Origin of the sequence: Clostridium tanneri (assembly GCF_033659955.1) — a bacterium.
GTDB lineage: Bacteria > Bacillota > Clostridia > Clostridiales > Clostridiaceae > Clostridium_AM > Clostridium_AM tanneri.
The window spans coordinates 1-57,671 of the sequence record NZ_JARUJP010000021.1; the positions used below are offsets into that span (position 1 = coordinate 1).

The 57,671-nt window shown below is 30.7% G+C and carries 47 protein-coding genes and 1 pseudogene; 10 read left to right on the forward strand and 38 right to left on the reverse strand.

Features of this window, described 5'->3' with window-relative positions; genetic code table 11:
* The 19 genes from P8V03_RS15020 to P8V03_RS15110 form a co-directional block, all read right to left on the reverse strand.
* Positions 1-1,301, reverse strand: a 1,301-nt coding sequence (locus P8V03_RS15020) for a KAP family P-loop NTPase fold protein (protein WP_318798786.1), incomplete at its 3' end; no start/stop codon positions are given.
* A gap of 155 nt (positions 1,302-1,456) precedes the next feature.
* Positions 1,457-2,737: an O-methyltransferase gene (locus tag P8V03_RS15025; RefSeq protein WP_318798787.1), complete on the reverse strand. Its 1,281-nt coding sequence runs from the start codon at positions 2,735-2,737 to the stop codon at positions 1,457-1,459.
* A 6-nt stretch (positions 2,738-2,743) separates the two neighbouring features.
* Positions 2,744-4,036 (reverse strand): ATP-binding protein, encoded by a 1,293-nt coding sequence (locus tag P8V03_RS15030; RefSeq protein ID WP_318798788.1) that lies wholly within the window; start codon positions 4,034-4,036, stop codon positions 2,744-2,746.
* A gap of 549 nt (positions 4,037-4,585) precedes the next feature.
* Positions 4,586-9,718, reverse strand: a complete 5,133-nt coding sequence (gene dptH / locus P8V03_RS15035) for a DNA phosphorothioation-dependent restriction protein DptH (protein ID WP_318798789.1) — start codon at positions 9,716-9,718, stop codon at positions 4,586-4,588.
* A complete protein-coding gene (dptG, locus tag P8V03_RS15040) occupies positions 9,699-11,084 on the reverse strand; it encodes a DNA phosphorothioation-dependent restriction protein DptG (protein ID WP_318798790.1) in 1,386 nt (461 codons plus the stop codon). Before dptG ends, dptH begins: the two co-directional genes overlap by 20 nt.
* A gap of 3 nt (positions 11,085-11,087) precedes the next feature.
* The gene (dptF, locus tag P8V03_RS15045) at positions 11,088-13,445 is read right to left on the reverse strand and encodes a DNA phosphorothioation-dependent restriction protein DptF (protein ID WP_318798791.1); all 2,358 of its coding nucleotides are present in this window, start codon (positions 13,443-13,445) and stop codon (positions 11,088-11,090) included.
* Positions 13,446-13,674: 229 nt separating this feature from the next.
* Positions 13,675-16,032 carry a hypothetical protein gene (locus tag P8V03_RS15050; RefSeq protein WP_318798792.1) on the reverse strand — a complete coding sequence of 786 codons (2,358 nt, stop codon included), beginning with the start codon at positions 16,030-16,032 and terminating at the stop codon, positions 13,675-13,677.
* A 30-nt stretch (positions 16,033-16,062) separates the two neighbouring features.
* A complete protein-coding gene (locus P8V03_RS15055; protein WP_318798793.1) occupies positions 16,063-16,509 on the reverse strand; it encodes a DNA phosphorothioation-associated protein 4 in 447 nt (148 codons plus the stop codon).
* A 2-nt stretch (positions 16,510-16,511) separates the two neighbouring features.
* Positions 16,512-18,500, reverse strand: a complete 1,989-nt coding sequence (locus P8V03_RS15060; protein WP_318798794.1) for an AAA family ATPase — start codon at positions 18,498-18,500, stop codon at positions 16,512-16,514.
* A 4-nt stretch (positions 18,501-18,504) separates the two neighbouring features.
* A complete protein-coding gene (locus tag P8V03_RS15065) occupies positions 18,505-18,672 on the reverse strand; it encodes a hypothetical protein (RefSeq protein ID WP_318798795.1) in 168 nt (55 codons plus the stop codon).
* Between the two features lie 10 nt (positions 18,673-18,682).
* Entirely contained in the window at positions 18,683-20,776 is a 2,094-nt protein-coding gene (locus P8V03_RS15070) for a DEAD/DEAH box helicase family protein (protein ID WP_318798796.1), read from the reverse strand.
* Positions 20,777-20,796: 20 nt separating this feature from the next.
* Positions 20,797-22,095 carry a BREX system ATP-binding domain-containing protein gene (locus P8V03_RS15075; RefSeq protein WP_318798797.1) on the reverse strand — a complete coding sequence of 433 codons (1,299 nt, stop codon included), beginning with the start codon at positions 22,093-22,095 and terminating at the stop codon, positions 20,797-20,799.
* Between the two features lie 4 nt (positions 22,096-22,099).
* Positions 22,100-22,834: a hypothetical protein gene (locus P8V03_RS15080; RefSeq protein WP_318798798.1), complete on the reverse strand. Its 735-nt coding sequence runs from the start codon at positions 22,832-22,834 to the stop codon at positions 22,100-22,102.
* A 545-nt stretch (positions 22,835-23,379) separates the two neighbouring features.
* Complete coding sequence (locus P8V03_RS15085) at positions 23,380-23,793, reverse strand: hypothetical protein (RefSeq protein WP_318798799.1); 414 nt, start codon at positions 23,791-23,793, stop codon at positions 23,380-23,382.
* A gap of 75 nt (positions 23,794-23,868) precedes the next feature.
* Positions 23,869-25,632 carry a UvrD-helicase domain-containing protein gene (locus tag P8V03_RS15090; protein WP_318798800.1) on the reverse strand — a complete coding sequence of 588 codons (1,764 nt, stop codon included), beginning with the start codon at positions 25,630-25,632 and terminating at the stop codon, positions 23,869-23,871.
* A 36-nt stretch (positions 25,633-25,668) separates the two neighbouring features.
* Positions 25,669-26,016, reverse strand: coding sequence for a hypothetical protein (locus tag P8V03_RS15095; RefSeq protein ID WP_318798801.1), 348 nt, complete (start codon positions 26,014-26,016; stop codon positions 25,669-25,671).
* A gap of 799 nt (positions 26,017-26,815) precedes the next feature.
* Complete coding sequence (locus P8V03_RS15100; RefSeq protein WP_318798802.1) at positions 26,816-27,823, reverse strand: type II TA system antitoxin MqsA family protein; 1,008 nt, start codon at positions 27,821-27,823, stop codon at positions 26,816-26,818.
* Positions 27,824-27,854: 31 nt separating this feature from the next.
* Positions 27,855-28,265, reverse strand: coding sequence for a hypothetical protein (locus P8V03_RS15105; RefSeq protein ID WP_318798803.1), 411 nt, complete (start codon positions 28,263-28,265; stop codon positions 27,855-27,857).
* 584 nt (positions 28,266-28,849) lie between these two features.
* Complete coding sequence (locus tag P8V03_RS15110) at positions 28,850-29,047, reverse strand: cold-shock protein (RefSeq protein ID WP_318798804.1); 198 nt, start codon at positions 29,045-29,047, stop codon at positions 28,850-28,852.
* 297 nt (positions 29,048-29,344) lie between these two features.
* On the opposite strand from P8V03_RS15110, the gene P8V03_RS15115 reads away from it, so the two are divergent.
* The 5 genes and pseudogenes from P8V03_RS15115 (at position 29,345) to P8V03_RS15135 (ending at position 33,283) form a co-directional block, all read left to right on the forward strand.
* Positions 29,345-29,887, forward strand: a complete 543-nt coding sequence (locus P8V03_RS15115; RefSeq protein ID WP_318798805.1) for a tyrosine-type recombinase/integrase — start codon at positions 29,345-29,347, stop codon at positions 29,885-29,887.
* Between the two features lie 264 nt (positions 29,888-30,151).
* Positions 30,152-30,289 (forward strand): annotated as a pseudogene (locus tag P8V03_RS15120) (DEAD/DEAH box helicase); the annotation flags it as partial.
* Positions 30,276-30,914, forward strand: a complete 639-nt coding sequence (locus tag P8V03_RS15125; protein ID WP_318798833.1) for a pentapeptide repeat-containing protein — start codon at positions 30,276-30,278, stop codon at positions 30,912-30,914. The pseudogene P8V03_RS15120 and the gene P8V03_RS15125, both read left to right, overlap by 14 nt.
* Positions 30,915-31,241: 327 nt before the next feature.
* A complete protein-coding gene (gene rsmH, locus P8V03_RS15130) occupies positions 31,242-32,306 on the forward strand; it encodes a 16S rRNA (cytosine(1402)-N(4))-methyltransferase RsmH (protein ID WP_318798806.1) in 1,065 nt (354 codons plus the stop codon).
* 377 nt (positions 32,307-32,683) lie between these two features.
* Positions 32,684-33,283 (forward strand): LysM peptidoglycan-binding domain-containing protein, encoded by a 600-nt coding sequence (locus P8V03_RS15135; protein ID WP_318798807.1) that lies wholly within the window; start codon positions 32,684-32,686, stop codon positions 33,281-33,283.
* Between the two features lie 168 nt (positions 33,284-33,451).
* Here the strand turns inward: P8V03_RS15135 and P8V03_RS15140 are convergent, their stop codons facing one another.
* From P8V03_RS15140 to P8V03_RS15150, 3 genes are all read right to left on the reverse strand, one after another.
* On the reverse strand, positions 33,452-33,685 hold the full coding sequence (locus tag P8V03_RS15140) for a hypothetical protein (protein WP_318798808.1): 234 nt from the start codon (positions 33,683-33,685) through the stop codon (positions 33,452-33,454).
* Between the two features lie 343 nt (positions 33,686-34,028).
* Positions 34,029-34,406 (reverse strand): nucleotidyltransferase family protein, encoded by a 378-nt coding sequence (locus tag P8V03_RS15145; protein ID WP_318798809.1) that lies wholly within the window; start codon positions 34,404-34,406, stop codon positions 34,029-34,031.
* 301 nt (positions 34,407-34,707) lie between these two features.
* A complete protein-coding gene (locus P8V03_RS15150) occupies positions 34,708-37,890 on the reverse strand; it encodes a DEAD/DEAH box helicase (RefSeq protein WP_318798810.1) in 3,183 nt (1,060 codons plus the stop codon).
* A 249-nt stretch (positions 37,891-38,139) separates the two neighbouring features.
* Here P8V03_RS15150 and P8V03_RS15155 point away from each other — a divergent pair, with 249 nt between their 5' ends.
* The gene (locus P8V03_RS15155) at positions 38,140-38,334 is read left to right on the forward strand and encodes a YwbE family protein (protein WP_261672599.1); all 195 of its coding nucleotides are present in this window, start codon (positions 38,140-38,142) and stop codon (positions 38,332-38,334) included.
* Positions 38,335-38,783: 449 nt separating this feature from the next.
* Here P8V03_RS15155 and P8V03_RS15160 read toward each other — a convergent pair whose 3' ends face one another.
* The 5 genes from P8V03_RS15160 to P8V03_RS15180 form a co-directional block, all read right to left on the reverse strand.
* Positions 38,784-39,008 (reverse strand): DUF6718 family protein, encoded by a 225-nt coding sequence (locus P8V03_RS15160; RefSeq protein WP_318798811.1) that lies wholly within the window; start codon positions 39,006-39,008, stop codon positions 38,784-38,786.
* Positions 38,980-39,594, reverse strand: a complete 615-nt coding sequence (locus P8V03_RS15165; protein ID WP_318798812.1) for a nucleotidyltransferase family protein — start codon at positions 39,592-39,594, stop codon at positions 38,980-38,982. The genes P8V03_RS15160 and P8V03_RS15165 overlap by 29 nt, the downstream gene beginning before the upstream one ends.
* Positions 39,595-39,957: 363 nt before the next feature.
* The gene (locus P8V03_RS15170; RefSeq protein WP_318798834.1) at positions 39,958-41,217 is read right to left on the reverse strand and encodes a DEAD/DEAH box helicase; all 1,260 of its coding nucleotides are present in this window, start codon (positions 41,215-41,217) and stop codon (positions 39,958-39,960) included.
* A gap of 89 nt (positions 41,218-41,306) precedes the next feature.
* Positions 41,307-41,504 (reverse strand): cold shock domain-containing protein, encoded by a 198-nt coding sequence (locus P8V03_RS15175; protein ID WP_261672598.1) that lies wholly within the window; start codon positions 41,502-41,504, stop codon positions 41,307-41,309.
* Between the two features lie 274 nt (positions 41,505-41,778).
* The gene (locus P8V03_RS15180; RefSeq protein WP_318798813.1) at positions 41,779-43,515 is read right to left on the reverse strand and encodes a DUF4153 domain-containing protein; all 1,737 of its coding nucleotides are present in this window, start codon (positions 43,513-43,515) and stop codon (positions 41,779-41,781) included.
* A gap of 255 nt (positions 43,516-43,770) precedes the next feature.
* Between P8V03_RS15180 and P8V03_RS15185 the strand changes: the two genes are divergently transcribed.
* Positions 43,771-44,703 carry a LysR family transcriptional regulator gene (locus P8V03_RS15185; RefSeq protein ID WP_318798814.1) on the forward strand — a complete coding sequence of 311 codons (933 nt, stop codon included), beginning with the start codon at positions 43,771-43,773 and terminating at the stop codon, positions 44,701-44,703.
* A gap of 119 nt (positions 44,704-44,822) precedes the next feature.
* Here P8V03_RS15185 and P8V03_RS15190 read toward each other — a convergent pair whose 3' ends face one another.
* The 4 genes from P8V03_RS15190 to P8V03_RS15205 all read right to left on the reverse strand — a co-directional run bounded on the left by P8V03_RS15190 (position 44,823) and on the right by P8V03_RS15205 (position 48,877).
* Positions 44,823-45,917, reverse strand: coding sequence for an NAD(P)-dependent alcohol dehydrogenase (locus tag P8V03_RS15190; protein WP_318798815.1), 1,095 nt, complete (start codon positions 45,915-45,917; stop codon positions 44,823-44,825).
* A gap of 44 nt (positions 45,918-45,961) precedes the next feature.
* Positions 45,962-46,327: a SpoVA/SpoVAEb family sporulation membrane protein gene (locus P8V03_RS15195; protein ID WP_318798816.1), complete on the reverse strand. Its 366-nt coding sequence runs from the start codon at positions 46,325-46,327 to the stop codon at positions 45,962-45,964.
* A 72-nt stretch (positions 46,328-46,399) separates the two neighbouring features.
* Positions 46,400-46,819 carry a SpoVA/SpoVAEb family sporulation membrane protein gene (locus tag P8V03_RS15200; protein ID WP_318798817.1) on the reverse strand — a complete coding sequence of 140 codons (420 nt, stop codon included), beginning with the start codon at positions 46,817-46,819 and terminating at the stop codon, positions 46,400-46,402.
* 114 nt (positions 46,820-46,933) lie between these two features.
* Positions 46,934-48,877 carry an oxidoreductase gene (locus tag P8V03_RS15205; protein ID WP_318798818.1) on the reverse strand — a complete coding sequence of 648 codons (1,944 nt, stop codon included), beginning with the start codon at positions 48,875-48,877 and terminating at the stop codon, positions 46,934-46,936.
* A 415-nt stretch (positions 48,878-49,292) separates the two neighbouring features.
* Between P8V03_RS15205 and P8V03_RS15210 the strand changes: the two genes are divergently transcribed.
* Together P8V03_RS15210 and P8V03_RS15215 are read left to right on the forward strand one after the other, a co-directional pair.
* A complete protein-coding gene (locus P8V03_RS15210; RefSeq protein WP_318798819.1) occupies positions 49,293-49,685 on the forward strand; it encodes a pyridoxamine 5'-phosphate oxidase family protein in 393 nt (130 codons plus the stop codon).
* Positions 49,686-49,697: 12 nt separating this feature from the next.
* On the forward strand, positions 49,698-50,354 hold the full coding sequence (locus tag P8V03_RS15215; protein WP_318798820.1) for a DNA alkylation repair protein: 657 nt from the start codon (positions 49,698-49,700) through the stop codon (positions 50,352-50,354).
* 145 nt (positions 50,355-50,499) lie between these two features.
* Here the strand turns inward: P8V03_RS15215 and P8V03_RS15220 are convergent, their stop codons facing one another.
* From P8V03_RS15220 to P8V03_RS15235, 4 genes are all read right to left on the reverse strand, one after another.
* Complete coding sequence (locus tag P8V03_RS15220) at positions 50,500-51,138, reverse strand: NADPH-dependent FMN reductase family protein (protein ID WP_318798821.1); 639 nt, start codon at positions 51,136-51,138, stop codon at positions 50,500-50,502.
* Positions 51,135-51,638: a flavodoxin family protein gene (locus P8V03_RS15225; RefSeq protein ID WP_318798822.1), complete on the reverse strand. Its 504-nt coding sequence runs from the start codon at positions 51,636-51,638 to the stop codon at positions 51,135-51,137. The genes P8V03_RS15220 and P8V03_RS15225 overlap by 4 nt, the downstream gene beginning before the upstream one ends.
* A 226-nt stretch (positions 51,639-51,864) precedes the next feature.
* Positions 51,865-52,692: a class I SAM-dependent methyltransferase gene (locus P8V03_RS15230; RefSeq protein ID WP_318798835.1), complete on the reverse strand. Its 828-nt coding sequence runs from the start codon at positions 52,690-52,692 to the stop codon at positions 51,865-51,867.
* A gap of 332 nt (positions 52,693-53,024) precedes the next feature.
* Complete coding sequence (locus tag P8V03_RS15235) at positions 53,025-53,915, reverse strand: SPFH domain-containing protein (RefSeq protein ID WP_318798823.1); 891 nt, start codon at positions 53,913-53,915, stop codon at positions 53,025-53,027.
* 919 nt (positions 53,916-54,834) lie between these two features.
* Between P8V03_RS15235 and P8V03_RS15240 the strand changes: the two genes are divergently transcribed.
* Positions 54,835-55,689, forward strand: coding sequence for an AraC family transcriptional regulator (locus P8V03_RS15240; RefSeq protein ID WP_318798824.1), 855 nt, complete (start codon positions 54,835-54,837; stop codon positions 55,687-55,689).
* Positions 55,690-55,792: 103 nt separating this feature from the next.
* Here P8V03_RS15240 and P8V03_RS15245 read toward each other — a convergent pair whose 3' ends face one another.
* The 3 genes from P8V03_RS15245 to P8V03_RS15255 all read right to left on the reverse strand — a co-directional run bounded on the left by P8V03_RS15245 (position 55,793) and on the right by P8V03_RS15255 (position 57,533).
* A complete protein-coding gene (locus P8V03_RS15245; protein ID WP_428978983.1) occupies positions 55,793-55,912 on the reverse strand; it encodes a YjbQ family protein in 120 nt (39 codons plus the stop codon).
* Positions 55,913-56,025: 113 nt separating this feature from the next.
* A complete protein-coding gene (locus P8V03_RS15250; RefSeq protein WP_318798825.1) occupies positions 56,026-56,319 on the reverse strand; it encodes a hypothetical protein in 294 nt (97 codons plus the stop codon).
* Positions 56,320-56,327: 8 nt separating this feature from the next.
* On the reverse strand, positions 56,328-57,533 hold the full coding sequence (locus P8V03_RS15255; protein ID WP_318798826.1) for a PDDEXK-like family protein: 1,206 nt from the start codon (positions 57,531-57,533) through the stop codon (positions 56,328-56,330).
* Positions 57,534-57,671: the final 138 nt, after the last annotated feature.

Below are 57,671 nucleotides of genomic sequence, written 5' to 3' on the forward strand. Positions count from 1 at the left end.
TTTTCATCTAAATCATTAGTATCCTTATTTAAATTTATTCTACTCTCATCTATTTCTTTATTCTTAACTTTTTCTTTTTCCGAACTACCTGATATTATATATTCCTCTTTATCATATACTTCAGATGCTTTTCTTTCTTCATCATATTTTTCAAAAAAGTTCACAAATGTATCCCTACATGATGACTCATGTGAGATCGTTTCTTTATAAAAGACTGGATATACCTCTTTTATAATACACAAAAATGCTAACAATTTTGTATTAATTTTTAAATTATTTTTTTCTATATTTTTAAATTTCATAAAAACATAATTTAAGAATGTTAAATTTAGTATTCTCTTTATTCTTCGTGGATTAACATCTGTTGTAATTATTAATTCTGATATAAAATCATCTTTTAAGTCTTTTTTAAAATTTTGATATATATTTTCCTTAGGCTCTATTGTTTTATTTTGAATTTTATTAGATTCTAAAATAGAGTTAACATATTTCCTTATTGCTTTTCCATCAATAGTTGGTATATAAAATGGAATTTGTATTATTTTTTCTAGATATTCTCTCGAGAAATCGCTTAAATCAAAATTTACAAGTTCATTATAATTTTCTTTACTAAATCTAATAAAGTTCTCATATTTGTTAGATAGTGCACTTTGAAGATAATTTATATCACATCCTAAAAAAAATATACAGTTTTTAGAATTAAATACTAGTTTAATTGATTCTATAACTTCCATTACTTTATCGACATCACATCTATCCAAGTCATCAATAAAAATAACAATTTTCTTTTTTGAAATAAAATCATGATCCAAAATATAGCTGATTGACTCCTTTAAAGCAAAATTTTCAGAGATAAGTTTATTAATAACGCTTTGCTGTTGATCAAGACTAAATTTATCAAAATCGTATTCTGCCTTAACAGGTTTTATATCTAACGATAACTTAAGTGGTTTAAAAATAGATTTTATAAAATCTGGTCCAGAATTTTTTCCAAAGAACTTTACTTTTCCTTTAACTTCTTGATACAATTTTGCTAAAAAAATAGTAATAAAATTTTGAGTTTGTCCATATTCCCACGGATTAATTTCAACTGTATAAAACCTTTTTTCCTTTTCTATTCTATTTTTTATTAAATTCATAAATGTAGTTTTACCAGAACCCCATTTTCCATGGATTCCAAAAACTAATGGTGGGGTAATAAGGTCATTATTATTTACTAATATATAATTAAATGACTCAATATAGGGATAATACCCCAAATAATCTTCTTCACTCGCTATATCATTAAAAAAATTAACCATAAAAACTTCCCCTAACAATATTATACTATCTCTAGCGTATAATTAATTTTTTGATTTAGATGGTAAAAATCTTTCACTTAAATTCATATTGATGTTTATCATAATTCCTAAATAATTTTTATCGTTTCTTATTCTACACTATAATATAAACTTACTTATAAATTATCAGCATTAGTAAAATGAGGCAGATACCTATAAATTTGCTTATATAACTTGCATTCATTCTTCAACTCAGATTCTTTCCACTCATTCTCGCTAGCTATTTCACCATTATAGAAAAATGAATTATTAAAGTATTCCATTTCTTTATCTGTTAACTTTGGAATACAAATATTATATTCTTCTTCTCCATTTTTTATATAATCTAAATTTTCAAAGCAACATCTGTTATAATATTCTTCTTCTTTCTTTTCATACAATATTCCCCCAAATGTCACCATACTAGCCCCATCTTTATATGTAAAATAATATAATTGTTTGTAAATTATTTTATCAGGATCATCTCTCGTATTATTAATATATTTAATCGTTTTATTAATATGAACATCAAACATTTCCTTTATAACAATATGTGATTTTTTATCTGATAATTCGTTTTCCTTGTATTTCTGTCTCGTTGTAAATCCCTCATAATCCCTCATGAATCGATCTACTTTTAAATTTTTTTCTCTACAGTTATCTTCATTTTTTAATAATTCAATAATCAGCATAATTATAGCATTAAATTCATTCAATTCTTTTACATTATTGTAAATATGTTTTTCATTACTTGAATAAGTAATAAAACTTTTTTGAAATTCCTTACAATAATAACGTAACTCTCTCCTATTGTATCTTCCGCATATATTTTTCTCCATATTAACAATTAATTCATTTAATAATTTTTCACTTTTTGCAATTTCTGATAAAGATAACTTATCCAATTTTTCTCGAATTTTTTTTAATTTTCCTAGATGTTTATTTAATTCAATAACCAATTTACTAGTCTTTTTACCATTGATAGAAGTGTTTAATGAAATAATGAATATGCTTCCCGACATAATATTATCAAGCAATATGCTTAAATCATCAAACATGTATTTTTCTAAATTTCCATCATAGTCAAGCCAAACAATGCTCCTCTTGTCAAAATTAATTTCATTCAATGCATCTGTTGATTTCTTATAGTTCATCCGTATGAATTCATAAGGTTTATTAAACTCAAATCGCAATTGTTTTCCTTCATCCGGTTCATATTCAATCGATATCATTTCTTTAATTCCTAACTCTTTATGAAATAACTTAAAATCAACAAAGTATAATGATCCAAACCCAATATATCTATATTGATCTATATGATCAAAATAATATAGTCTTTGACATGATTCCTTTATCATCTTTCTCTCAACAAACTTTCTCATTCGTAATCTGTAATCTATGCTATCATAACTTCTCATAACTATTTATAAACACTCCATATCTACAAAATAATCAAATGTATATTCCCCTACTTCTTTATATGATCCTAAGTCATATTCTTTCTTGATTCTATCAGCTAGTTCTCTTGATCTTGAATAAATAATTTTTGCATCCTTTTCCTTTATAGATTTTATATTAACAGAAAATATAAACTTTTCTTTTTTTAACTTTTTATAGTTTTTTCTAATATCAAACACTATAGATCTATCATGATTATTGTAAATTTCATCTCTGTCAGTCTTATCATTAATTTGATTAAGGTAAATGAATATTTCTTTCATCATCATTCCCATATGTTGTAAAATTGTTTTATACAATTCTGAATCTACATCTACTCCTACTTTTGTTGTTGTTAGTGGCAGCTTTGTTACATCTTTAGAGTTCATAAAGACAACTCCTCTAAACATTGCTTTACTAGCATGGAATTGAGGTAACGACAAATCTTCTCCTTTAACCCCCCAGCCCGTAGTTTTTGACTTGTCAGCCATTAAAAGCAACCTATCATTAGCATAAATATACCATCCTGCGTCGGATGGTTTTGCTTCACTTATACCTGCAATAATCTGTATGTCTGTACCAGCAATTTTAAGCTTTCTTACTGAAGGCCTAATTTCATCATCATATATCATCTCAACATCACTGGCATTTATTTCCATGCCATTAACAATTATCTTTAATCCTTTATTAATTAATTTAGCGTATGAATACCCTATTTCACTTTTCAAAGATGAATTGGCTAATTCGCTTTCGGCAAAACTTTGTATTATATCACTATTTAACTCTGTAACTGTTATTCGCGTTCCAGTCCATCTTTCTTCTTTATTATAGTTTTGCTTTTTTAATTCAAAATTCCACAATTCGTCATCTTTACTTTTCCACTCATTTACATCCACTTCAATAGTAAAATGTTCCTTTTCAGTTCTTGATTCAACCTTGAATCTATTTCCAAGCTTAAATAAAGTTCTCTTCATACCGACACCAAATCTTCCTATAGAATATTCGACCTGATTCTCTGAAGCCAATTTTAATGTTGTTCTACCAAATTTGAATGCATAATTCTCTGCAATATTTATACTAAATCCGCCACAGTTATCACATATTTGAAATTTGTCTTTATTCATTGTAAGCATTATTTCTTTACCTTCAAAAATGCCTGATCTTTTAGCACCATCGATTGAATTATCAATTAAATCCAATATAGCTTTTTCTAATTGTATATCTCTTGTTATCATATCTATAAAAAATTCTTTAGTTGGTCCTGCTTGTACACTTCCCATTTAATCACTCCCTATTTAAGACCTTATTTAAAATATATGATTTCACTGCCTAATTATCATTAAACAGTTTTGCTAACTAAATTTGATTAAACATTTCTATTATTCGCCTTTGCCCTCTAATCAGTTGCCAAAGTCCATTCTCCCTCATTGGTACATCACCGTTACGTTACTCTCTCCTGTCTTATCCAAATATATACTTCTTCCTGCCAAACTTCCCTGTCAAGGAATATTAATGAAACATTTACTTCTTAATCAATTTTTGTTGTTGCACTATATAGAATAAATACCTTATAATAACATAACTAATAGTTAACCAATTCCAATAATAACATTTTATATTTTTATATTCTAAAGTTTAATTTTTGTAATATAATCACCTAAATCATTCGCTTTATTAATTGAAACGACTATATTAAATTTCACTATATTATATATTCTTCTACATTTGTTTGTATATTCCTCCATAAATAGTCAGTTTTCTATACTATTACCACAAAAAATGAAAGAAAAGTATCTTACAAATACTTTCCTTTCATTTTTATATTACCACTATTCCTTTATCAATTCCCAAAAAGCCCTATCCTTCATAAATACAGCCCTATCACTATCACCCACCTTAACCAAGCTATAATGCTTATTAAGACTCTTTATCTTATTAAACAAAGCATCATCTTCCTGTTTACTCTGAGTATTAAATATATACTTAACATCCTTATTACTAAGATCATCGACCTTATGAATAACCCAAGTCAAAATATAATTTGCATACTCATTTTCTCCAGTAGAAAAGTGACTTAGCAGCTGTGTTGAAAGTATTGTACCTACTCCAAACTCTCTTCCCTCCTTTAATATCTTCTTCAATGAAGCAAAATTCTTACTTAAGAAATTATCAGCCTCATCAACCAAAATAATCTTATTTAATTGTCTCAGGCTTCCATCTATCTTACTATGTCCGTATGCCTGCATTTGTGTATAAAATAAATCCAATGTAATTGCCACAACTAGATTTTGTATTCCTGGATCATATCCTGATAAATCTATTACTGTTACCCCATCTATTAGATCAAAAAGACTCTTAGTTTTAAATGGGTCTGTTTCAAATATTTCAAAGTCTATTAAATTACTAAAAGCTGCATATAAGCTATCTTCTTTTAAATCTTCCTTGTTGACATATATATCATACACATCTTTAAGCGTAGGTGCCGGCTTATCCCATGTATCTGGCTGATTTTTAATTATTCCTCTCTTTTCATAGGCTTCCATTATTAAATCTCTTAATAATGTTTCTTGTTTTATTCCAAGTCCAAAAGCCTTAGCTAATGTTTCTTTCAGTCCATTAGCTGTGTGTAATGGAAGCATTGGCTTAGAATTAACTGTTTTAGTAACTGACAATGGGTTAAAAGGTAGTTGGTATAATTCAAATACTTTTGCATCTGTAGCATCTATAAAGTCCTGTTTTGACTTATTATAATCACCCTTATAGTCAAATATTAATATTCCAACATTCTTACCATCCACATTATACTTAGCTTCTCTATGAATTTGAGTTATCATTGACTTAGTAAACTGAGTTTTACCTGTTCCCATGGTCCCTATGATTCCGGTATTTGTATGCATTAATTTATTTGTATCATTAGGACACCAGTAGATCTCTCTATTATTTTTCTGATTAACTCCAAACAGTACCTCCATATTTCTATCTTTATCATGTGTTTCTGGTGGATTATTTACTACTGGAGGAGTTTCATCTACAACTGGAGGTATAATATCTGGTGTTACAGGTACTGGAGGCACTTCATCTCCATTATCTCCTGATTCTTGACTTCCACCTGTCTTTATTTCATTTATATTTGTTCCTGTTATATCAAAACTGCCAACTAACTCACGTATTTCACCAACACTCTTAGTTATAAAATTAATACCCTCTTCCTCAGAAAGCTCAATAACCATAACCCCATCTTCCATTCTTATATCATCAAATGTCTTTCCTCTCTTAAATGATATAACTGCTGCTTCTCCGATTGACTCCTCCATTGAGTTAACTATTTTATACTCTTCATTAAGCAACTTTCTTCTTAAGTCAGAATCAATTATGCTTTTCCAGTTTTCTTCACTGCATACGTCATATAAGTTAAGTTTTTCTGAACTTGTTATAACCAACTGCATTAGAAAATTACGATATACCTTTTGGGCATTATTAATAACTTCATTTTCTTTTGGCAATAAAGTATCCTTAAATATCTTCTTAGTTGCTTTAGCCTGTTCTATACCCTTTTGTATATACGAAGAATTATTTTCTCCAATTTTAACTTCAATTGGATAATAATGAACAAATACATTTTCTTCTGCTGTTTCTATTCCTATCAAAAGTATATCATCGCTTGTCGCACCATTTTTTTCAAAACCTAGATTCTTAGCTGAGAAGAAACCTTCACTTTGTTTAAGCCCTGCTCCTCCTGATACTCTAAGTACCTCTTCTAAAGATATCGGAACCCAAATCACATTATCTTTCTTAAATTTAGCAAGTGCTAATTTTATTGCCGACAGTATACTTATTTTTTCTTTAGGAAAATGTGATTTACTTGACAATAGTCTAAGCAACCAATCACCATTAACAGCATTAAACATATTGATTATTCCTGGCGAATAGTCATGAGCATTACCAATTCCCTTTTGGCCTAAAAACTCTTCGATAACTCTTTGATAAGGTCCAGATTTTCTTGTAACAGTTATAGCATCATAACCACCTGCTGTAGTATATTGGTCGCTATAATGTATGATAAGTAAATCTTTAGCTTCAGGATCATTTTTAAAGAAGTTCAGGTCAACCTTAGGATCTATAAATGTTACCCAATGACTTGCTCCATAAATAGAATCCAATATATTCTTACCTTCATTAGGTATTGATGTGGCCTTACACTGCTTGCTATTATATGGTTCTCCACCACTAGCTGCATTTACAGCATTGAGTTTCATAGCCACTTTCATTAAATCACTACCTGTATTTGCATACTTTGTACCAAATCCAGTTCTGTAGGCATCTCCCAAGAAAACAGATGGTACACCAGATATTAATCCATCTAATATTACCCCTGATGGAATATCATCCATAGTTGAAGTTATAGTTTTTGCTTCATTACTCATCTCAATAAAGGTAATATGAGCATATTCAAACCCATCTTCCGCTTTCTTTGAATAGAAATGAACTCTTTCTCTATATAGATTTAATACATCCTCCTCTGACATATTATCTACATCTAAATCTAACCCGTAAGTTGATTTTAAATCATCAATATCATCATTAAATGCTACTTCTTCAAAAGCATTAGTAATGCTCTTGTTTGAATATATAAATAAATCAATTGGCAAAACTTCTCTAGTACTATTCGATTTTAATTGCTTAATATAATATTTAAATATTCCTTGAAGAATTTCCTTACTATCACCTGTATTCACTAAGTTTATTCTTATAGGTGCATTGCTACCCATATTAAACATATATTTAAAATGACTAACAAATTCTTCTATCTTTTCATTGACCAATTTAGAAACAAAATCTCTTGAACTTTTGTACCTTGGAAGAACTTCGTCTACGTAGTATTTCCACTCTGGCGAATGATATTGTTCCATTGGAACATAAAGCCTATCGTTATCATCTAATATATAAGGCAGAAGATACGTTGAGGTAAACTTCTTAATAATTTCATCTTCCATACTTTCATTATCTGTTTGCTCACTCATATGGATCTGATAAGCAATATTTAAAGGATGGAGTGAAGTAAGAAGTATCTCTTTATCTTCAATTTCTCTCTTTATAACTCCAATTTTAAATAGATTTTTTTGTTCTTTCGTAAGATATGAACCTTCATCTATTGATTCTAACTCCTTTATATATCTGCTTATGAATCCCTTATATAAGGCCTTAACTTCGTCATTTAAGTATGTTAAACTTGGAAGTTTATTTGATACACTAAAATATCTAATAATTTCATTGTAAGCTTCTTTTAAATCAGGACTTAATTCTAAATTCATCGACTCTAATCCATCACTAGACTCAATAAAATATATACCTTCACTTTCTATTATCTGCTTCTCTAACTGCAAATTTCTTCTAAATTCATCTCTAGTAAAATATTCTTTAGTACCATGTTGAAGCTTGTTATCTCCAATTAATTTGAAGTCACATTGTTTTTCTCTTTTTAGTTTCCAAACTTTTATTCCTTCAATAGGAGAAATTTTTTCACTAGTTCCAATTATACCAACTGGAATCATGCACTTGTTTGTCCTTAAATTGAATCTAGCAAGATCACTATCATTTTCATATTCAAAATTGTCACTAATTTTCACAACTAATTTCTCATCTTCATTCAATTCAATTATTTCATTATTATATTCTAGCTGATAATTAGTTGATCTTGATGCATATTCGTTGAACACAATATCTGATTCATTTGTATTTACGGAAATAAAGTTATTTTTTCCTTTCATAACTATTGAATATTTTGTTTTTATACTATCCAAATATTTTTCGCTACATTCAAGCATTACAATTTTAAATTCAAACTTTATATTCTTATCATTTTTATATACAATCTTGTAAAAATCATATTCTGCTTCTGATTTGTAAATAGTTGCCTTTATCTTTTTTCCTGAGATACTTACATCCACTGATCCCTTCTTATCTAAAAATTCACTTTTTAGGTGATCATCAAAAGTAAATTCAAGATCTACAGATTCACTGCCATTTTCATTAAAAACTATTATGTTTCTAATTCTTGACTTAACTTTAGATGTACCTTCTTCCCTATCCCATTCTTGGTTGCAGGAACTATATTCTAACGGCTTTACTTTTTTCTTTTCTTCTATAGATTTATTTACATCCTTATAATCAACAGATTGCCAGTCCTCACCTTTTAGCTTATCGATTCCTTTTTCATCAAAATATTTTTCCAGTTGCAATTCTGGATTTCCGTAGTTATGAATTTCATCAACTCTACTGTAGTAAACTGCATTATTCTCAATTCTTTTTTCTAATTCTCTTCCACTAAGATTTTTTAACTCACTATCATAAAAAAGTCCAAAATTTTTATACTGATTTCTTTCAATGCAAGTTCCATCAATTATTTCTAACAAATCTCTATATTCAAAGATAGAAATACTATCTCCAAACAAATCCTTATTTTTTCTTTTTAAGTCTAGTTCTACAATAGCTTGGTCCACTTCACTAAATTCTGAAGTTGCTAACTTTCTTCTTATATCTTTTCGAATTGAGTTTATATGGAAGGGCATTCCTTCTTTACTAAAGGACTCTGTTCCGCCCATTATACTGTCAAGATTTGTATCATGAATAAAAAGTATGGCTTTATCTTCATATCCTTTTTCTACCCCTACCATATTTCTAAGCCTAGTTAAAAAGTCTGGTTGTACGTCATCAATAGTTGCTGATACTATTAACTTTACTCCTTTGAAATCTAGAAGGTATGATTTATACTTAACTTCTCCTTTGATATCTTTGTACTCATATTCTCTATATAAAGTGTTATTTTTTAACTCATTGTACAAAGCTCTTACTTGCTCTTGTTTTTCAAATTGTATATTATACTTCGCTCCCGAAGTTAAAGGATTAGTATTAAAAAACTCTACTATTTTACTTGATAGATAACTATAAAACTGATTTAACATATTGTGCATCCCCACTATCTGATTTCTTTTCTAATAAATTTAACTTCTCATATAATTGTACAATTTTAATTTTTGAGTCTCTGTCGAAGAACATACCTCTTTTTTCAAACTCATCAAATAATAAATTCAACTTTAATTTATCATTATTATTGATGCATAACTTGGTCATTAAAATTATATCTTCTTCGTTAAGATTTAAATTATATCCAAGTGATCCTCTTTTCTTAGAAAAGTTTTCGTGTACAAATTTTATATACCAGTTCCTATAGGCTTCATTTGCCCTGCTTCTACTAGACTTATTAAACTGATATTCAATAGCTTCAAAAAGCTCGTAAACTTTGTTAAAGGCTTTATTCCCACTATCCCTACCTTTTTCTTTAAAGTCATTCCAATCTTTATCTGTTATCCGTTTTGTATACTCTTGATAAAGTAATTCTATTTGACTTTCTACCTCATTTTCATCCATGGAATTAAACAAATCAAATAGTTCTAAATATCCGAACTGTTCACCTAATCCATGGTGATTTAAAAATTCTAAAGTAATAGCATGTGAAAATAATGATTCTACATTATTCTTAAGTAGTTCCCAACCAAATTTATAGGCTGTCCTATTTTTAGAGGTACTTTCCCAGCCTAATGTATAATATATAACCTCTGGTTTAGTTAAATCCGCCTTTTCAAATTTGGATAACTTAATAGCTAGCTGAGATACATAAAACATATAATAGTATTCAAGTACTCTCTTAAGTGACGTTTTATATAGTTCCTCATTCTCTATAAGAAATTTGAAATCTTTAGTAAATAATTCTTTTATGAATGGTAGATAACATTTGTAGGAATCTATTATGTAATTTTTTTCTTTTAATTCTGGTAATGCATTTAAAACCAACTTATATAATATATTTTCTACATTCCTATCATAATGCTTTACAACTAATGATTTTAATTCCTCATCAAAAAAGATCGAGTATAAAAATCTAGCAATCTTTTCATCTGAATTCGTAGATGTTATATAATTTATAGTTTTTATATCAAAGTCTACTAAATTCTCCTTATCAATGAACATAGTTCTAATCATGTCCTTAAATACTTCTTTACTATTAGATCCCTCAAACTCCCCTATTTCATCTGTTACATCTTCAATGAACTCAGTAAAATTAAATTCACTTTTTAATTCCTTATTGCAAATAATTCTAGAAAAAGCTCCTACAACACCATTAAAATTTGAAACCAATGTCTTTTCATTAGCAGCATAAGGTAGCAATTTAAATTGATTGCCTTGGCTATGGGTTAATCCACTATCTTTGAACTTAAATGTGGTTTCAATTTTTTCAAAATCTAAATTATAACTTTTTATTCCGCTCATATTCTATATCTCCACAAATCTATAAAATTCAAACTCAGTATCATACTCTAACTTATATTTCTTGTTAACATTTTTATTTTTTTCAGTAAATACAAGTTTTTCATTATTCGATCCAGTTTCCTGAAGTTTATTAATAAATTCAATAAATTTGATAAAATGATTTTTATCCTTTTTATTTGGCCTATATCCATCGATAACTTGTAATAATAATTTGTAAAGTGAAAAATCTACATCTATTTCATAGGATTTTTCTAGCTTTTCACTTTTATATCTTAGTTTCATTATTGAAACAAATTTCTTTAACTCAGTATCTTCAGTTTTAGGCAAATTGCTAGTATTTACCTTTAACTCAATATCTTCGCTAATTTTATATTTAATCTGATTTTTACCCATAAAAATATTTATTTGGTCTTTTTCAGCTTCGCCATTCCACTTTAGTATTCCATTTTTCACATTATCATATAGGGTTTTAAGTTTAGGTTTGTCCCCTCTATTCCAGAAATATAAATTTTCCATATAATTCTGATAAACAGAATCTCTTAAAGAGAATATATCCCCTTTTCCACAAATATAATAGCTTCTAATAAATAACTTTAATAGCTCATGTCTTATTTTCCTGTCTTCTGTTTGTTCAAAATCAACTCCGTTAATTTTGTCAATATATCCCTTTGGATAATCAATATACTCTTTGAAATATGGCAGTATTTCAGTAGAATTATTAAATTCTATTATAAAATCATCAACTTTCTGATTCCTAACATTCAAAGGATCTAAAGTATTTAAAGCTTCAAATATAAAAGATAGCTCTTTATGATTAAATATGACATTCGGCATAAGACATCTTATATATTCTAAGTTGTTAAGCTTAAAAATATCTTTTTTAAATAAAGGTGAGTTAACATCAATATATGATCTTGGCACTATTAGCTCATACATAAAGTTTATTAGTGCTCTTGTTGATATTATAATCTTATTTTTTATGATACACTGTACCAATAGTTCTACTACTGCTTCTTGTACTCTTTCATTACTTAATAACTCATAATTAGCTTTAATAGGGCAAGCATTACAATTGCTGCACTCAATACAATACTTTTTATATGAGCTATAGAAAATATTAAGTTCTGATGAATCGGTAATTTTTGTTATTAATGATCTTATATAATCTGATTGAACTTTTCCGTCTTTTAATGTAAAAATATGATAGTCGCTAAAATTCACAAATTGAAATGAACTACCTTCGTCAAAACTACTATTTGCAATGCTATTCTCTAAAATCTTTTTATCTTGAGCGAACTTTTTTAGAATAGAGTATCTTTCTCCATATTGAGAATCTATAAAATTATTTAATGTTCCAAGATTAATAGCTAATATAAACTTTTCATTGCTTTCTTTGATTTTTTCATCACTAAAACTATCTAAAACTTCATTTAAAGTATCCATTGAGGTTTTATTTGGTTCTAAACTTTCTGTAGCATCATTATGAAGGGTAAAGTTCTTCATGATATCTGGATATTTAGTGTTAAAATATGATATTATGTGCGATTTACCATCTCCAACACTTCCACAAACTAAAATAAGTTGAGCCCTATCAGATTCACTTGCTTTAAATATCAGCTCCTGTAACTCCTTTTGTGCTTCTCTTTCGATATGCATGTACCTCTTAAAAGGAGTAAATTCACCTAGCCCCTCAACTGCTTCTTTTGATGACTCCTTAAGTCTAGCTAACTCATCTATCAAACACTTTTTTCCTTCGTACTTATTATCAATAATGCTCTCAATTATTAGATCTTCAAAAATATCCTCTTTTTCGTCTATATTAGAACTTGCACTTATTTCTTCATGACTTTTATCACTTATTTCAGTTTTTGATATTAAATTGTCCACCTTTTTTATTAAATTTGATATCACTTTCACATTAATATCCGAAGACTTATTTTCTAATGGCATTGGGCTTTTATATGGATCAGCTTCAAAGTTATAATCAATATAAGTTTCAACAAACCAACAAGTAATTTTATAAATACTTTTGTGTATATTCAAAGCAGCTTCTAGTTCTCCTTCAACATCAGCGTGAGCCGCTTTATTACCAAGCAACCTAACCGCATGAAATAACCTGCCTATTTCACCTTCAAGCACTCCTTCACTTTCCAATTTTCTTAGCCTTTCCGCCTGGGTCATCGTATTTAGCAACCCATACTGCTCTAGCTTGGATACTTCCTGCGTTAGATGTTCGACAAAGGTTCTTCCCTTTATGATGGCACTATGAGGGGCCGTAAACAATACCCTGTTAAGTTGTTCTATATAATTATTTAAGTATCTGTAATCACTATTTAAATAACTGAAAACATCTCTTTTCAACTGTGAATCTTCCCTTCTGTTATTTCGACTGATTTTATGATCATTTATACTAATTTGTATTTTTATCATTATAATCTACTATTATAATTTTATCATAGCTCTATGTTCTTTTATATGTTTTATTTATAGCTAACTTTTTTAAATGTATCCTTTTCAGCCATCACTTACTAGCAATAGATCAACCTAAAGTATTGCTAATCATCCGGTAATTAGCAATACATCTATATTATTAAACTAAGTTATCTAAATTATTAAATAAGTCTTTAACTATATTATCAAATGTATCTTCCAATATCTCATTACTTCTTACACTACTATCTTTATCTTCCTTCATTTGAACTCTCGAATCATTTGTTTCACTTTCAATTCTATATAATTTCAAGTCTTTTCCCAAAAAATCGTATTTACTCTCATTAAATTTTGCGTTATCAATTGTTATTGCCTTATTGTCCTCTCCGAGAACTACTGTAATTAACTCGTCTCTATATATGATCTTATAATTTACATTACTGCCACTGATAACATATTGTTCCGAAGGCCTTATATAATTTATGTCCTTTGAGTTGACTATTGTCATATTTTTAGTATCTATATTTATCTTTGTTTTAATTTCTTTTCCTTCATTTTCAACAGACCCTTTAAAAAGGCTTTCAATATCAGATGCACTGATAAATTCTTTTTTAGCATTTTTATTCTCACCTTGTAGGCTTCTGATTTCTCCCTCATTTTTACAATTGCTGTCCATCTTAAAGTTTTCTTTAGACATGTCATTCAAAAGATACATATAGCCATTAAGTTTGAATCTTTTATTAACTCCAGCTCTGCTTATATATCCCATTTTGAACTCTGAAACTTTGCAAAATATGCACTGGTTTTTTTGCTCAGAAAGTAAAATAACACTTTCTGAATCTTTAAATATGATTTTATATTCTTCTTTCAAGCCTTCAAACATTAGAGATACATATTCTATAGGTTCAATGCTGGGTACATTTTTATTTATTACTCTAGAAAGTCCCTTTTTTGTATCACAATTTAATTTAAATTTATTATACTTTTTTCTTTCTATATATGTTGTGAAAAAATATACCTTCTTATCAGACGTAAAAAATTCCTTGTTGAATTTTTCACTAGGCATTATTAGATGTTTTATTCCATTCTCATGAACTAAAACAGTTCTAAACTTATCTCTGTATATAATAATATAGTACTCTTCTGTTTTATCATAAGCAAGTTGTACAATATATTTACTCTTAGGAGTAATATTTAATTGCATTAGTCTTCCATATTCTTCAATATGTACTAGATTATTTTTTTCATTATTTTCTATACTCTTCTTACTATCACTTAAACATTGTGGTTTTATTTTTCTTGTAGTGTTTATCTGCAAACTTGTTGAGATAACACTACTTGATGATTTTAACTTATCTTCCTTTTCTAAATCTAGATCTTTTATTTCCGTTACCAGCTTCTTACTAATTTCATTTTTTTCATTTAATGAAGACATAAATCCATACTCCATTCCCGAAACCATAAAAAGTTTAAAACTTACAAATTTATCTTGTACCGTATCTTTTATTTTTCCATATATAAAGTCCTCGGTACAAATCGCCATACTGTTACCTTCTTGATCTATTAATATAACAATATTAGTATTCTTGAATAAAACTTTATATAGCTTTTCCGCTTCGGTCTTTATCATATATTTTTTTTCTGATATTATGTAGGGTACTTTATTTATATCTACCTCTTCTGTTTTCCCATCTAACCTTTTTTCAAAGTCAAATAATAAATTATTATCTTGTAGTTTATTTATACCAACGATATTCATGTTTAATCGGCTAATTTTCTTCCCCTTAACAAATTCTCTTTTAGGAATAACAATTATATCCAAGCTTTCTCTACCTATTATAACAGTCATATTATGATTTCTGTATATTATAATATATTCTTTTGAGACTGGACCTTTCTTAAATATCACAGAGTAAATACATGAAGGAACTATATCCTCTATTTTATAACCATAAATATTTTTTGTGTTATCTAATTGATCACTAAAGTTAGTATTTTCAACTTTATAAATCTTTATTTTAGTAAAAACTCCATTGTAAATTGTTGACTCGCGTTCCAATTCATAGCATGAGATTAAATTAATACTGTTACGATTATCTAATAGTATTCCTAGAATATTGTCCTTATAGATTAATCTATATTCTTTATAACTATTATCCATACAATAATATACAAAATATTCAGTGGTTGTTTCGATATTCTCTATACTCCTCCAATCAATTAAACTCTGTTCTTTATCTGAATGAGTTTTAAAGAATATATAATTAGGTCTTCTGTCGTTAGTATTTGTCTCTATGTTTTTTACAGGTATAGTAATAGGCCTTTTATTTTTTTTACAATAAAGTACTATTACATCAGAACTTTTATAAATCACCTGGTAGTTTTGTAAATGCTTGTCTTGCTCAAGTGTACAGAAATATTCTTCTTCCGGTTGAATAATTGGAATCTGGTGTTCCCTTAATCTACTTAAGTGCTTTTTAGTGCTGTCCCTCTCCAAACTAATATTTTTTCGTATCATACAATATACCCTCACTATATAACCTTACTATTAAATCATAAAATTATCTAAATTATAAATATCATCTTCACCCTTATTCTGCTGGCTATTAATATATGTTAATAAGTTTTCGACCGGATGTCCACCTCTATCCAGCACCTCTACTTTTAAATATTCTATACCAGTGTTAGCATATTCTTCGATTATAGTAACTCTATCATCATGACCTTGCTCTTGTTCGTCTATAAGTATTTTGACATCATTTGATTCAGCTAAAGCAATAGCGTTTATTATTGATTCATCAGTATCTCCATTAAAAACTGACCACGGAAAATCTTTTCCCCTTTTAGTAAGCTTGGTTCTTATCCCCACTTTATATCCAATACAAGCAGCCATTAAAAATACATCTTTAAGTTGGTTAAATATTGCATCCTCACCTTCACATAGCTTTTGGTAAATATTTTCATACTTTTCATCTCTAAATATCCTTCTAGGCATCTCTAACCCTCCTTAATAATTGTATATTCATATTTTATACTAGGGTCTTTTTTAGGGTTATAATTTATAAGATTATATGATTTTCCGACTTTGCTTAACATGCTTTCTTGCACTTCACCTTTCCACTGAGAATTTGTTACTAATATAATTACTTGTTGAGATAACTTTGGCATTCCTTCAGCGACTCTCTTCTTATGTTCTGGATCTAGCGCCCCAAATGGTGAGTCCATAACTATAGGATATATTCCACCTCTAAAAAAGTCTGTATCTACCTTACTTCTTTCTCTTGCTATATCAACTAATGCTCCGATAAAACATAAGCTAGTTATTTGCCTTTCTCCTTGTGACATTGGTACGGGTCTTTTTAAAGGGTCGCTGGTTTTTATTATTTGCAACTCGAAGTTTTCATTCAGTATAGCCTTATAGCCTTTCTTTGAAAAGCTGTCATATACCTTATCTATTCTTTCTTGTAAATTTACTCTTACGTTTTCAATTGTTATTTCTAATATGTCAAATAATGCATCCCTAGCCGCTTCAGCATTGTTAAATCTTTCTTTTGCAATCGTGGATTTCTGTTCCTCAGTTTCAGCCGCCTTAATCTTATTCCTAAAATCATTTATCCTTTTCTCACAATCCGATATTCGTGTATTTATACTACCAGTTTCTGTTAAAGTATCCTCATAATTTATTTCGATACTTTTTCTTTTTTCCTCAAGTGCTTGTATATCCTCTGATTCCTTATCATCCAATTCAGCGCTAATCTCATCTAATTCTTCTTGAATTTCTTTCATTTGTTTTGTTAACTCTGATTTATACTTTTTCAACCTCTGAAGATTTTCAAATAAGCTTTCCCTTTCATTTTCTATTAATCTTACATCTGCTGAAATTTTTATAAATGCATTTTCTAATTCATTATTTCCTGATTTTTTCTTCCACGATTTCACGCAGTTGTATTCATTAGTGTTATGCTCTAACATTCTTCCACAAATACAGGTTTTTCTTTCTAATAAATCATCGACAAATTGTTCTTTAATACCCGCGGGTATTTCTCCCTTTTTTCTTCTATCCTCAAGTATTATCTTAACTTTTTCAATTAGGCTATTATTAAATGCCAAGTATCCTTTTGAGCTATAGACCTTTCTTAAATTCATATTTAATTCTTTTATTCTTTTTTGTATATCCACTTTTCTATTTTCAAGTGCATCTCTTTTTTCCTGTAATTCTCTAGCACCATCAAGTTTCCTCAACTTTTCATCTATACTTTCTTTTTCAATTAAGAGACATTTTTTGTTCGTCTCTAGCTGTTTTTTCTTCAACTTTAAAGTACTTAATTGGCTTTCATATGCCTCTAAGTTATCATTTAACTTTATAACTTCCTTGTTATTTGAGTATTTTCCAAATTCTTTTCTTAATATATTGGCAGCCTTTCCTAGGTCTGTAACTGCATTTTCTATAACTTCAATACCCATTATATTTTTTATAGCATTTTTTATGTCTTTTGTACTCTCAAGCTTAGTTAAATTATCTATTTTTTCTCCATCAAAAAAGAAATAAGATTCCATTTTCTCAGGAAGTACCTGACTAATAGTATTTTGTGGATTTTTATATTCTGTTATTTCCCCTAGTTCATTTATCGAAACAACTGTAAAATCTTCCCCAACTATATTTGTCTTCTGTGACTGTTTTTTATATTTAACACTTCTTTTAACCACATATTTCTGTCCTCTGTCTTCAAACTTAATTTCAACAGAAACACCTGCATATCCACCATCTTCGAGTTCAGCCTCTGTTCTTTCATTTAGAAGTCTCTCTGCTTCAGGCAAATAGCACTTTTTATATAAACACCATTTTATCAGATTTAAAAAAGCTGTTTTTCCTTCACCATTCTCACCATGAATTACTGTAACATTTTTTTCTTTATCCTTTGAAACTTTTATTGCTTGTTTATCATAATATTGCCTAAAATTCTCAATGTTAATCTCCTCTAACAACAATTTACTTCACCTCATTCTTTATCATTGCTACTATTTCTGCTACCGCATCTCCTCTTTCAGCTACTCTGTTAGTATACTTACTTTCAATATTTAAACTTTTGTTTATAATAGACCTAACAACTTCCCTTTGGTTCTTCATAATATCTTTTGCAGCTTTTTTATCGTCCATAATTTACTCCTCACATATCTAATAAATTATAAGCTTTTTTTAATGGAAGAAGCATATTTAATGCTTCAGGTCCGTTTATTGCAGTTTTACAAAATTCATTTACCCTTAACAATTCTTTTTTCATAAGATTTCTTTCAACATTGAAAATATTCGATTCTGAATAAGGCAAACTACCTATATCTTTTGGTATAACTATGAAATCATGAATATATGAATATTTCTTATCTGGATGTTTTCTTAATACCCTTCCTCTTCTTTGTATAAATTCCCTAGGGTTTGTACTACTGGCTAAAATATATGCATTCTGTATTAACGGTACGTTTACCCCTTCATCCAAACACTTAATAGCAACAAGCCCTTGCAAATTTCCAGAGGCATAAGACTCTAAGATTTTCTTTCTTTCTTCTTTACTTTCACAAGATGTGAAACTACTTACTTTCATATTTAATTCATTACCTAGCATTTTTATTACTTTCTCAATTTGTCTTTCATCACCTATTTTTCCATCGCCAGTATAAAACAGATTATACCTTGAATTCCCCCTACCGCTTAAACAACTCTTAAGTTCAATTATTTTATTTTCAGCTTTTCCAATTAACTTTGATCTTTTTATTAATAGCATTTTCACAGTTTCACTTAATTCATTATTTCCGTCACTACTATATCCTAGTAACTTACCAATCTTAGAGGAAAGCTGATAATACTCACTACATTCTTCATCAGTAAAATAAACAATATGCGGGTAATAAAAATACGGTGTTAGGAACTCTCCAATTGCGTTTTCAAGAGAGAATTTATATACTATACCCTCGAAATAATTTTCAAGTATTTTATTTCCTTCATCATCAAACCACCTACTTGGTGTAGCTGATAACCCTAGTCTAAATCTAATATTTTTAGGTATATATTTTTGAAAATTTATAGTTCCAACGTGATGTGCTTCATCAAAAACTAGAATAACCGGCTGTTTTATATCCTTTAACATGCTTTGAAAGTTCTCCGTACAAAATGTTGAATTAGTCGTTATTGCACTGATATAACTCGATATGCCCATATTAAAGTTATTTATTTCTTCCCTTAACTGTAGCTGCCATTGTTCTCTACTTCCAAAGCACAAAATAGAGTCCATTCTAAAGCCTTTAGCTTCCTCATTCCACTGGTTTACCAAATGTTGATAAGGACATACAATTATAATGGCTAGTTTGTTAAATTTATTATATAATTCTGAGATCAAATATAATGCAGTTATGGTTTTTCCAGTTCCAGTTGCCATTTCTAGTATCCCAGAGCCATTATTCTTTATCCAAGAATTAATAGCATCCTTCTGATACTGTCTTATACTTAAATACTTAGGCTTGGCAATTTTATTGCTCTTACAATAATAAATTGGATTTGTATCACTTGTTAACTTATCCGCGAAGTTAATCTCATTTTTATAATCCATATATTGTAATAACTTTTTCACAGCCGCTTCTGGAAAATCTAACACTTCCAAATCTCCTGTATTATTACTCCACATGTTATTAAAATTCTCTTCTTTTAATTTTATTCTTTGCATCTCACGTTGATTCTCTGGTACGTATACATCTATTGATTCAAAGTTATTTGTATATCCGCCTACTGTTTCATTTGCCGAACCAGTAAAAGCAACTTTATATCCAAACTCGTCAGTAAAAACACCGAATTTTTCGTGATATATACCTAACTTTAGTTTTTTCAGTACTGCTATTTTAATTTGAAGCTTATTCTTATATATAAGCCAGGATAAAATAGATAATGTATGGTTTTTTATATTTTCCTCAGTTAAGCTTAACTCTCTTATTAGCACTTCCTCAATGACTTTTTCCTTGCTATTAAGTCCCTTTTCTATTGCCTCGATATCTTGCTTCTCTAGTTTAGGAGACACAATCAACCTAATTGTCCCATCTTTTCTAATGAATTGCTCCAACCCTTGTGAACATTGTTTCAATGAGGAACTTGTAAAATAACCAGAAGCTCTGTCATATGAACTGCTCTGTTTCATACATATGTTATAAAAATCATTGTCCAAATTATCTATATCACTTCTATATTGTAGTTTGAATTCTATATCTTTTAAACTCATTTAAAATCACACTACCCTAATTAATCAAATTTTATTATGTCGTTATCAAAGAAAGAATCCTCAATTATTGTATCTAAAATAGTACTTGTTTCTTCCTTTGTTTTACTCCTAACAACCAACTCCCCAGATACTTCTACTTCATTTTTAAATATATCTACTCCAGGATTTTGCTCCATAATATCTAAAGCATCTACTACCTTTTTTGAATACTCCCTTGTGTTTGACTCGGTTATTTTATTTCCAAATCTACTACATGATATTTCAGCATACTTTGTAATAGTTTCATCTTCTATTTGGGGATTCCACTTATAAACCATACTATGAATGCTAATAATATTTTTAGTAAGCTGAACTAATTCTTCTTTTCCTAATCCCTTAATTTTAATTACAGATCTTCTTAAATCTTTAAATTGCAGATTTTCGTTATCATAACTACTGACAATTCTTTTATAGAGAGCAGAATATGTTTTTATTCCCTTTTCTTCATTTTCAAATAACTCGTTTGTCCCAGTAAACAAAAACATGCAGTTGTTTATTTCACCAGCTCCACTCATATCTATTATATTCCTTATATTCTCATATGCTGCTTCCCTTATATTAGATCTCTCACCTACAATTAATTCCAATTCATCAACTAAAATGACTAGTCCACTATACCCCAACAAATTAATTAGTCTTATTACCGCTTTAAAAAAACTCATATAATTCGTCTTATCTATACTCGCTTTTACGTTAAATTTTGATTTCAGTGAAGCTGAAACATTTTTTTCACCTTTAATCCATGCAGATGCGGCATTTGATAGGTCTGCATCATTATTAATCTTTGCCTTTATATAACTTGTAAACGCAATGGCAAAGGAACTATTATAATCATTTATTGTTGAAATTAAATTATTTATATCTGCTAAAGCTGAATCCTTGTTTTTTTGTAACTCCTTTACCCATATATCAAACATTTCTTCAAAACTTGTCCCTTTATTGTGATTATTGCTTATTCCTAAGTTATGCATTATTTGATAATACATCTCTTCCCCTTTATTAAATTTAAAGTTTTTCTCAATTTTAATATTAGCAATAACAAAGTTTTCCTTTAAAGCCTTTTGCCCTACTATATTTAATAAAAAGCTTTTTCCTGAACCATACGTGCCTGTAATAAACTTTACTGCACTTCCACCTTCCTTTGTAAGTTCTAGACACCTATTAAATTCTTTTATTTCATTATATCTTCCAGAACAGAAAAATTCTAAGTCTGCATCTGGTACTACCCCACTTTTTAAAGAATTTATTATAATTCTCGCTTGTTTTATATCTAAATCCATTTTTTTACCTCCGGAATTCAATATAAACTTTATTGTCACATTTCCCATAAATATCTTTCACTGCTACAAAATCTTCTTCATTTCTACCATCAGAAAGTTCAAATCCTAAGTGCTTTGAAAATTGACTAAATATTTCCTCTAGCTTTTCTTCATCAACGTTATAACCTGCCAGTATCATATTAGCCTGCATATGTATAAGATATTCTTTAATTTTAATTGCGTTTTTGTCAGAATATAGTGATTTAACGTTCTCAAACGTAGTTAAAAAGATGTTCATCATTACCTTATTGCTAATTTGTTGATTATCTATTTTTCTTCTATGCTTTTTTATATTTTTAAGTAGATTTTCTACAAGCTTGCTAAATGATTCATCCATCTTTCCAGTATTTTTGCTAATAATATCTTTAATTAAATTACTAAACCTTTGTTGAAATTTATTATTTATCACATACAGTGACTTTTCAGGTAATTGTGTTATCTTAGATAGATTCTTCAAGCTAAACATTAACTTTGAACTATCCTTCATTTTTCTATTTTTTATTTCTTCATCCGTTATTAGTAAGTTGTAAAATATTATAACTGCTATCCTATCTTTATTATTTTCAAACTCATAAGCTTTTTGAAAAATTTTTTCATATTCCTTAAATAGTCTAATTATGTATTTCTTTTCTTCCTTATTTAAATAGTCTGAAATTTCTTCTAGCTCAAATAGTTTCTCCATCTCTTCTTTAATTGTCATTATGCTCACCTCAACTACATTAGATTTAAACTATTTATCAATAAGAAAACATTACTAGAGCTTGCCTCTTCCATAATATTTCTATACTTGTTATAATTTGATTTTACCACAGTATAAGGAAACATGTAAATTTATTACCTAAAAATGAGCAGTCACCACTCAGCAGGTTTTTCTATTACCAATAGTAAATGTTCATTTCGCTTCCACTGAGGTACACGATTGTATTTTATACATAGTGTATATACAAAATTCAAGCAAGAAATCTTCCATCATTTAATAAAAGCAATTACCAATACAAATTGTTAACAATTTGTTTACGTTCCACGGGGTACTAATGAGTACAAAAATTTTGCTAATAAAAACTTTTGCTTTTTGAGTTCATATTTAATATCACTTGTATATAGTCTTAAAAATAGAAGAGCAGTACTAAAAAAGCACTTGTATTTTACAAATGCTTTTTTAAAATGTAACTTATTTACTCTATCGATGAAAATTTTCGTAAAACATTAATCTCAAATCTAGTATAACCGCTTTAGTTCGTATGGTCATAATATATTTTTAAGGTACTTCTGAAATTCTTCTTTGTAACTTCCATTCTCTTTATATATTTTAACCAATCTTACTTTATCATTTTTCATCTTAAAGTCTCTTAATTCGTTAAGTAGCCCATCTTCTAAATAGAAAGTGGCTGCCAAACAAATAATATCATCTACATCCTTAGATTTTATTTGTATATCTTTATGTTTTTCATGATAAACATACTTAAGCTCTTTACAAATGGTTTTCCAAAAGGAATTATAGATTTTTTTTACAAGTTTTTCTCTTTCCTTTTTTAAAGGTTTAGCTTCAATAATGTTAGGTACTTGTATTTCCTTAAAATAGGTGTTAGTTAAATGTTTCCTTAGCTGATCCTCAATGACTTTAACAGTTTTATCATTAGCTAATTTTTCAAATAACAATGCGACTACCCCAAAATATTCACTCCTAATAATTATTAAAACTTTACTAACTATGCTATTTAGATGTTTTATGTCCTAAATCAGTCTTTGTAATTGCTTAGCAAAGCTGTCAATACTAAAACTCTTAGCATGTATATATAATCTTTCTGATGCTCTTGTCATACCGACATATAAAAGCTTTCTCTCCCTCGTATCATCATCTTTTACTAGTTTTTCTTTAAACCTTGATGCATCTGTTAAAATACATACTGGAGCTTCTAACCCCTTTGCAGAATGGTAAGTAGTTATTAATATATGCTTATCATCTGGTTCCTTAGTTATTTGTGTTATATTTTTTATACTACTATCAAGATGTGAATACAATTCTTCACAGGCTTTATGTGTTTTACATAAAATTATTATATTATTTGGCTTATATCCACATTTGCTTAGTAAATCTCTTATTAACATATTTATTGAGTTAAGATTTCCTTCAAGACATTTAACTTCATTGTTAACATTACTTTCATTATCTATATCTGTTCTACCTTCATAAAAATTTTCTACCTCTTTCTTTAGTGATGGTTCTAACATTAGAAAGTCTAGAGCTAAATTTATATGATTTTTACCTGTTCTATAAGTTTTCTTCAAAAGCTCGCTACGACCTCTCATATCTATACCTAAGCTTTTCCAACTAGTTTCTTTCGGATTATAAATACTTTGAAGTCTATCTCCCGCTAAAAATAGGTTTATCCCCTCAACTTGTTCATTTTTTGAATTTTTGTAACTATAATTTTTACATATCTTTATACATACTTTTAACCAATCTTCATAAAAATCTTGGTACTCATCGATAAGTATTGCATCAAAGGTTGGAACTGCCCTTTCTAAAGCTATTGATGGTAAGGTAGTATCCCACCACTCTTTAGACGGATTTTTAGGAACTCTAATATTAGCTATATCTAGGGCTGTTTTATGAAATGTTGCAACTGATATGTTTTCAAGATGTATATTCATAAAAGTACATTCTTCTTCCAGCTGTTTTAATCTTAACTCTATCTTTTGTGATAGTGCTTTATTATATGTGACAATTCTAATTTTCCAATCAGGATTCCTTTCAGCAAGATATAAAGCTCTTGTTATCAGTATAACTGTTTTACCGCTTCCTGGAACCCCTGTAATCATATAGTGACCGTAAGGAATCTTCTTAGCAAACTTTTCTTGTTTTGCATCTAAGGCTTTAATTATTCTAAGCCCATTATCCTCATTTAATTTTTCGCTTACCTTCACCTCTGGAAACAAAAGAGATCTAATAACTTGTAGATCAGAGTTCTCTAGATTACATGTTTCTATATTAAATAACTCATCTATTTTTAAACTTTGTATGCTGTCAGAGGTTATATATTCACTAGGTGGCTGGTAAAGTATATCTAAAAAATTGTTACTTTCTATATCGAAAGAACTTAAGTTTGTAAATACTACTTTTGAGTAAAGCTTAAACTTTAATTCTCCCATATCATTTAGTAAATTGTCCTCGCTTAGAAAAACTCCTTTAACTAAATTGTAATATTTATTTGCCTTAAAAATTGGATTGTCATATTTGTTTCCATCTCTAGCAAAGGCTTCTCTTCTAGTTACCCTTTCTAAATATTCTATTGACCAATCCTTAATTTCTATAATACAAACCCCTTTAAGTGAATCAACTAATATATAATCAGGATTAAGATTTCTTATTCTAGGCTGTACATATAGGTAACATTCCCTTTCTGTTGTTTCATATATTCTTTTGATTTTGTTCAGCATTCTCTTCTCCCCATCTGTTAACTGAAAGTCATCATGTGGAATAATGTTTAGTGCCATTCAAAATCTCCTTTACATAATTAATATCCTATGAAACTAATTTCCTTTTCTACAGCATTTCTTATGAATATAATTCTCATACCCCTCTGCTTTGCAAATTTCATCCCCTTGATATATAGTCTGTTTGCAAAAAACACAGGTATTATTGTACATAGCTGTTTTCTCTGTGTTTTGAATAGCTGTAGGTTTTTTCCTTTCTTCCGCTTTCTGTATTCCCCTTATTTTTTTCTTAATTTCCTGTTTATTATTGTTGCATATAAGCCAATTAATATAATAGTCCAAATTTCCTTTAAACATAATTTGTGCCTTTTTTTGTGCTGCTTCTATAACATAGTCATCTAAAGTTACAGTAAGACGTTTTGTTTCAAACTTCGACTTTCCCATATAATACTCTCCTACTAACTTGCTATCTACTAGCAGAGTATGCACAGACTATAAAATTTGCTACTAATTTTCTTAAAAATAAAAAGTCTTTATGTAGCAGAAAAAAGTGGTCTAGTAAGCAACTAAACCACTTTTTTATTGTTCAACTATTCTTAGAAGTTTTTCACTTGTATTAACTTATCTAAATGTAATATACTCAGTAACCAATTACTAAGTAATGCAAAACGGCAGTGTTTCTGCTACTGTAGTTTTAAAATCAGGAGAAGCAAGTGCTTGCTTCACTCCCACTAAGGTACGCGGTACCACCCGACTTATGTAAAACTGTTGTAAGTTGTCTACCTGCTAAACTTAATTGTCAACTACTTATCCTTAATCACTGAAAATCTATTAAATATCTTTTCTTGTATGTTATCAGCATTTATCTCTGTCAGTTCTTCAGTGTAATGAATATTTCGTTTTTCTAGTGCACTCTTCTGAATCTCCTGCGACATTAGAGGCGATTAAGACATCTATGAGGACATTCAGCTACCGAGGAATAGGTGTCAAATTCAAAGTACCGACTTTTGGGATATAAATCTTAAATTTAAAGCCAATGCTTAAAAAAATTAAGCATTGGCTTTTTGATACTTTTTCATAAACATTGTTTATATATCTATATTTTCTTTAGGATAACTTCTGAAATTATGACATTTTGCGGGTGGAATCAGGTACCTTTGCGAAGGAGCAAAGTGACTAAGCTTTAATAATATTGTGACAGATTATAAATCAAACATATTAAATTGCTTTTTAATTTTTATTACTACATGATAAAGGTTTGTTCAAACATCTTTTTACTATAAACTCCAATATCAGAAGGATTTATCATATTGTTCTTCTCTTTAACTGCTGTAAAGTAGTCAGCAATTAATTTCTTTTCAATTTTTCTATTAGTAGATACTGAGGCCGGTAAATCACCACGAGTAGCTAGCCAAGGTGTCTCTGCATGAGTAAATGCCTCTAATACTTTTCCGCTGTAACAGCTAAGATGTTTGATTACGCTATCAATAATGGCTTTTTCAGAAACGGTTAAATTCTGATCATCTGCAGCCTCAAGAACATTTATCGGGTCGAATCTATACTCCTTGTATTTGAAGTATATATCCCTATATACTGGTCCATGAACCCATGCTTCACAATTTTCTTCAAAGATAAATTGATTAACAAAAGCATAATAAAATCCCTGAACATAGTATAAAAGCTTCTGCAATGCTAGCGGTGTAATATCTTCACATTTTCTTATAAGGTAACTAACAACCACATCTACCTTTGCAGTATCCGAAGTCATTTTTGTCCCTATAAGCATCTGTGTGGACAGTTTGCTCTTTTCATAAGCTGATTGTGATTTCAGCCTATCCTTATTGCTTTCTAAAATTGAGAGAAAAAAATCTGGTTCATCATAAATCTTTTGTAAAATTTCCGAATACTGCTTAGTTGGCATATCTCCGTCATAGTAACGACTAAATGTCTGCTCTCCCCAGCCTAATAAAAGCGACAACGGTCTTTTTCCAATATTATATTTTTCAGGTATTTCTATTATCTTTTCTAAAGAAATAATATTATGCTGTTTTCTAAATTCATTGTAAAGCTGCTCTAGATTATAATCATTGATTTCATTGACGAATACCTCGTTATTGCACTCATCACAAATAGCTACTTTTCCGTTATAGTTATAAGCTTCACCCTTTAATTCTGCACTTATAGATTGGTATTTTTCAGTATACAACACATCTTTTTTGCAATGCTCACAGAAAGTTTCTTTCCTATTCATTGTGCAATCCTCCTTTTAAAATCCCGATCCATCACCTAAATAGGTAGCTGATTGGCCTCTTCCTTTTATGAAACGAAATCGTAATCACTCTTTTCTTATCACCATACTCTATAATATTGAATTTAGTATAAATGTCAACAAACTCCTCTTCCCCAAAGGCATTAAACAAAGTTCTTTGAGGACAGAAAACATAAAGGATTTCATGTTCAAAGCCATTATTTGTATTGCTTAGGGAATGACAAAAATCTATAACTTCAATACCTAGTAAAATATCCTTTTGCTTCTTAGTGCTTAACCTGTACTCATTAATAAGCTGAATATTTTCTTTTCTGTTCTCATTTTGTGAAATTATGTAGCAGTTATCGTTGACGCAATCTTTGATTTTTTGTAGGATTACTTCAACTTCTTCTTTTGTATAGTCCTGATTATAATGTCCTGACATTGCATCAACTCCTATCTTTTGTTCTTATTGTACTATATTATATGCATCTTGTCAAAATTTATGCACTAATTAGTGCATTTTATTAAAAATATTTGTAAGTATTCAGTATCATTGCACTAAAAATCTATTAAATATCTTTTCTTGTATGTTATCAGCATTTGTCTCTGTCAGTTCTTCAGTGTAATGAATATTTCGTTTTTCTAGTGCACTCTTCTTAATCTCCTACGGCATTAGAGGCGATTAAGACATCTATGAGGACATTCAGCTACCGAGGAATAGGTGTCAAAATCAAAGTACCGACTTTTTGGATATAAATCTTGAATTTAAAGCCAATGCTTAAAAAAATTAAGCATTGGCTTTTTGATACTTTTTCATAAACATTGTTTATATATCTATATTTTCTTTAGGACAACTTCTGAAATTATGGCATTTTCCAGGTGGAACCAGGTACCTTTGCGAAGGAGCAAAGCGACTGAGCTTATTTTTCACCTATTACATTGGGCCTATGCTGGGCGCACGCAAAAACCCCTCAAATAGAATATCTATTCGAGGGATGAAATATACACTAATTAAATTCTGTTAATTTAGATAGCTGTAATATTTTCTGCTTGAGGTCCTTTTGGTCCTTTAGCAACATCAAAAGAAACCTTTTGACCTTCTTCAAGTGACTTATAGCCTTCTGATTTTATTTGAGAAAAATGTGCAAAAACATCTTTTCCATCTTCTCCTGTAATAAATCCAAAGCCTTTTTCTGAATTAAACCATTTTACTGTACCAGTCATTTAACTGTACCTCCGAAATTTTATTATTCTTAAACTCATTGTACTAATTCACTAATAAAATTTCGATATCATCATACTATACGTGTAAAGTACTAACTGAAATATATTTTGTTGAATTGTTAACCATCAATTTAAGTTCTTACTAAGAATAACATGGTTTGTTAAATAAAACAAGTTATCTTTTTTAATTAGCTCATTTATATTAATTATTTGTATAATCCTTATGAATAGTGTATGATTAAAAGGTATGGCAGCTAGAAGGTTCTAATTGAGCTTCCATTGAGAGGGAGAAACAATATGAAACTTATTCAGCCAATAAAGGATATTAACTTAATTAATACGCTAAAATCGGAATTACTTAAGGTCGGATATGAAAATTATTTGCTATTTGATATAGCAATAAATACAGGCTTAAAGATTACAGATATAATAAATCTTACAGTTTGGGATGTGAAAAACAAGTCTCAAATTGAAATAAAGGAAGGTAGAACTGGAAAGTCCTTGAAATATGCCCTATCTCCCGAAATTCAGAAAGAAATTCAAAAGTTTATATTTGGAATGTCTGCAGGAGAGCTACTTTTTCCAAGTAAAAAAGGTGGAAAGAGTTCTATAACAAACAAGCAAGCCCATAAGTGTCTGAGTGAAACAAGCCGCAAACTTGGCCTAGATGATATCTGCACCCATACACTCAGAAAAACCTTTGGATATCACCATTATAAAAAGCATAACGATGTCGCCTTGTTGCAGAACTTATTTAGTCACTCTACCTCTGATATGACTCTTAGATATATAGGTATTGCTGATATTGAAGCCACCACCATTGAGGATTTTTTTCAATAATAAATAAAAGTGAGGACATACATAAACTTTTATTATGTATGTCCTCATTTTTGTTTTCTCCTCACACTATATACTCTTAATTACAAAACCTTCTTCCACATGTATTAATTTAACTATAGAAATGGAACCCTATAACAAGGGAGGTAGAATATAATGAATTTTACCCAATTAGGAATCAGCGAAGATATAGTAAAAATATTAAAAAACAATGGTATCACAGAGCCAACACCGGTTCAGGCAGAAAGTATCAGTCTTATAAAGAATGAAAGAGCCGGAGAGGAAGGTTGCACCTGCCTATTTATTGATCCAAAAGACAGCCTTAGACTTGAAGAAATAGAAAAAGCTATTAAATTTAAAATACCACGAAGGGACTTAGGTGAAGAGAACCATGGCTACAAATAGAAGTGTTATAGGAAATTTTAACTACAATAATATAGAGAAAAAAGATAAAAATTTTATGTACAAAAACCTAGAGAGAAGCAACTGTTATAACTGCGACTTTTCAGGCTCGATTTTTGATTTCGTAAGCTTTAGAGGAGCACATTTTAAATCCACTAATTTCTTCAAGTGCAGCTTTAAATATGCAGAATTTGTTGGAACAAATTTAAGGGATAGTGACTTTAAAAATGCGGTGTTCGAAAATGCCATTTTTGACTCAGCGAAACTAGAAAATGCTAACTTCAAGGATGCCAAGTTTATAAATACAATATTTTTATCTACTGATATAAGTAAAGCTAAAAAACTAGATGTAAATACTACAGGCATCAAAATTTTTGAAGAAATGCCTAAATTGGAAATCAGTGAAGAATTAAGATCTGCTATTTTGACTGCTATGGAAAACAAGTATGTAGCGAAAGCACGAGTTTTTGATACAAAAGATGGTGGTCTAAATACGTTAAATATTATGCTTCTACTAGAAAACTTTAATGAAGAAACAATAATTACAGGACTAAAGTTAATTGTTACAAAACTTGATAGGGAATTCTACACTTTAAGTTATATAATAAAATTTTTGAAGAATATGTAAGAAATCTTAATAACTATACTCTGCAAAAACAGCATTGCTTGTACCACTACCTTTTATAATTAAAAATAGCTTTAACCAAGTACTATCAATGGTTAAAGCTATAAACCTAATACTATATTGAGCATACCTCGAAAAAAGCAGTTTCAAAAGACAAGTATTTTTAAGCTTTTTACTGCTTTAAACAAAGAAAATACTTTTGAACATTAAATAAACATTTAACCTCAAAATTAGAGGCTACACTGTTGGTATTGCTTTAACAAATTGCATCTGTTATCATATAATTTATAACAAAATCACAAAAATATATGATGAAAATGAGGTAAGAAAATGAGCGCAGATAACACATTGGATGAGAAAGAGCCTAAACATCAGAGGCGTCCTCGATATAAGGGCACTCACCCTAAGAATTTTAAAGAAAAATACAAAGAATTACAGCCAGAAAAATATGCTGATGATGTAGCAAAGATTATTCAGAAGGGCAACACTCCTGCTGGTATGCATATTTCAATTTGCGTCAAAGAAATATTAGAAATTTTACAAATTAAACCAGGCCAAACCGGTTTAGATGCAACACTAGGTTATGGCGGCCATACTTTAGAGATGCTTAAATGTTTAGATTTAAAAGGACGCTTGTACGCACTTGACGTAGATCCTATTGAATTACCACGCACCAAAGAGCGTCTAGAACGTTTGGGCTATGGCTCCGATATTTTAGAGATCAAGCAAATGAACTTTTCTAAAATAGATGAGGTTACTCCAAAATCAGAGTTCTTTAATTTTGTATTAGCAGATTTAGGTGTTTCTTCTATGCAAATAGACAATCCTGAAAGAGGGTTTACATTTAAGGCTGAGGGTCCCCTAGACTTAAGACTTAATCCGAATATGGGTATCTCTGCAGCAGATCTTTTAAAAGAAATGACACTATTTGAAATAGAGGATATGCTCCTTGAAAATGCTGACGAACCTCATGCCGCAGTAATCGCTCGCGCCATTCTTTCTACCATAAAAAAAGGAATGGATATAACCACAACAACACAACTTAAAAATATCATCAAAGAGGCTCTGAAATATGTTCCAAAAATCAAAGATAGTGATATTAAAAAATCCTGTCAGCGAACCTTTCAAGCTCTCAGAATTAATGTCAATCATGAGTTTGAAGTGCTAGATGAGTTTTTAGAAAAACTCCCTAGTGTCTTAGCGACTGGCGGCCGTGTTGCCATTCTTACATTTCACTCAGGAGAAGATCGCCGCGTTAAAAAATCTTTTCAACATTTTTTTCGTGAAGGAGTTTATAGTGAAATAGCACCTGAGCCTATTCGTCCATCAGCAGAAGAATGTCATGTCAATAGTCGTGCACGTTCTGCTAAATTACGTTGGGCAATCAAATCGTAAGGTGTAGTTAACCTCACTAAATAAGGTTCTGTTTTCAAATAGCATTGAAATCTAACAATGTATCGTCTAAATCAAATAGAAGTATTTTTAACTCATTTTTCCTCCCCTAAAATGTTAATAATAATTAATATAAAGAGCACTTTTTTAGATATTTCACTAATCTAAAGTGCTCTTTTTCTAAAATCTATCATACCAAGAAGTACTCCAATTGTTATCAATACACAAATTTTGACTGTTCTAGGAATTGCCACCACTACTATGCTTACTAGGCACCTAATAAAAATCTATATCATATTATATTCTAAAGGTTTTATTAGTTAAGCTATCTAAGGTTCAGCTTTTTTTAATAGGAAATCAATATAATGGAGGTAGCATTCATGCTAAGGCAACAACCAAGAGTTCCACAGAACTGTCCCCCAGCTTTTCTAGGCCATTATACCGTTCTTCCTGGGGATACTTTCTATATCATTGCTCAAATTTTCAGGGTAAGAATAGAAACACTTGCGGCAAATAACCCACATATCCCAAATCCAAATGTATTATTCCCAGGTGATGTCCTTTGTGTCCCTGGCTTTATATCTTATCCCTGCTGTACTATTTTATCTCCTCGTACCTCTATACCCTTTGGTGCAAATGGAATAGTTAGTGTAAATTTTGCTCCCAGAGGAGGTCAGGCAGTGAGCTTTATGGCAACATTGCCACAGCCTTCAAATTTCGGTAATTTTGACATTTATACTGGTGAAATATTTATACCGGGCATTGGAGGCTTTGGTAATCAGCTATTTGCAAATCCTCAAGATCCACCAGTTTGGTCAACTAGAATTGATCTTCCTACTGTTGCATCAGTCATGCCAAACTCAATTGCAGTAATACGGCCCTCCAATTCAGTTACCGGGGCCTTTGGTATCACAGTATTACAAGGTACAATTTCTAGAGGAATAGGTGTCAAAATCAAAGTACCGGTTTTTGGGATATAAATCTTGAATTTAAAGCCAATACTTAAAAAAACTAAGCATTGGCTTTTTGATAATTTTTCATAAACATTGTTTATATATCTATGTTTTCTTTAGGACAACTTCTGAAATTATGACATTTTGCCGGTGGAACCAGGTACCTTTGCGAAGGGGCAAAGTGACTGGGCTTCTTTATTTTCTATTATATTTATAAACTGCTTTCTTTCTTAGTTTCACACCTAGTGTAGAGTTAACAAATATATCAATCATTTTTTCTTTAGTAACTTTGATTTCTATAGATATATTATATCTCTTACATAGTTTACTTAAGTCAGCTTTAGATATATTGCATTCCTTAATATAAGCAATTGCACTTTTAACACTAGGCATAACCATTATACGTTGGTATATTTCATCATTTGTCATAGGAGTACCTCAAATCTATTATTTAATTGGGATGATTTCTAAGTTATAGTATAATCTATCTGTTATCTATGGGCAAGTGTTATCTATCTCCATCATATTCATAGAGAATCTTTGCTCCCTTTAAATCTTTATCTCCCATTACGAGCCATTCGTTATATTTTAATGTATCAAACATATATTTTCACTCCTGTCCTCTTAATATATCTTATAACAACTGACTTACAGACCCTACTCCTCCAAGAATAACTAAGTTTTTATACTTGGTTGTGTCTAAGTATTTTATTTCAACAACTCTTTCGATGCCTCTTCCCATTCTTTTAAATCACTAATTAATTTTAATATCCTATCTCCGTTGATCAAGTAAGTCAGCCTCCCTTATCTGTATAAAATCACTATTTTCTATAAAAAATCTCTCAACAAATTTATATAAGTTTTCGTAAGAATTATTTTTGTTATAAATAACCTCTGCATCATTAACAATGTTTTTCAGTAATAGTTTGTCAGTGTTCTCGCTTATTTTTACTACATCAACGGTATAATTAAGTAATTCCTCTAATTCTGATTCTAATTTTAATTCTTCATCTAAAGCCAAGTCTCCAATTACAAAAATATCATAGTCCGAATCCTCTCTATAATCTCCTCTAGAACGACTTCCAAATATACCAATAGACTGTAAGTTATATTTATCAGCAATATTTGTTATTATGCTTCTTAGATCCATATAATAGCCTCGCTTCCTTTTTTCTAATTACCATAGCAAGCTGCTCAAAACCCTTATCCCTCATAATCTAGAATATTTAAATATCTTCCATTGCTTCATTCTTCTTAACTATTTTAATTATATCCGAAGTCATTATTTTTAACAATATTTTGTAATATGATGTAAATAAATTTCATAATAATGCATACTTGAAATACAGATACTCTCAGGGTGATTACTATATAAACTTCAACCTTATATCCACTTCTTACGAACATTTTGTATATATATTTTTCTTGTTGCCTTTTTTCATATCCTTCTCCTAAACCACTCCCTTATTAGCCGCTCCCATCATTCCTGCTGGCATCTCTTCTTTCAGCCTCCACACAAAGCTAATAGGTGTATTACCGCTGTGACTTACATACTCAGCCTCTCCAAGATAAGTATAAGGTGCTGTTAACCCGTCCCTCTTCTTATTCTCCCTTACAAACAAGATTACCTTATTGCCTGTCTTCAAGTGGTTAATATACCTCTGACCAGTTTCACTTTCTACAGAAGTCCTGCTTTGACTTTGCCAATGAAATAGCTTTTCATTTATAGCATAGTCCTCATAGAGAGTAGAAGGTGAATAATCCTTTTCTGATTTATTTAAGGTTATGAAAAAGGCATCTAGCTTCATTTCTTTAAAATACTTTACACCTTCCCTAAAGGATGGTTTTTTATTTTCATTAAAGTAGCTTAGAGCAGCCATAATTTGATCTATAGAGTAAGTACAGTGTAAGTCTAGTGGACTAGGTAATCCTAGGTCAACATTTTTATCTACAAAGTCAATATGTAAATAGTTATATTGAAGGATTTCTAGAGCTTCTTCTATCATTTCCTTATTATGAATATAAAGCTTATCTAAAGCATCTGCGAAAGACTTAAAACCTAGTTTTTCTGGTGCATCTAAATAAAAACTGTAATATAACATACCCAGCATAAGCTTTTCTTCTTCATTTAAATTGCTGCTTTCTAGTTTAGATTTTGATGTCAACGTCTTCACTGAAAATTCTATAAGCTTTCTTGAATTAATATGAAACAGGTTTTTAATTCTCTTTGTAAGAACTTCTTCATCCTTATTTGTATAATCCCCTATTAAACCTGCTTCAACCTTCATTCTAGTAAAGCTTCTGTCCCCATTTTTGCCGTAAACATCAATAAGGGTATAGTTATAATGTTCTAAAAAATTACCCAGGGTTAACTTTTTACCTGTATCTTCTTTAAAATATCTTAATTTACTTATAATACTGGCTTTTGTTAGCTTTGCAGCTTTAATATTTCTTAATATATATTCCTTAGCCTGCTTTTCTAGATGTATGTAACAGCCTTTAGGCAAATTTAAAAATCCATTATTTATGTTATACTCCACTGAATGCTTTGACTTTCCAATAAGTGCTTTGAATTTTTGCTCAAAATCATAATTCCTATGAGCCTGACCTACAAAGTCAAGGACTGTAAGACATTCTTTCCCTTCACATAGTCTAAGGCCTCTTCCTAATTGTTGTAGGAACACTGTTAAACTTTCCGTTGGTCTCAAAAACAATACAGTATTTATTTCTGGTATATCTACACCTTCATTATATAAATCTACTGTAAATATGAATTTTACTTCACCATTTATAAGTCTTCTTTTAGCATTGTTTCTTTCCTCACTATTACTTTCTCCAAGTACTGCAATTGAAGGTATGCCGCTGTTAGTAAATTTATCTGCCATATATTTAGCATGTTCTACACCTACACAGAAACCAAGTCCAATAACTTCATCCATATCCGTAACATATTTATATAAACTGCTTATTATTCCATTTACTCTAAGGTCATTGCTTGTATATACCTTCTCAAGTTCCTGTTTGTCATAGCCTCCTCTAGTCCATTTTAATTTTGACAAATCTATGCTATCTGATATTGCAAAATATTGAAAAGGACTTAAGAGCTTTTTATCTATGGCTTCTGGCAACCTCATTTCCGCTGCTATTCTATCATCAAACCGTTCTAGAATATTTTTACCATCCATTCTTTCTGGAGTAGCAGTTAACCCTAGTAATATCTTTGGTTTATAATAATCTAGAAGTTTTCCATAGGATGGTGCTTCAGCATGGTGAAACTCATCTACAATAATAAAGTCATAAAAATCAGCAGTAGTCTTTTCATAAAGCTTTGAGGAATTAAAACTTTGAATGCTCATAAATAAATGATCTATGGACTCAGGTATGTTACCACCTACGTATAGGTCTCCAAAGTTGTTATCCTTTAGTATGGCTCTGAAGGTATCTCTAGCCTGTTTCAATATTTCTTCTCTATGAGCTATAAACAAAAGTCTGTTTTTATCTTTTTTATTCTCTTTTGTAAAGTCTTTATAGTCAAAAGCTGCAATAACTGTTTTTCCAACTCCTGTAGCAGCTACTATAAGATTTTTATTTCTACCAAATAATATTCTTTCAGCTTTTAATTTTTCTAATATTTCCTTCTGATAGTAGTAGGGATGTATATCTAAGCTAAATATAGTGTCAGTAATATCATCAACCTTGCCTTCCTTCTTAAGAGAAGTTCTAAGTCTTTTTTTATCTTCTTCTAGGCTTCCATTAAATATAGTAAACTCATCGTCATTCCAGTAGCTTTCAAAGGTGGCTTCAAATTTTTTAATTATATCAAAGGAATCCTTTTCAGTAACTTTTATATTCCATTCTAAACCAGAAGTAAGAGCTGCACTAGATAAATTAGAAGAGCCTATATAGGCTGTAGTAAAGCCTGTTTCTCTCTTGAAAAGATAAGCCTTTGCGTGAAGCCTTGTTCTATCAGTATCATAGGATACCCTTATTTCTGTATTATTCAGTTTACTAAGTTCTTCTATAGCTTTATAATCAGTGGCTCCCATGTAGGAAGTCGTAATAATTCTAAGTTTATGATTTTCCTGTTCTGTAAACTCTCTAAGCTCCTCAATTATACATCTTAAACCGCTCCATTTAATAAAGGACACTAACATATCAATAGAATCACAGCATAGTATTTCCTTCTTCAACTCGCTCATCATATTAGGCTCCTGCTTTGAGCCAGTGAAAAGTGAACTTTGGGAAAGTGGGGTTACAGGTCTTACTGACTTTGTTTCTTTTACAGCTTTGATATTGTTTATTTTTGAATATAAGGCTGTAAGCATTTCCCCTTCTTCATCAATCTTTAGACCTTCAATATTTTTTTCATCTGCCATCTTACTTAAGCTTTTAATAAGCTCATTGCAGGCCTTTATTTGTGAAAGCAGGGCTTCCTTATCATTTTGTTTGTTATTTTCCCTTATAAACCTTAGACACTTTTTAACCACTGAGGATATGTAACTTGTCAATATGGTTTTAGCTTCTTCTACATCTATGGCCTCTTTTTGCATAAGATACCTATCTAAATCTAATTCCTTCAATTTATTTTTAAGATCTTCGTATATAAGCTGCTCGTAAATTCCTTCTTTTATCATTGCTAATATGCCCCCTGCCTATTCCAGCTTTTTTATAATATCATAATACATTACTATTTTATCATATCTTGGTAATAGCATGTAAAAATGACAATTTTCCTTACCTTTCCCTCTACATTTTATAGGTCATCCTTAAAATTTTCCTTTGCGACCCTTATTTTATTCATAGTTTAATAAATTTCACTTAAGCTAAAAATAATGCTATAATCTACGAGTAATAAAATATACAACATTAAGGAGATAAAAAATATGAACGGACAAAATAGAGAAAATATTTATACTGGAAGAGTTGTTGACATAGTACTTAAGAAAGATCAACCTACAGGTAAGCTAACAAGGGGTATTGTAAAAGATATACTAACAAATTCTAAATTTCACCCTAGAGGAATTAAAGTAAGATTGCAAGATGGCAGTATTGGTAGAGTGCAGTCTATAATAGAATAATGCAGATTTCTATGTATATATAATAAGCAAACAGAAACTTCCAGCTATTTCTATGACCTCCTAAATGGTAACAGAAACTGGAAGTTTCTATTTGCTTTTTAATTCATTATCTTTCAACTACTATAACTTCATCATTTACATATATTAATACCACCAATACTAAAACCATCAATTCTACTATGACATTAATCTTTTTACTTACCTTTGTGTAAACATCAGAGTTAACTCTCTTAAGTTCCTGCCATAACCTGTATTCTTCCTTTGACTTGGTACAAAGTTTAGTAACTATCCGTGAGTTTTTCAGCAAGAATTCATAAGGTAAGAAAATTATATTTAGTGCCACGTATTGATAAAATAGTTTAGTATCATTATATAATTAGTCGGCTTTCTTTAAGTAAGACTATCTGTGCATTTTTTAAAACAAATGGCTCCGTTTAATAGTATCCAATCTACATTTTTACTACTCTTGAAATATATTCAACTTCATCATCAATAACTGTATACGGGAAATATTCTTTAAAACTTTCCAAATCATTAAGCGTTACTATCTGTACACCTTTTTCAAGTGTTGTTAATGTTAAATATTTCGATAATGATGCCAATCTTTGACCTTGCTCTAATTCTAATACCAAACTACCCTCTTTATCAAATTTCTTCGCTACTAGATAACACATTTTTTAATACCTCCCTAAAACCAGATTCATTTTTAATTTCTCCACTGTCATATTTTCTTCTTAACAATTCACCTATAGTACTGTTTTTTTCATACTTATACAAATGTACATGAAGCCAATCGTTCATAGTCCTATCATGCTTAGTATTTATTTGAATCTCTATAGGATAATATTTATTCGTCTTCTGATAATATAAATGGAGTCCTCGATATCCATCATCATTAGCTTTTCCATTTATCATATTCGCAACCTTAAATATACTTAAATCTTGTTCTAAAGCTTCACTATAATCATTTAATATAATTCTAATTCCAAGTATATCATTAAAGCATTTATTAACTTCTATATGAGGATAGTACTTTTCATATTTTAATAAACATGATTGTATGGATTTTACCCTATAAGGAAAATTAACACCCTTTAGTAAATCAGTACTTTCATAAAATTCTTTTAAGTCAAGTATTTCATTAATTAAATCATTTTTTTCGAATTTTCTTAGAGTATTCTTTAAACTTTTACCAAGCTTACTTTCAAAACTTAGCTTATCAAGTAATTCTTCACTTATACCATAAAGACTAAACTTCAAGTTAACACCCTCTCTCTTTATGGTGATTACTATTATTATAATTCTATTTGCTATTAATATCAAAACTATTTTAAATGTTATCGCTAAATTGTGTACACCACCCCACTTCGAAATTTGGGAGGTGTACATTTTATCCAGTAGCTTTCAAAGGTGGCTTCAAATTTTTTAATTATATCAAAGGAATCCTTTTCAGTAACTTTTATATTCCATTGTAAACCAGAAGTAAGATTGCAAGATGGCAGTATTGGTAGAGTGCAGTCTATAATAGAATAATGTACAAAAAAAGGTACAGTAAATTTTATTACTGTACCCTTACTAATATTTACCGAGAAGTATAATACTATCTAATGCTTCAAAGCTTCTTTATTTTTTAAAACCATTACTTTTAACTGCACTTTTACGCCTGTTAGAATAACTGTTAGAATTACTCTTTTTGTTAGAATCGTTTTTAGGTTTAATCCTATTTACTACTGGTTCTGTAATTTCTACTGGATATTTATGATCTTCAATTACTGGTATGACTTTTCTTATAAGCTTTTGAATATCGCTAAGGTATTCCTTTTCTTCCTCATCACAAAAGGAAACTGCAATTCCTTTAAGCCCTGCCCTTCCAGTACGTCCAATCCTGTGAACATAGGTTTCTGGTATGTTAGGTAAGTCATAGTTAATTACATAGGATAATCCCTCTACGTCAATCCCTCTTGCAGCTATATCTGTTGCTACTAATACCCTTGTTTTCCCTTCCTTAAAATTATTTAAGGCAAGTTGTCTTGCAGACTGAGACTTATTTCCATGAATAGCCTGTGCATTTATTCCCGCCTTGTCAAGATATCTAGTAATCATATTTGCCCCATGTTTTGTTCGTGAAAATACTAAAGCAGAGACAATAGATTTATCTTTTAACAAATCAATAAGCAGAGACTTCTTATTTTTCTTCTGTACAAAGTACACTCCTTGCTGAATAGTATCAATAGTGGATGAAACTGGTGTTACTTCTACCCTTACTGGATCTATAAGAATAGAGTCTACTAACTTAGTAATTTCTCTTGGCATGGTTGCAGAAAACAGCATAGTTTGCCTAACCTTCGGCACCTCTGCTATTATTCGTTTAACATCATGGACCATCCCCATATCAAGCATACGATCTGCTTCATCAAGGACAAGATATTTTATATGGTGTAGATCAATGTATTTTTGTTGTACTAAATCAAGTAGTCTACCTGGCGTTGCAATTAAAATATCCACTCCAGACTTTAGCGCCCTTACCTGAGAACTTTGTGATACACCGCCAAAAATAACTGTATTTTTAAGATCCATATATTTTCCATAGGCTGTGAAGTTTTCTTCAATTTGAATAGCTAATTCTCTAGTAGGAGCTAATATTAATGCCCTAATATATCGCTTTCCTTTCTCAGAGGTTATTTTATCATTAAAAAGATTTTGCAATACTGGAATAGCAAAAGCTGCTGTTTTTCCAGTACCTGTCTGCGCACATCCAAGAAAATCCTTACCTTCTAGAATTGGTAAAATAGATTTCTGTTGTATAGGTGTAGGTTTTGTGTATCCTTCAGCTTTTAAAGCCCTCTGAATAGGCTTAATTAAGTTTAAATTTTCAAATAACATTTGTTCTCCTTTTAAATTGGTGTTTTTAATTTTTAACAACTAAAAACCCCTTAAATAGTTATCTATTTAAGGGGTAAAATATTCATTAATTAAATAACTGTAATATTTTCTGCTTGAGGTCCTTTTGGTCCCTTAACTACGTCATAAGAAACTTTTTGACCTTCTTCAAGTGATTTAAAACCATCTGAATTTATTTGAGAAAAATGTGCAAAAACATCAACTCCATCTTCTCCTGTAATAAATCCAAATCCTTTTTCTGCGTTAAACCATTTAACTGTACCATTCATATAATGTGTACCTCCGAAACCTTATTATTCTTAAATTCTTTGTAATAATTCACTAATAAAATTTCGATATCATTATACTATTTTATAAGTACTCATTGAAATATATTCGTGTTTAAATTAATACTATTTATTTAAGTTACTTACTAAGTATATCATCTTTTATTATATAAAGCAAACTACTTTAATTAATATACAGAAACTTTCCATCTAAATTCCAGCAAAAAATTTTGTTTTTGCTGGAATTTAAATGTGAAATCTCTGAAGAAATGCCATGCTACTTGATTTTTACAAGAATATAGAATTCAATTCCATTAGTATTCAACTCTCCACTTGATGGATTTTTACTACCTGCTACGTTTAAGAGAATAAATTTAACACTTACTTTATCGTTTTCTTCTACAAATGTCATGTCCTCTGGTGATATAAAGTTTTTATTTAAAGCTGCACTTTGTTTATGGAAAAGGTTCCTTGCAAAAGAGTTTAAATCTTTAGTATATACTTCAGTTCCATGATAATTTATTTTTACAACGGCAGTTTCATAATTATAATTTGCAGTTAAAGGAGCATTTGATACAGTACCCTCTCCATTAAGAGTCCTCATGTCAAATAGATAATCATATCCTTTTATATCTACAACCCTTTCCGATGGATCTCTCATAAAATTAAAGAATCCTTCAGGACCTAGGTAGTTTGGAACAACATATTCAAATCCAAATACCTTTTTCATGTCTTCTAATTTAAAGTTTTCCGGAAGATATTTAACATCTTTTAAGCTGTGATTCCTGTTAAAATAATCAAGTATACTGCTTATCTGAGCTTTATCTTCTTGAGATATATCAAGAGAGCTTTGTATCTTTCCATCCTTAATCATATTATCTTTTACAAGAATTTTTTCAAACCTATTATTCTGGCTCATCTTTGAAATAGAGTAACTACTAACAGGACCAAATACAGAAATCAAAGTAACAATAGAAAGAGTAATAGGAATTACTATATTCCTCAACTTTTTAGCAAAAGAGAAATACAGCATTATACAAAATACCCACAAACCTAAAATAACAACAAAATATCTTTTCTCTGTTACTCCATAGGCATTTATTCTTATACCGATAGAAATAAACATCATTATTATAAGCGGTAAGATTACTTTAGGAAAAAATTTAAAAAACTTATTTTGCCATATATTTTCATCTTTTATAGGTGTAATAAAGAATAGTACTATAGTAACAATAACTGAATACCATAAAACTAGGTGTGAAACTATACCTACTGGCCACTGCATTGTTACTATTATCTTTCCGAAATATATATAAAGTATTATTGTATATACAGTCAAAAGTGGCATTACAATGTATAAAAGTAGTATTCTTAACAGCTTCGGATAGGATTTTAGATTTAATTCTCGGTTTTTAGGTGGTATTCCTGAAAGAAAATAGGATACTGCAAATAAAAAAACTACCAGCAGCCATGTATAATAATAAACTTTACCTAAAACTTTTATTCCAAGAAGTTTATCTATTGTAAACAAAATTGCAGAAAGTCCACCCTGTAATACAATCGAATAAATTATAGTAATAAAAAACCCTGTAAACACAACTATAACGTAAAGTTCAAATTGTTCTCTCTTTATAAAGTATGGTATAAAAAGAAAAGCTAGATATAGTACAAGACTTACCGCAATATACCTTGTAGCAGGAACCATGGTCATGTTCTTTAAGAATAAAAAGTAATATAAAATCAGGAATAAAGAACCACTTATATAACCTGCTGCAAGCTTGTAGATATTTTTTTCATCTCTTTTCTCAAATAGAAGCTTTATACATAGTGAAATAGGAATCCCCAGTCCAAGAATCATAGCTACTCTTCCTAAAGTATTCTCTCGCGAAGTAGTTTCCGATATTACTATAAGCACAGCGGCTACAGAAGCTGAAAACAATATAGTTATTGGAAACCTTTTAAGACTTCCGTAAATCCCAGCGAAAATGCTCCTCATATACTTTACAAGTTTCATTTAATCCCCCCTCAATTATATAATTGCTAATATATTCTTAACTCTAAATATAACATAAGTTATTTATTTTTGTGAAATTAAAATTCATCCTATTTCATACTATTTGCTAAAACATCAGTTATTATAGCTTTTCACATAGATACTTCTCTCAAAACTTGCATTCTGCTTGTAATTTTTATGGTATAATAAATTACCAAACAAATCTGTTATAATTTAGGTGATAATGATTTTTTTACTCTATGGAGTATTGAAATAATGATAAGAGTTATACTCAAGACTTACTATTTTAGTGTAAAAGGGTTGATGGAATTTATGGATATGAAACAGTTAAAATATTTTGTACAAGTTTCTGAGGACAAAAGCTTCACACTGGCATCACAAAGCCTCTTTATAACACAACAAGCTCTTAGCAAGACGATCAAAAATTTGGAGGATGAACTTGGAATACAGTTGTTTCATAGAACTCCAAGGGGAATCGAGCTTACCGATGCCGGAAACTTTTTACTTGAAAAAGCGAAACATTTATTAGAGGAATTAGAATCAATAACAAGTGAAGTTAAAGATAAATTCAATCTCCAGAGAGGTACCATATCTTTATGCGTTGCTCCCGGAGTATTGCGATCCTTATCCCCTAATATTCTCATTGACTTTTGTGATACATACGCTGACATTAAGGTTAAGAAGCATGAATATGCAGATCTTATATGCGAGAGTCATGTGAAGAGAGGAGTTTTTAGTATAGGCTGTAGTGTACTGCCATCTAATTTAGCAGATATAGATTTTATTCCTATTAAGTCAGAGAAGCTATACCTCATTGTCCACACTAAAAATCCATTGTCTCGAAAAAAAGAAATCGACTTCAAAGATTTAGCAAATGAAAATTTTATTGTATTTGATAAGAACTTTGAACTCCGCCACCTTGTAGTTAGTAAATGTAGGGAAGCAGGTTTTATTCCAAAGATAATTTTTGAATCCTCTGAGGTTGATTTATTAAATAATTTAGTTTATCTTAACAAAGGCATATTTATATGTGTAGAGCATGTTGTCAATGAAATAAATCAAAAAAACATCTGCTTTATTCCCTTTAGTGACCAATCCTTCAAATGGGAGATTGGGTTTATACTGAAAAGGGACAAGCAACTTAGTTCTATTTTAAAAACTTTCATAAATTATATATTGGAGTATTGATTATTATTAATTAACTCATCTCTTAAGTCTTCCACTGTTCCCAGTGGTAGATTTATTTTTTGTACAAAAAGAGGCTGTCCCACTAATTATTTTAGTTTGACAGCCCTTTTTACTTCTATTTAATTTATTTTTAATACAGCTTTAATAACTTTACCATTGTGAGAGTCTTCAAAGGCTTTGTTAATATCCTCAAAATCATAGAATTTAATTAATTTATCAAATGGAAATCTACCTTCTTTGTAGTATTGAATTAATTGAGGAATAAATAACTTTGGAACAGAATCACCTTCTACAACACCAATTAGAGATTTTGCTTCGCCCATTAATTCTTCTTGTACATTAATGGTCAAATCTCCAGTTGCCCCTAGCACCACTGCAGTACCTAAGAAACGGACAGAGGCAAGGGCTTTCTTTACAAAATCAGCAACCCCAGTGGTATCAATTGCATAGTGGCATCCTCCATTTGTGATTTTCTTAATTTCGCCAACTATATCCTCAGTTTCTTTTCTGTTTATAGTATGGGTTGCTCCAAGGTCTCTTGCAAGTTCTAAACTGCTTGGATTTCCTCCTACTGCAATAATTTTTGAACACCCTGTAATTTTAGCTGCCATAATAGCACTCATTCCTACAGTTCCACATCCAAATACCGCAATAGTAGAACCAAACTTTGGATTTAACCTATTTAATACAGCACCTGCACCTGTTTGAATACCACAGCCTAGAGGTCCTACCAATGCAAGCTCTATATCATCATCAACTTTTACTGCACTGTTTTGATTTACCACTGCATAAGTTGCAAAGGAGGATTGTCCAAAGAAAGAAGATATCTCTTGTCCATTTTGGGAAAGACGCTTTGTGCCGTCACTCATCACACCGCCAAAATTAATTGCATTAAAATTCTCACAGGCATGCTGATGGGCACTTAGACAGTTTTCACAACGTCCACAAAATCCAAAGGAAAATCCAACAGGGTCACCTTTTTTAAACTCAGTAACAGCACTACCAACCTCTTCTACAATACCACAACCTTCATGTCCAAGTACTGCTGGTAAAGCTACCGGAATCACTTGTAGTTTTGCAACTTCATCAGTATGACAAACACCACTTGATACTATTTTTACAAGTATTTCATCCGCCTTTGGTGGTGCTAATTCTACCTCCTCAATTTGAAAATCTTGTCCTTTTTCATGAACTACTGCTGCTTTTATTTTCATAATAATTCCCCCTTTTTTGTTTATTATCATTAATGTTGATATTATTATTTTTCTTTTATAGTACTAAAAAGCATTGATGCAATTATAGAGACAACTACAGCAATTAAAATAACAAATCCTGATATTTTATAAAAAATGTTATTAAACATAAATACTCCCAGTATTCCATGTTCAGCTACTCCTGTTTTAACTGCATTAGCAAACAAAGCTCCCAAACCTGAAATTGGAACCTGAGCACCTTCTCCCCCAAAGGCTATAATATAATCATATAGGCCTAGAATCTGCAGTAGCCCTCCTGTAATAATGATTGTTGTCAGCATTTTAGGTGGAGTTAGTTTAAATTTTGTCAGTAAAAGTTGTCCAAGAAAGCATATGATACTGCCTGTAATGAATACTTTAATAAAATCCATAGGAAACATCACCTTATCCTTATTTTTTAATAAATAATTATCCCTTAGCCAATCCCATTATTATACCTGCAGCTACACATGTAACCCAACCCCAAAATAAAATTGGAGCAACTGACATAAATCCTTTGTAAACATTTTCAAAAAAAGGTTCACCATTTTTTTAGATTGCATTGCACTACCTGTTATTGCACCGGAAAGACCAGTTGTGGGTAACATACCTCCAGCTGGGCCATACTTGTCTAATTTACTATACCACCCAAGACCTGTAGTAAGAGCACCTAATAATAGAAGCGTAGAAAGAGTTACTACTAAAGAAATGTCATTGGGCACTCCTGCAGCTATATATATTATGGATAAAATATGAGCAAATACAGAGATCAATCCACCAATTAATCCTGCATATAGGCAACTCTTGAACCATGCCGAATTTTCGTCTCTAGCCTCAACCTCTTTTGGCGAACTATTTGTAGTTTGAATTTTTATATCGTCCATAATACCACCCTTCAAAATTAATCTATACATTTTTATTTTTAAAGAGCTTATTAATTTACAGATAATAAGCCCTTTTTATAAATTCTAAGTAAAATTATTATTATTCTTGTCTATTTAAATATCCAGTGCACGGTAGTATCCGTTTGTAACTGCCTCAACCACACGACCTGGCTTAATACAGTCGCCTGTTTCAAATACACGTGGTGCTGTGTTATAGAAGCTGTCTGCAACTTCACGGTCAGCTTTCACACCTGCTGATAACAAAATGCTGTCGGCTTCAAAAGTAACTTCACCATCCATTGTCTCACAGACAAGTCCCTCAGCTGTAACGGCCTTTGCCTTTGTATTTATATTAATCTTGATATTGCTGTCACGCATTGCTCTTATCATTGCATTTTTGTGCATAAAATAGGAATCTGCTGCCCAGTCGCCTTTCATCTCAACGATTGTAACATCCTTTCCAAGACTATCCAGATAAATTGCACATTCGCATCCAACAAGACCACCACCAAGGATAACAACCTTCTGTCCAAGTGCAGGAACTTTCTGATGAAGAGCTTCAAGACCAACAACTTTCTCATTATCAATTCCTGGAATTGGTGGAACAATCGGTTTAGCACCAATAGCTGTAATAACAACATCAGCATTCTCTGCTGCTGCCTGTTCAGCAGTAAGCTCTGTATTCAAACGGACATCAACGGCTGATTTCTCCAAACGTCCTTTTAATACCTTTACAAAGTTGAACATATCCTGTTTAAAAGGAATATACTGTTCAGAAAGAAGTTGTCCACCAAGTTCGCTGTTTTTCTCATAAAGAGTAACAGAATGGCCTCGATTAGCCGCTGTAATAGCTGCTTCCATACCGCCTGGGCCGCCACCCACTACGATAACTTTCTTTGGTGTTGTAGCTGGGAATGCATGCTTATTTTCTAGTTCGTTACCAACAACTGGGTTAAAGGCACAACAGAATGTTCTGTTCGTTAAATAGTTGAAGAAACAGGTGTAGCAGCGGCAGCAACGATTAATATCATCTGCATTTCCCGAAAATGCTTTCTCTGGGAAATATGGATCAGCTAATGATTGACGTGCAACCTGTATGATATCTGCTTTTCCCGAAGCAATAATTTCTTCCATCATGTCCGGATCATTTAGTCCCCCTAATGTGGCAACCGGTGTCTTAACATGCTTTTTAATTTCAGAGGCAAGATATACATTATATCCATGTTCAATAAACATAGATGGGTGAGTAAGTGTAAATACCTCCGGGTCTTCATGAATACCAGCAGAAACATGGATAATATCCACCTTCCCATCCAGCATTTTGGCCATCTCGATACCCTCTTCGATTGTGTATCCGTCTTTCGTATACTCTGCTCCACTCATACGGAATTCGATTGGATAATTAGGTCCAACAGCTTCACGTACTTTTTCTATTACAAGCATTGAGAAACGCATACGATTCTCCAGACTGCCTCCCCATTTATCTGTTCTATGATTCATCGTTGGAGAACTGAACTGACCAAGCAGCCATCCATGACCACCGTGGATAAGTACCATGTCAAAGCCAGCTTCTTTCGTAAGCTTTGCACTTTCAGCAAAACAATCCGCAACTCTGTAGATATCCTCCTCTGTCATGCTGCGAACCTGAAGTCCTTCTGGATTTACTTCATCATTTGGACCAATTAATGTGCCATCAGCATTGTTATGACCACGGGCATTCCCATATTTCCCCCCGTGAGCTAGCTCCATTACTGCATTACAATTGTGACGATGCATAGCATTTGCAGCTTCCCTAAGTGAAGGGAGAGACATTACGTCATAGAGTTTTATTTCCTTAGTGTGTGTACGACCAATGGGATCTACAATACCAAGACCAATGGCTACACTGGCAAGACCACCCTGTGCACGATTTTCATGAAATGCCACGTCTTCTTTACGCATATTGCAGTCTGGGTCTAATTCCGGATTGGACATTGGTGCACCAAAAATTCTGTTTTTAAAAGTAACTCCGTTGATCTTAATAGGACTTGCAAGATGTGGATAATATTTGTTCTTCATATCTTTTTCCTCCTTTTTTATTTAAAATTGATATTTTCTTAACAACCCATGTGTAATTGAATAGGGTTTTTAATAACCCTATTTCCTACTTTTAAGGGCTAAAAACATGAGGGAATTTATTAAAGTTTGATATAAAACTACCATCTTTCAATTTGAAAACCTATAATCTAGGTTATACATTAATTTTATAATCTTGATAAAGATATATCAAACTCATAATATTTGTAATAACTACAACTTTTTTTTGTATTATATCAACACCGGCCGCTATGAAAAGGCAAAGTGTCGTTCTTTCATCTTCTTCTACTAAAGCTATTTTTTACTTGCATCCATCACTTGTATTTAGCAGTCTTAGTGGTATAATTCTACTATAAGTACTAAAAATGTAAATATTAAAGTATTGGAGGTATTACTAATGGAAGAAGTTTATAAATTTTTAAAGAAATGTGAGACTTACTATCTCGCAACAATGGACGGTGATCAACCAAGAGTACGTCCTTTTGGAACAGTTAACATATTTGAAGGCAAATTATATATTCAGACAGGAAAGTCTAAAGATGTTTCCAAACAAATGATGAAAAATCCTAAGATTGAAATTTGTGGTATGTATGATGGTCAGTGGATTCGTGTTCAGGCAGTAGCCGTTGAAGATGACCGTGTAGAAGCAAAACAAAGTATGCTTGACAGTTATCCTAGTTTACAATCAATGTATTCTGCAACAGATGAAAACACTCAAGTATTATACTTAAAAGAGGTAGTAGCTACAATTTCTTCATTTACAACTGCTCCTAGAGTAGTTAAGTTTTAACCTAAAATCGCCATGAATCAAGTGGATATTGTTGAGATTTTTTATAGAAATAAATCAGAGGAAAATGCTTTACCTATGTCTGCATATATGAAAAATCAATTCCCTTTTCTTGGGTTGAAAAGACCTAAACGAAATGAGTTACAAAAAGCTTTTATAAAGGAAGCTAAAAAGAAAAAGGAAATTGACTGGGATTTTGTATTTAAATGTTGGGCTTTGCCAGAGCGTGAATTTCAATATCTCGCTGCTGACTACCTAGTAGCAATGAAAGATTATATGTTAGATACTGAAATTGAAAAAATAGAAAAACTTATTGTTACTAAGTCCTGGTGGGATGCTGCGGATATTCTAGCACCAAAGGTAGTAGGAGAACTTTGTAGTAAATATCCCTATTTAATTGAAGAATATATTATGAAATGGTGTATCAATGACAATATATGGTTAAGGCGTACATCTCTTCTTTTTCAGCTTAAATATAAAGAAAAAACAGATACTGAGCTTTTAGAAAAGATTATTCTTGAAAATAAAGATACTAAAGAATTTTTTGTCAATAAAGCTATTGGCTGGATACTAAGGGAGTTCTCCAAAACAAACAAAGAATGGGTGAAAAGTTTTATTGATAATAATACTTTACATCCCCTAAGTGCAAAAGAAGGCAGTAAATATTTATAATCATAATAAGATTTATCCGATGACTACCCGCTCTAATACTCCCTCGGAGTAAGGAGCGGCTACGTCCCTGGATAACGATTTCTAAGCATAGGTTTTTTACATCTACTTTTTATTTCATAAATCTTCTTAAGCACTTGAAACCTTCCTATTTTCTTAAAAATAGATCTTTTCTCTTTAAACCATTTGCTTTAATTGATCGTCGCCATCCCATTTCTGCGGCAAGTTTATATAATACTCTTGGAAAGTTTGCTGTAGTAAATATATTCTCTTCTGAAGTACATTTCACTATATTATCTGCAAGTTTTTTTAATACCTTTTCTAAGTTTCTCTTAGGCCCATGACCAATTGGAACATTATTCAAAGCTGGGAGCATTCCGCCTGCTCCAATACCAATCCCCTGTCCCCACCTAAGTCCTGCTTTTGCACACCAATTTTCCATCATTTCAATTGCTAATTCATTATGATGACCTTCATAAAACCCACAGTTAACCAAGGAATAAACCATAATTTCTTTTTCCTTTATGTTTGCAAAATACCCTTCTAATTGAATAAGGCAATTTAACAAATGAGATGGAATTCCGTCCACATATAGAGGAAATGCAAATACTAAAATATCATACTCTATTAGTTCTTCCATCTCTTTTTTACTCAACTGTGGCTTTCTAAAGTAATATTCAGTAATTATATTACTATTCTTCTCCAAAAAAGCCTTCAATTCCTGTAAGATATAGTTAGACGCACTGTCTTTCATTTTTGGGCTTCCATTTATAAGAGCTATCTTCATAGAATCTGCCCCTCCATTTCCTCAATACTGTTAACAAATGTAATACCACAAACTTTACAATCTAAATTGATAGAATTTGCTTTTACCAACCTTTTAGCAGTTTGCTTTTCTCTTTCCATTATATTTTCACCATAAAACCATACCCTCATATCAAAATGATTTTCGTATCGTCTACGGTGATGCATCTCTCCATTCCTTGTTGCAAAGTAAGGGTGTACGTAGGAAATACTTCTATCCAACACATTTTTTACAAATGGACTAAATCCACCGTAACAACATCTGCTTATAATAGTTACCTCTTTACATTTTGATAGAGATTTTCCCATATCTCCGTATTTATCACCTATTACACAGGCTGCAGGTGTCTTCACCCAGCATCCAAAGCATCCTATGCAGTGATGTATAGTACCATCATTAGAAATAATCATTGTCTCATCTAATGAATTAGGATATAATTTTTCAAAATCCTTAGTTTCTAAATCATGTATGAGTAATTTCATGTCTAACAATTCCTTTCACTAATAATTAATATTGTTTTATGGTTTCATATTTTAACTTTAAAATAGTGATTTCTGTGTCTTTCCTAGCTAAACTCCTCTGCTTTAATTATACTTCACATTTTAATATTACATCCTTTTTTTACCTGTAATAACTTTCTTTTTTACCATTTTTGAGAGTTGTATCAAAAAATCACATAAGGTTCAACCCTCATGTGATTTATTATTCTCAATCAAGTAATTCCACTTCTTTAGCCTCAATTACTGCATCTTCCTCACTTGATTCCTTTATCAAAATGTCTAATGTATGTGCACTTGCTCCAAGCAAATCTGGTCTTTCACAGGTGGAAAAGTGATAATTAAGAAAAACTTGAAATGTCTCTTCATCCATAGCATTTATAACTTGTCTCATATAATTAGCTGGTCCATCCGCTGCAATTATTTTTATTCTCCTAAGTCCTGCTTCTTCATTTAATTTATTAATATCTTCAATTCTTACATAATCATATAAATCTTTCGGTTCTGATATAACATGAAAATCATCAGTAAGTTTCCCATTCTCAATACAGTCACGAATATTATTTTCCTTAAACCCATAGGTTAACACACTATATTCGTTCATACAATATGCTACTAAGATAACACCGCTAGGCTTTGTTACTCTTTTTGCCTCTTGAAGGGCTTTTACCTTATCCTCCAATGTATATAAATGATACATTGGTCCAAACACCAAGGTCATATCAAAAGTATTTTCTGAAAATCTTGATAAATCTAATGCTGTTCCCTGAAAGGCTTTTGCTGTACTTCCTTTTGACTTTAAAATACCTAGGTTATGTTTCACAAGTTCAACTGCAGTAACATCATATCCTTCATTTGCTAACTGTACAGAATATCTGCCTGTCCCTGCACCAACATCTAAGATTTTTGCCTTCTTATTATTCCCTAAATACTCATGAATATATTTCATAGAAGTTATATATTCAACTTGTCCATATTTTCTTGTCAATCTCTTATCCTCACAAAACTTATTATAGTATTTCTCCAATTCCATTGTCATGTTTTTATCTTCCTCTTCTGTTTTATTTTTAAAATTATTAAATACAAAATCTTTCTTTGTGGGGTTAAGTGGTATTATATCATATACTAGAGTTAAAGTCCAAGCAGCTGTTCGCTTCAACTGTGTTAAGTTCTGGGAGGTACCCACCTATCGAAAGATAGGTGTCAGTATTTTGAAGGTTATCTTTAGAGATTTCAAGCCAATGCTTTGTACGTTAAGCATTGGCTTGCTGTTATATGATCAATTACATATTCAACTCCTGAATTAGCAATTTATGTTTTCAATTTATACTTTGTCACTACTAGGACAGTTATATTACTATTATGCAGCCTCTAATTATGAGGTGTTCCAGTGTTAACAATAGGCTGGGTAGACCTTTCACCACAAAGCACAACCATTAAGTTGCTTACCATAGCTGCTTTTCTTTCGTCATCTAAATCTACTACTTTATTTTCACCTAATTTATTAATAGCCATTTCAACCATCCCCACTGCTCCTTCAACGATCTTCTGGCGTGCTGCAATTATAGCAGCTGCCTGCTGTCTTTGAAGCATCGATGCGGCAATTTCTGGGGCATAGGCAAGATGGCTAAGCCTTGCTTCTTCAACAATCACTCCTGCTTTTCCAACCCTTTCCTGAAGCTCATTTTTTAGTGCTTCTGAAACTTCATCTGCACTTCCTCTAAGAGAAATTTGTTTTGTATCATCAGTTATATCATAAGGGTACATGCCAGCTAGGTGTCTTAAGGCAGACTCGCTTTGTACTTTTACAAATTCTGAGTAATTTTCAACATTAAACAATGCTTCCACAGTATTATTAACCTTCCAAACAACAACAGTGGCAATTTCAATGGGATTACCCATTTCATCATTAACCTTCAACCTTTCACCATTAAGGTTTCTAGACCGTAGAGAAACCTTCCTTTTAGTATAAAATGGGTTTGCCCAATGCCAACCTGATTGTTTAACTGTTCCCTTGTATGCTCCCATAAGGACAAGTGCAGCTCCTTCATTAGGTTGAAGAATGAAAAAACCCGGAAACATCAGTATCCATATTACAAAGCTGATGACGGCAATAATAATTAATATTACAGATAGTTTTGTAGACCCATTGTTTCCTGCATTAATACCTATAATAAATAGGGCAGCTGCTAAAATAAATAATAGTAAATTAATAAAGAATATGCTAATCCCCGAACTAGTTTTAATTTCCACTTCCTTCATAAGTAACTACCTCCTTAAAATATCTAGTACATATTACTATATACCTATTTATTTTACTTAATTTATACATAGACTGAATATAATGTATTTAGTCTATAATTTATTATATCCTACTTGGGCTAAAATTAGTTAATATTATCTATATATCACAGATTTTACTGGTAAGCAGCAGAATTCACTTGATGTCCTCTCCCATCATTTTCCTTAGTTAAAAATTCATCTTATTACAAGTAATAACATACCTTTTAAATTAATCAATGTGTCAGCACACCTATACCATAAGACTATTCATAACGACCAAAGAAAGTCCTATTTAAAGGGACTATAGCCTTTTGTTGAATATCACACCACTTAAAAGTAAACAATAGAGATTACTATACATATAATTAATGTTTTAGAGATGTCCTATGAAAAATATATTTTGGTATATTTGTTTAGCCGTTCTTGGTGTAAGTATTGCTGCCTATGCCATATATATAAAAAGGAACAAATATAAAGTTTCCACGCTTTTGATTTTTTATTTATTCTCAGGAAGTCTTGCATGGATTGGTGAATTTTTGGTGCTTGGCCTATTTAATTCCTATGCTTATAAAGTATGAAATATTTATAGCAGCATTCATTGTGATTGAAAAATACACCTTAAAACCAGATTTAAATTAGTTTAATTTTGATATTCTTAAAGTGCTAAAGTGTGCAAAGATAAACTAATCACTTTACTAATGACTAAAGGCGATAAACGTTTTCCTCTTCTCTATGCCTTTGGTAGAAACTTATATCATTGCTTCTGTATGGTAAAATATTATTAAAACAACAGAACTAATAAATACCAATAGTTATTTAAAGCTGTCATCAGATAGCATTTAAAGACAGGCTAACTAACTGTAAAAGATTTATTATAGATGTAGAGAGGAGTGGCTTTATGGATTGGCTTAAAGCAATGAACAATGCAGTTGAATATATAGAGGATAACATTAATGAAAAATTTGATATTGAAAAGGTATCAAAAATTGCCTTATCGTCTCCTTTTCACTTTCAGCGTATGTATCATATGATAACCGGTGTTACAGTAGCAGAATATATAAGGAGACGAAGACTTACACTGGCTGCACAGGATATTTTGTCCGGTGAAAAAATAATTAATGTAGCCTATAAGTATGGCTATGAAACACCAGAGTCCTTTACAAAGGCTTTTAAAAAACTGCATGGAATAAGCCCTACTGCAGCTCGAGAGCAGGGCGCAAGTCTCAAGGCATATCCTAAGCTGTCCTTTCATATTTCAATAAAAGGAGATAAAGATATGAATTATAAGATTGTTGAAAAAGGAAGCTTTAAAGTAGTAGGTAAGCAGAAAAGAATGACAATGTCCGGAGAAGAGAACTTTAAACAAGTGCCTAAGTTTTGGTACGATTGTATGGCTGATGGTTCCTATGATTGGCTTACATCAAAGGCAGGCAAGCTTGGTGTTCTAGGTGTATCTAAGGACTTTGATAAATTTACAGATGAATTTAATTATATGATAGCAGTTGAGGAAATAAAGGATCCCCTTCCGAAAGGATATATTTCCGCAACCATCCCTGCTGCAACCTGGGCTGTATTTGAATCAGTAGGTCCAGTTCCTGAAGCTTTACATGAGCTTCTTAGAAGAATATATTCAGAGTGGATGCCTTCTACTGGATATCAGCATGATTGTGCACCGGATATTGATGTATTTCCTATAGGAGATATGTCCTCCCCTGATTATAGATGTGAACTTTGGATTCCTGTAAGGAAGTAAAATTACGTAATACTATGATAAAGTTGTCAAAGTTATAGTACCGGTATTTTTGAGATTATTTTTAGAAATTTTAAGCCAATGCTTAGTTGCTAAGCATTGGCTTTTAAATTATTTTTACATAGAACACTCTAGTTCTTTGTCCATCAAATTCACAGAAATATATACTCTGCCAGCTTCCTAACTTTAGTTTATTGTTACTCCAGCTGCGGTACGAGGCGCACAGACTATAGTTATTCGATTTTTAATTTTACTTTTTCTACCTATTCCTGCACAATCTCTGTTGCATCTATAAACTGTTGAGCTTTTGTGGTTTTTATAATATAGATGTGATCTATTCTATACTTTTTTACTAACATAGTATGGTGGATGTTCCTCCTTTTCAATAATTATTCCCTCGAATCCATTCCACCTTTTCCCTTTAAGTAAATACTTGTAATTCGGTGGCAATCTTTTAGTCCGATTCAAGCCATTAATTACATACTCTATCTGCAATAATAAATCAGATATTCTATTAGCTTTGTATCTCTGGTAAGTTGATAAGTATTGCCATAAATAGAGATACTCAAATGCTGGCAAATTGTATTCTTCAAAAATTTTTTTATCCTCTTCAGTGATATCTATCCATGACATAAAAATACCTACCCTCTTTCCTTCACAAACACTTGCTCACATTTTTTAATATCACTAATTATTTTAGGCAATTCTATATTTATAAATTTCTCTAAATTTTTTGTAAGATCTTCTTTTATTTGCTCCCCATTTTCCTCTTCATCATCATACTTCTTCATATCTATTAGTGTTTTTTTATAAATACAACACCATTTTGCAGTTTGCTTGCTATTGACCTTTAAAATTTCAGAGTTATTTTGAGCCAGTTCGAATAAGGTATCTTTAATATTTTGCTCACAAGGTCCTACAAGTAATAACATTTCTATTTTATCTACAGGACGTACCAAATTTCTTATTTCAAATAATAAGATTCTGTTACTACTTGTCCATGAACATGTTTTAGGTAAAAAATCCAGTTCTTTAGGTATGAATCTTAAATATGCTTTTGCTGAATCATCCATAGAAATAGTTTCCCTATTTTCGTTTAATACACTTGTAATACATTCAACTGCTTCTGATTGTATATCCGGTTTATATTGATAAATTAAATCTAATGCTTTTTTATGTTGCTTATATATTTTTTTACAAATTTCTTGTATTTCAGAATTTTCCACGATATATCTCCTAACCATCTCTTTATAATCACTTATTGCATATAAAATTCTTTCACTTAGTTTATCTTTTTTATTGTTTACTAGCTTTTCTATTAAATTAACGATATCCTTATATCCATAAGGTATGTACTCTTCATCGGAAGGGATTTCTTTATATTTGGTTAGATATACAAAGACTTTTTTATACTCGATAAATTCCTTATCCACTATATCCCTATATCTTTGAAGTTGATTGCTATGCTCAGAAGTATCAATTTTATTTTCAATTACACATAATATTTTTGAACTATCGTCTTTAATAAATATGTCTATATTATGCCATTCTCTGAGTACTGCAGCGTTATCGAAATTAATACCATCTACATCAAATATTGATATAGAGTCATTATTGTTTCTTATGCAAACATCCTTTAAAAGCAATTTAAGAAAATAGTCTCCTAAGCCATGACTCTCTAGAGGATTCAGGAGCCATGCTAAAAAGTCTGAATGACGAACTTCTTTCCTTATTATATTCAGTGCCGAAAAAATATTAAATTCATTAGTTATTGCCTCTAATTTTTCCATATCTTCATTATTATAAATAAAATTTTCAAGGCATTTTTTCTCATTGATAATTTCCATAACTTCACCATTCTTTTATATTTAAACTTGTTTCTGCTATGCTTAATTTTAACATATCAGCTTTTATTTTTATAATGGTATATTATTGAATAAACTTATCTTTTGTAATTTATACATAGCATATATACCAAGCTTGAT

Coding starts and splice junctions, on each gene's coding strand:
- P8V03_RS15075 (WP_318798797.1), bottom strand. CDS start 22,095: ATGGATTTAGATATAAAACAAGCGAGAATTATAATAAATTCTTTAAAA.
- P8V03_RS15105 (WP_318798803.1), bottom strand. CDS start 28,265: ATGTCAGGACATTATAATCAGGACTATACAAAAGAAGAAGTTGAAGTA.
- P8V03_RS15190 (WP_318798815.1), bottom strand. CDS start 45,917: ATGAAAATAAAAGCAGCAGTAGTTCATGAAAAAGGACAAGATTTTCAA.
- P8V03_RS15250 (WP_318798825.1), bottom strand. CDS start 56,319: ATGTCATGGATAGATATCACTGAAGAGGATAAAAAAATTTTTGAAGAA.
- P8V03_RS15110 (WP_318798804.1), bottom strand. CDS start 29,047: ATGACTGGTACAGTAAAATGGTTTAATTCAGAAAAAGGCTTTGGATTT.
- P8V03_RS15225 (WP_318798822.1), bottom strand. CDS start 51,638: ATGAAATTACTCATACATGATTTAGAAACTAAGGATTTTGAAAAATTA.
- P8V03_RS15160 (WP_318798811.1), bottom strand. CDS start 39,008: ATGTGTTATCTAGTAGCGAAGAAATTTGATAAAGAGGGTAGTTTGGTA.
- P8V03_RS15100 (WP_318798802.1), bottom strand. CDS start 27,823: ATGAATAGGAAAGAAACTTTCTGTGAGCATTGCAAAAAAGATGTGTTG.
- P8V03_RS15150 (WP_318798810.1), bottom strand. CDS start 37,890: ATGATAAAAGAAGGAATTTACGAGCAGCTTATATACGAAGATCTTAAA.
- P8V03_RS15180 (WP_318798813.1), bottom strand. CDS start 43,515: ATGAAACTTGTAAAGTATATGAGGAGCATTTTCGCTGGGATTTACGGA.
- P8V03_RS15080 (WP_318798798.1), bottom strand. CDS start 22,834: ATGACAATTAAAGAAGAGATGGAGAAACTATTTGAGCTAGAAGAAATT.
- P8V03_RS15090 (WP_318798800.1), bottom strand. CDS start 25,632: ATGGCACTAAACATTATTCCACATGATGACTTTCAGTTAACAGATGGG.
- P8V03_RS15240 (WP_318798824.1), top strand. CDS start 54,835: ATGGATTGGCTTAAAGCAATGAACAATGCAGTTGAATATATAGAGGAT.
- rsmH (WP_318798806.1), top strand. CDS start 31,242: ATGAGCGCAGATAACACATTGGATGAGAAAGAGCCTAAACATCAGAGG.
- P8V03_RS15200 (WP_318798817.1), bottom strand. CDS start 46,819: ATGGACGATATAAAAATTCAAACTACAAATAGTTCGCCAAAAGAGGTT.
- dptH (WP_318798789.1), bottom strand. CDS start 9,718: ATGTTAAATCAGTTTTATAGTTATCTATCAAGTAAAATAGTAGAGTTT.
- dptG (WP_318798790.1), bottom strand. CDS start 11,084: ATGAGCGGAATAAAAAGTTATAATTTAGATTTTGAAAAAATTGAAACC.
- P8V03_RS15195 (WP_318798816.1), bottom strand. CDS start 46,327: ATGGATTTTATTAAAGTATTCATTACAGGCAGTATCATATGCTTTCTT.
- P8V03_RS15140 (WP_318798808.1), bottom strand. CDS start 33,685: ATGACAAATGATGAAATATACCAACGTATAATGGTTATGCCTAGTGTT.
- P8V03_RS15185 (WP_318798814.1), top strand. CDS start 43,771: ATGATAAGAGTTATACTCAAGACTTACTATTTTAGTGTAAAAGGGTTG.
- P8V03_RS15220 (WP_318798821.1), bottom strand. CDS start 51,138: ATGAAGATAGCTCTTATAAATGGAAGCCCAAAAATGAAAGACAGTGCG.
- P8V03_RS15055 (WP_318798793.1), bottom strand. CDS start 16,509: ATGCCTAGAAGGATATTTAGAGATGAAAAGTATGAAAATATTTACCAA.
- P8V03_RS15215 (WP_318798820.1), top strand. CDS start 49,698: ATGAATCAAGTGGATATTGTTGAGATTTTTTATAGAAATAAATCAGAG.
- P8V03_RS15210 (WP_318798819.1), top strand. CDS start 49,293: ATGGAAGAAGTTTATAAATTTTTAAAGAAATGTGAGACTTACTATCTC.
- P8V03_RS15065 (WP_318798795.1), bottom strand. CDS start 18,672: ATGGACGATAAAAAAGCTGCAAAAGATATTATGAAGAACCAAAGGGAA.
- P8V03_RS15125 (WP_318798833.1), top strand. CDS start 30,276: ATGGCTACAAATAGAAGTGTTATAGGAAATTTTAACTACAATAATATA.
- P8V03_RS15230 (WP_318798835.1), bottom strand. CDS start 52,692: ATGACAATGGAATTGGAGAAATACTATAATAAGTTTTGTGAGGATAAG.
- P8V03_RS15070 (WP_318798796.1), bottom strand. CDS start 20,776: ATGAGTTTAAAAGATATAGAATTCAAACTACAATATAGAAGTGATATA.
- P8V03_RS15235 (WP_318798823.1), bottom strand. CDS start 53,915: ATGAAGGAAGTGGAAATTAAAACTAGTTCGGGGATTAGCATATTCTTT.
- P8V03_RS15205 (WP_318798818.1), bottom strand. CDS start 48,877: ATGAAGAACAAATATTATCCACATCTTGCAAGTCCTATTAAGATCAAC.
- P8V03_RS15145 (WP_318798809.1), bottom strand. CDS start 34,406: ATGGATCTAAGAAGCATAATAACAAATATTGCTGATAAATATAACTTA.
- P8V03_RS15175 (WP_261672598.1), bottom strand. CDS start 41,504: ATGAATGGTACAGTTAAATGGTTTAACGCAGAAAAAGGATTTGGATTT.
- P8V03_RS15135 (WP_318798807.1), top strand. CDS start 32,684: ATGCTAAGGCAACAACCAAGAGTTCCACAGAACTGTCCCCCAGCTTTT.
- P8V03_RS15115 (WP_318798805.1), top strand. CDS start 29,345: ATGAAACTTATTCAGCCAATAAAGGATATTAACTTAATTAATACGCTA.
- P8V03_RS15050 (WP_318798792.1), bottom strand. CDS start 16,032: ATGATACGAAAAAATATTAGTTTGGAGAGGGACAGCACTAAAAAGCAC.
- P8V03_RS15155 (WP_261672599.1), top strand. CDS start 38,140: ATGAACGGACAAAATAGAGAAAATATTTATACTGGAAGAGTTGTTGAC.
- P8V03_RS15170 (WP_318798834.1), bottom strand. CDS start 41,217: ATGTTATTTGAAAATTTAAACTTAATTAAGCCTATTCAGAGGGCTTTA.
- P8V03_RS15255 (WP_318798826.1), bottom strand. CDS start 57,533: ATGGAAATTATCAATGAGAAAAAATGCCTTGAAAATTTTATTTATAAT.
- P8V03_RS15030 (WP_318798788.1), bottom strand. CDS start 4,036: ATGGGAAGTGTACAAGCAGGACCAACTAAAGAATTTTTTATAGATATG.
- P8V03_RS15025 (WP_318798787.1), bottom strand. CDS start 2,737: ATGAGAAGTTATGATAGCATAGATTACAGATTACGAATGAGAAAGTTT.
- P8V03_RS15095 (WP_318798801.1), bottom strand. CDS start 26,016: ATGGGAAAGTCGAAGTTTGAAACAAAACGTCTTACTGTAACTTTAGAT.